The organism is Arthrobacter sp. STN4 (assembly GCF_024539665.1).
GTDB lineage: Bacteria > Actinomycetota > Actinomycetes > Actinomycetales > Micrococcaceae > Specibacter.
In genome coordinates this window covers 1-57,155 of the sequence record NZ_JAKZGX010000013.1, presented here as the reverse complement: position 1 = coordinate 57,155, position 57,155 = coordinate 1, and the positions used below count along the sequence as shown (strand labels likewise).

At 66.0% G+C, this 57,155-nt stretch carries 55 protein-coding genes and 1 tRNA gene (1 of these 56 running past the window's edge); 17 read left to right on the top strand and 39 right to left on the bottom strand.

Features of this window, described 5'->3' with window-relative positions; all coding sequences use genetic code 11:
• The 13 genes from rplP to rpsL form a co-directional block, all read right to left on the bottom strand.
• Window positions 1–47 carry the 5' end (the start) of a 50S ribosomal protein L16 gene (rplP, locus tag MMF96_RS11145; protein ID WP_165183260.1) on the bottom strand. Its footprint begins 370 nt before the window's first position, so 47 of the gene's 417 nt are visible here — the first part of the coding sequence; its start codon is at window positions 45–47; its stop codon lies off the left edge, out of view.
• The gene (gene rpsC / locus MMF96_RS11140; RefSeq protein WP_176615133.1) at window positions 48–896 is read right to left on the bottom strand and encodes a 30S ribosomal protein S3; all 849 of its coding nucleotides are present in this window, start codon (window positions 894–896) and stop codon (window positions 48–50) included.
• Complete coding sequence (gene rplV / locus MMF96_RS11135) at window positions 897–1,262, bottom strand: 50S ribosomal protein L22 (RefSeq protein ID WP_125610316.1); 366 nt, start codon at window positions 1,260–1,262, stop codon at window positions 897–899. It lies immediately after the preceding gene.
• A gap of 38 nt (window positions 1,263–1,300) precedes the next feature.
• On the bottom strand, window positions 1,301–1,582 hold the full coding sequence (gene rpsS / locus MMF96_RS11130) for a 30S ribosomal protein S19 (protein ID WP_003803803.1): 282 nt from the start codon (window positions 1,580–1,582) through the stop codon (window positions 1,301–1,303).
• Between the two features lie 12 nt (window positions 1,583–1,594).
• On the bottom strand, window positions 1,595–2,434 hold the full coding sequence (rplB, locus tag MMF96_RS11125; RefSeq protein WP_165183262.1) for a 50S ribosomal protein L2: 840 nt from the start codon (window positions 2,432–2,434) through the stop codon (window positions 1,595–1,597).
• A gap of 30 nt (window positions 2,435–2,464) precedes the next feature.
• Entirely contained in the window at window positions 2,465–2,770 is a 306-nt protein-coding gene (gene rplW / locus MMF96_RS11120) for a 50S ribosomal protein L23 (RefSeq protein WP_113719165.1), read from the bottom strand.
• Window positions 2,767–3,594, bottom strand: a complete 828-nt coding sequence (gene rplD, locus MMF96_RS11115; protein ID WP_176615132.1) for a 50S ribosomal protein L4 — start codon at window positions 3,592–3,594, stop codon at window positions 2,767–2,769. Before rplD ends, rplW begins: the two co-directional genes overlap by 4 nt.
• Before the next feature lie 5 nt (window positions 3,595–3,599).
• Window positions 3,600–4,250 (bottom strand): 50S ribosomal protein L3, encoded by a 651-nt coding sequence (gene rplC / locus MMF96_RS11110; protein WP_176615131.1) that lies wholly within the window; start codon window positions 4,248–4,250, stop codon window positions 3,600–3,602.
• A 17-nt stretch (window positions 4,251–4,267) separates the two neighbouring features.
• A complete protein-coding gene (gene rpsJ, locus MMF96_RS11105; protein ID WP_003803825.1) occupies window positions 4,268–4,576 on the bottom strand; it encodes a 30S ribosomal protein S10 in 309 nt (102 codons plus the stop codon).
• A gap of 795 nt (window positions 4,577–5,371) precedes the next feature.
• Window positions 5,372–6,562, bottom strand: coding sequence for an elongation factor Tu (gene tuf / locus MMF96_RS11100; protein ID WP_176615130.1), 1,191 nt, complete (start codon window positions 6,560–6,562; stop codon window positions 5,372–5,374).
• A 161-nt stretch (window positions 6,563–6,723) separates the two neighbouring features.
• Complete coding sequence (fusA, locus tag MMF96_RS11095; RefSeq protein ID WP_176615129.1) at window positions 6,724–8,838, bottom strand: elongation factor G; 2,115 nt, start codon at window positions 8,836–8,838, stop codon at window positions 6,724–6,726.
• 82 nt (window positions 8,839–8,920) lie between these two features.
• On the bottom strand, window positions 8,921–9,391 hold the full coding sequence (rpsG, locus tag MMF96_RS11090; protein WP_054012305.1) for a 30S ribosomal protein S7: 471 nt from the start codon (window positions 9,389–9,391) through the stop codon (window positions 8,921–8,923).
• Between the two features lies 1 nt (window position 9,392).
• The gene (gene rpsL, locus MMF96_RS11085; RefSeq protein ID WP_176615128.1) at window positions 9,393–9,767 is read right to left on the bottom strand and encodes a 30S ribosomal protein S12; all 375 of its coding nucleotides are present in this window, start codon (window positions 9,765–9,767) and stop codon (window positions 9,393–9,395) included.
• Between the two features lie 402 nt (window positions 9,768–10,169).
• Here rpsL and MMF96_RS11080 point away from each other — a divergent pair, with 402 nt between their 5' ends.
• On the top strand, window positions 10,170–11,162 hold the full coding sequence (locus tag MMF96_RS11080) for a patatin-like phospholipase family protein (RefSeq protein WP_256883578.1): 993 nt from the start codon (window positions 10,170–10,172) through the stop codon (window positions 11,160–11,162).
• Window positions 11,163–11,247: 85 nt separating this feature from the next.
• On the opposite strand, the gene MMF96_RS11075 is transcribed toward MMF96_RS11080, so the two are convergent.
• A complete protein-coding gene (locus tag MMF96_RS11075) occupies window positions 11,248–15,150 on the bottom strand; it encodes a DNA-directed RNA polymerase subunit beta' (RefSeq protein ID WP_176615126.1) in 3,903 nt (1,300 codons plus the stop codon).
• A 137-nt stretch (window positions 15,151–15,287) separates the two neighbouring features.
• A complete protein-coding gene (gene rpoB / locus MMF96_RS11070) occupies window positions 15,288–18,806 on the bottom strand; it encodes a DNA-directed RNA polymerase subunit beta (protein ID WP_176615125.1) in 3,519 nt (1,172 codons plus the stop codon).
• A gap of 423 nt (window positions 18,807–19,229) precedes the next feature.
• Here rpoB and MMF96_RS11065 point away from each other — a divergent pair, with 423 nt between their 5' ends.
• Entirely contained in the window at window positions 19,230–20,453 is a 1,224-nt protein-coding gene (locus MMF96_RS11065; protein WP_256883577.1) for an acetyl-CoA C-acetyltransferase, read from the top strand.
• Window positions 20,450–20,944 (top strand): YbaK/EbsC family protein, encoded by a 495-nt coding sequence (locus MMF96_RS11060; protein WP_176615123.1) that lies wholly within the window; start codon window positions 20,450–20,452, stop codon window positions 20,942–20,944. The genes MMF96_RS11065 and MMF96_RS11060 overlap by 4 nt, the downstream gene beginning before the upstream one ends.
• Window positions 20,945–21,114: 170 nt before the next feature.
• On the opposite strand, the gene rplL is transcribed toward MMF96_RS11060, so the two are convergent.
• The 9 genes from rplL to MMF96_RS11015 form a co-directional block, all read right to left on the bottom strand.
• Window positions 21,115–21,492, bottom strand: a complete 378-nt coding sequence (gene rplL, locus MMF96_RS11055; protein ID WP_113719175.1) for a 50S ribosomal protein L7/L12 — start codon at window positions 21,490–21,492, stop codon at window positions 21,115–21,117.
• 106 nt (window positions 21,493–21,598) lie between these two features.
• A complete protein-coding gene (rplJ, locus tag MMF96_RS11050; protein ID WP_176615122.1) occupies window positions 21,599–22,186 on the bottom strand; it encodes a 50S ribosomal protein L10 in 588 nt (195 codons plus the stop codon).
• 331 nt (window positions 22,187–22,517) lie between these two features.
• Window positions 22,518–23,609: a GNAT family N-acetyltransferase gene (locus tag MMF96_RS11045; RefSeq protein WP_256883576.1), complete on the bottom strand. Its 1,092-nt coding sequence runs from the start codon at window positions 23,607–23,609 to the stop codon at window positions 22,518–22,520.
• 186 nt (window positions 23,610–23,795) lie between these two features.
• A complete protein-coding gene (locus MMF96_RS11040) occupies window positions 23,796–24,209 on the bottom strand; it encodes a hypothetical protein (protein ID WP_306295849.1) in 414 nt (137 codons plus the stop codon).
• Window positions 24,210–24,328: 119 nt separating this feature from the next.
• Window positions 24,329–25,036 (bottom strand): 50S ribosomal protein L1, encoded by a 708-nt coding sequence (gene rplA, locus MMF96_RS11035; RefSeq protein ID WP_176615119.1) that lies wholly within the window; start codon window positions 25,034–25,036, stop codon window positions 24,329–24,331.
• A 158-nt stretch (window positions 25,037–25,194) separates the two neighbouring features.
• Complete coding sequence (gene rplK, locus MMF96_RS11030; RefSeq protein WP_026555792.1) at window positions 25,195–25,626, bottom strand: 50S ribosomal protein L11; 432 nt, start codon at window positions 25,624–25,626, stop codon at window positions 25,195–25,197.
• A gap of 129 nt (window positions 25,627–25,755) precedes the next feature.
• Window positions 25,756–26,580 (bottom strand): transcription termination/antitermination protein NusG, encoded by an 825-nt coding sequence (gene nusG, locus MMF96_RS11025; protein WP_256883575.1) that lies wholly within the window; start codon window positions 26,578–26,580, stop codon window positions 25,756–25,758.
• Between the two features lie 90 nt (window positions 26,581–26,670).
• The gene (gene secE, locus MMF96_RS11020; protein WP_176615199.1) at window positions 26,671–26,964 is read right to left on the bottom strand and encodes a preprotein translocase subunit SecE; all 294 of its coding nucleotides are present in this window, start codon (window positions 26,962–26,964) and stop codon (window positions 26,671–26,673) included.
• 136 nt (window positions 26,965–27,100) lie between these two features.
• A tRNA-Trp gene (locus MMF96_RS11015) sits at window positions 27,101–27,173 on the bottom strand.
• Between the two features lie 299 nt (window positions 27,174–27,472).
• Between MMF96_RS11015 and MMF96_RS11010 the strand changes: the two genes are divergently transcribed.
• Entirely contained in the window at window positions 27,473–28,705 is a 1,233-nt protein-coding gene (locus MMF96_RS11010; protein ID WP_256883574.1) for a pyridoxal phosphate-dependent aminotransferase, read from the top strand.
• 10 nt (window positions 28,706–28,715) lie between these two features.
• On the opposite strand, the gene MMF96_RS11005 is transcribed toward MMF96_RS11010, so the two are convergent.
• Complete coding sequence (locus MMF96_RS11005) at window positions 28,716–29,372, bottom strand: response regulator transcription factor (RefSeq protein ID WP_176615116.1); 657 nt, start codon at window positions 29,370–29,372, stop codon at window positions 28,716–28,718.
• A gap of 13 nt (window positions 29,373–29,385) precedes the next feature.
• Window positions 29,386–30,717 (bottom strand): ATP-binding protein, encoded by a 1,332-nt coding sequence (locus tag MMF96_RS11000; RefSeq protein WP_256883573.1) that lies wholly within the window; start codon window positions 30,715–30,717, stop codon window positions 29,386–29,388.
• 114 nt (window positions 30,718–30,831) lie between these two features.
• On the opposite strand from MMF96_RS11000, the gene MMF96_RS10995 reads away from it, so the two are divergent.
• The 4 genes from MMF96_RS10995 (at window position 30,832) to MMF96_RS10980 (ending at window position 34,655) form a co-directional block, all read left to right on the top strand.
• Window positions 30,832–32,277: a PspC domain-containing protein gene (locus MMF96_RS10995; RefSeq protein ID WP_256883572.1), complete on the top strand. Its 1,446-nt coding sequence runs from the start codon at window positions 30,832–30,834 to the stop codon at window positions 32,275–32,277.
• Window positions 32,278–32,317: 40 nt separating this feature from the next.
• Entirely contained in the window at window positions 32,318–32,611 is a 294-nt protein-coding gene (locus tag MMF96_RS10990) for a hypothetical protein (protein ID WP_256127636.1), read from the top strand.
• Between the two features lie 140 nt (window positions 32,612–32,751).
• The gene (locus MMF96_RS10985; protein WP_176615113.1) at window positions 32,752–33,777 is read left to right on the top strand and encodes a 6-phosphofructokinase; all 1,026 of its coding nucleotides are present in this window, start codon (window positions 32,752–32,754) and stop codon (window positions 33,775–33,777) included.
• Between the two features lie 146 nt (window positions 33,778–33,923).
• Window positions 33,924–34,655, top strand: a complete 732-nt coding sequence (locus MMF96_RS10980; protein WP_176615112.1) for a GNAT family N-acetyltransferase — start codon at window positions 33,924–33,926, stop codon at window positions 34,653–34,655.
• Here MMF96_RS10980 and MMF96_RS10975 read toward each other — a convergent pair.
• From MMF96_RS10975 to MMF96_RS10955, 5 genes are all read right to left on the bottom strand, one after another.
• Window positions 34,594–36,099 carry a DHA2 family efflux MFS transporter permease subunit gene (locus MMF96_RS10975; RefSeq protein WP_256883571.1) on the bottom strand — a complete coding sequence of 502 codons (1,506 nt, stop codon included), beginning with the start codon at window positions 36,097–36,099 and terminating at the stop codon, window positions 34,594–34,596. The two genes, MMF96_RS10980 and MMF96_RS10975, sit on opposite strands and share 62 nt — an antisense overlap.
• A gap of 10 nt (window positions 36,100–36,109) precedes the next feature.
• Complete coding sequence (locus MMF96_RS10970) at window positions 36,110–36,715, bottom strand: PadR family transcriptional regulator (RefSeq protein ID WP_176615110.1); 606 nt, start codon at window positions 36,713–36,715, stop codon at window positions 36,110–36,112.
• A 116-nt stretch (window positions 36,716–36,831) separates the two neighbouring features.
• Window positions 36,832–37,929, bottom strand: a complete 1,098-nt coding sequence (locus MMF96_RS10965; protein WP_176615109.1) for a folate-binding protein YgfZ — start codon at window positions 37,927–37,929, stop codon at window positions 36,832–36,834.
• A gap of 98 nt (window positions 37,930–38,027) precedes the next feature.
• Entirely contained in the window at window positions 38,028–38,627 is a 600-nt protein-coding gene (locus MMF96_RS10960; protein ID WP_176615108.1) for an FABP family protein, read from the bottom strand.
• Window positions 38,628–38,776: 149 nt separating this feature from the next.
• Window positions 38,777–39,511, bottom strand: a complete 735-nt coding sequence (locus MMF96_RS10955; protein ID WP_176615107.1) for a permease — start codon at window positions 39,509–39,511, stop codon at window positions 38,777–38,779.
• A gap of 167 nt (window positions 39,512–39,678) precedes the next feature.
• Between MMF96_RS10955 and MMF96_RS10950 the strand changes: the two genes are divergently transcribed.
• The 7 genes from MMF96_RS10950 (at window position 39,679) to asd (ending at window position 47,680) form a co-directional block, all read left to right on the top strand.
• Window positions 39,679–40,377, top strand: a complete 699-nt coding sequence (locus tag MMF96_RS10950; protein ID WP_176615106.1) for a response regulator transcription factor — start codon at window positions 39,679–39,681, stop codon at window positions 40,375–40,377.
• Between the two features lie 361 nt (window positions 40,378–40,738).
• Window positions 40,739–41,716 (top strand): mycothiol synthase, encoded by a 978-nt coding sequence (gene mshD, locus MMF96_RS10945; protein WP_176615105.1) that lies wholly within the window; start codon window positions 40,739–40,741, stop codon window positions 41,714–41,716.
• Between the two features lie 164 nt (window positions 41,717–41,880).
• Window positions 41,881–44,052 carry an RNA degradosome polyphosphate kinase gene (locus MMF96_RS10940; RefSeq protein WP_371130756.1) on the top strand — a complete coding sequence of 724 codons (2,172 nt, stop codon included), beginning with the start codon at window positions 41,881–41,883 and terminating at the stop codon, window positions 44,050–44,052.
• Window positions 44,052–45,017, top strand: a complete 966-nt coding sequence (locus tag MMF96_RS10935) for an NUDIX hydrolase (protein ID WP_176615197.1) — start codon at window positions 44,052–44,054, stop codon at window positions 45,015–45,017. The genes MMF96_RS10940 and MMF96_RS10935 overlap by 1 nt, the downstream gene beginning before the upstream one ends.
• 25 nt (window positions 45,018–45,042) lie before the next feature.
• A complete protein-coding gene (locus MMF96_RS10930; RefSeq protein WP_309145230.1) occupies window positions 45,043–45,861 on the top strand; it encodes a thymidylate synthase in 819 nt (272 codons plus the stop codon).
• A complete protein-coding gene (locus MMF96_RS10925; RefSeq protein WP_218062839.1) occupies window positions 45,858–46,454 on the top strand; it encodes a dihydrofolate reductase in 597 nt (198 codons plus the stop codon). Before MMF96_RS10930 ends, MMF96_RS10925 begins: the two co-directional genes overlap by 4 nt.
• Window positions 46,455–46,534: 80 nt before the next feature.
• The gene (asd, locus tag MMF96_RS10920) at window positions 46,535–47,680 is read left to right on the top strand and encodes an aspartate-semialdehyde dehydrogenase (protein ID WP_176615104.1); all 1,146 of its coding nucleotides are present in this window, start codon (window positions 46,535–46,537) and stop codon (window positions 47,678–47,680) included.
• Between the two features lie 31 nt (window positions 47,681–47,711).
• Here the strand turns inward: asd and MMF96_RS10915 are convergent, their stop codons facing one another.
• The 7 genes from MMF96_RS10915 to MMF96_RS10885 form a co-directional block, all read right to left on the bottom strand.
• The gene (locus MMF96_RS10915; protein ID WP_256883570.1) at window positions 47,712–48,854 is read right to left on the bottom strand and encodes a winged helix DNA-binding domain-containing protein; all 1,143 of its coding nucleotides are present in this window, start codon (window positions 48,852–48,854) and stop codon (window positions 47,712–47,714) included.
• Between the two features lie 40 nt (window positions 48,855–48,894).
• Window positions 48,895–50,019, bottom strand: a complete 1,125-nt coding sequence (locus tag MMF96_RS10910; RefSeq protein WP_176615102.1) for an acyl-CoA desaturase — start codon at window positions 50,017–50,019, stop codon at window positions 48,895–48,897.
• Between the two features lie 237 nt (window positions 50,020–50,256).
• Complete coding sequence (locus MMF96_RS10905) at window positions 50,257–51,339, bottom strand: UDP-N-acetylmuramate dehydrogenase (protein ID WP_256883569.1); 1,083 nt, start codon at window positions 51,337–51,339, stop codon at window positions 50,257–50,259.
• Window positions 51,336–52,766 carry an MFS transporter gene (locus MMF96_RS10900; RefSeq protein ID WP_256883568.1) on the bottom strand — a complete coding sequence of 477 codons (1,431 nt, stop codon included), beginning with the start codon at window positions 52,764–52,766 and terminating at the stop codon, window positions 51,336–51,338. The genes MMF96_RS10905 and MMF96_RS10900 overlap by 4 nt, the downstream gene beginning before the upstream one ends.
• Complete coding sequence (locus MMF96_RS10895; RefSeq protein ID WP_256883567.1) at window positions 52,763–53,188, bottom strand: MaoC family dehydratase; 426 nt, start codon at window positions 53,186–53,188, stop codon at window positions 52,763–52,765. Before MMF96_RS10895 ends, MMF96_RS10900 begins: the two co-directional genes overlap by 4 nt.
• Complete coding sequence (locus MMF96_RS10890) at window positions 53,188–53,637, bottom strand: MaoC family dehydratase N-terminal domain-containing protein (protein ID WP_256883566.1); 450 nt, start codon at window positions 53,635–53,637, stop codon at window positions 53,188–53,190. Before MMF96_RS10890 ends, MMF96_RS10895 begins: the two co-directional genes overlap by 1 nt.
• A 91-nt stretch (window positions 53,638–53,728) precedes the next feature.
• Window positions 53,729–54,295: a TetR/AcrR family transcriptional regulator gene (locus MMF96_RS10885; protein ID WP_176615098.1), complete on the bottom strand. Its 567-nt coding sequence runs from the start codon at window positions 54,293–54,295 to the stop codon at window positions 53,729–53,731.
• A gap of 79 nt (window positions 54,296–54,374) precedes the next feature.
• On the opposite strand from MMF96_RS10885, the gene MMF96_RS10880 reads away from it, so the two are divergent.
• Entirely contained in the window at window positions 54,375–55,940 is a 1,566-nt protein-coding gene (locus MMF96_RS10880) for an MFS transporter (RefSeq protein WP_256883565.1), read from the top strand.
• Between the two features lie 113 nt (window positions 55,941–56,053).
• Here MMF96_RS10880 and MMF96_RS10875 read toward each other — a convergent pair whose 3' ends face one another.
• On the bottom strand, window positions 56,054–56,302 hold the full coding sequence (locus MMF96_RS10875) for a DUF3188 domain-containing protein (protein WP_256883564.1): 249 nt from the start codon (window positions 56,300–56,302) through the stop codon (window positions 56,054–56,056).
• Between the two features lie 214 nt (window positions 56,303–56,516).
• On the opposite strand from MMF96_RS10875, the gene MMF96_RS10870 reads away from it, so the two are divergent.
• Window positions 56,517–57,155 (top strand): hypothetical protein (locus MMF96_RS10870; RefSeq protein WP_375141428.1); only part of this gene is annotated, 639 nt, incomplete at its 3' end.

Below are 57,155 nucleotides of genomic sequence, written 5' to 3'. Positions count from 1 at the left end.
CCCGGGTGGTGCTGCTTGCGGAACTTTACTCGACGTGGGATAAGCATTTAAGCCTGTCCTCCTTCTGCTGCCGGAGCTGCAGCCTCTGCAGCTGCAGGAGCCGGGGCCGCGGCAGCAGCCTCGGTGCGCTCGGGACGGTCGTTGCGACGGCGGTCGCCACCGGAGCGGGGGCCGCGGGGTCCGCGGTCATCGCCGTCACGGCGGGGGCCACGGCCACGGGCAGGGGCGGCAGCTGCCTGGGCAGCCAGTTCCTTGCTCGTGACATCGCCCTTGTAGATCCAGACCTTGACACCGATGCGGCCGAACACGGTCTTGGCCTCGAAGAAGCCGTAATCGATGTTGGCGCGCAGGGTGTGCAGGGGCACACGGCCTTCGCGGTAGAACTCGGTGCGCGACATTTCAGCGCCACCCAGACGGCCGGCGCAAGCGACACGGATGCCCTTGACGCTGCCGGTGCGCTGTGCGGACTGCATGGCCTTCTTCATCGCGCGGCGGAAAGCCACACGGGAAGTCAGCTGCTCAGCGATGCCCTGGGCCACCAGCTGTGCGTCGGCTTCCGGGTTCTTCACTTCCAGGATGTTCAGCTGGACCTGCTTGCCGGTGAGCTTTTCGAGCTCGCCGCGGATGCGGTCTGCCTCAGCCCCACGGCGGCCGATCACAATGCCGGGACGTGCGGTGTGGATGTCCACACGTACACGGTCACGGGTGCGCTCGATCTCAACCTTGGAAATGCCGGCGCGGTCCATGCCCGTGGACATGAGCGCGCGGATCTTGATGTCTTCTTTTACGAAGTCCTTGTAACGCTGTCCGGGCTTGTTGCTGTCCGCGAACCAGTGTGAACGGTGGTCCGTGGTGATCCCGAGACGGAACCCGTGCGGGTTTACTTTCTGTCCCACTTAGCGAGCCTCCTCTTTCTCGGGGGTAGCGACAACCACGGTGACGTGGCTGGTGCGCTTCTTGATCTGGTAGGCACGACCCTGGGCGCGCGGCTGGAACCGCTTCATGGTCGGGCCCTCATCAACGAAGATTTCGCTGATGTACAGGTCATTTTCATTGAACGCGACGCTGTCGCGATCAGCCAGAACGCGGGCGTTGGCCACTGCGGACTGGACTACCTTGAATACCGGCTCAGAAGCTGCCTGGGGGGCAAACTTCAGAATCGCCAATGCCTCATTCGCCTGCTTGCCACGAATCAGGTTGACGACGCGCCGGGCCTTCATAGGCGTGACGCGCAGATGACGCGCACTTGCCTTGGCTTCCATTGCTATCCTTCTCTCGTCTTAGCCGTAAAGCCAAGCGCCTAGCGGCGCTTGCCCTTGCGGTCGTCCTTGACATGGCCGCGGAATGTCCGCGTGGGGGCGAATTCGCCGAGCTTGTGCCCGACCATCGACTCGGTGACAAACACGGGGATGTGCTTGCGACCATCGTGCACGGCGATCGTGTGACCCAGCATGTCCGGGATGATCATCGAGCGGCGGGACCAGGTCTTGATGACGTTCTTGGTGCCCTTTTCGTTTTCCCTAGCGACCTTGACAAAGAGGTGCTGGTCTACGAAGGGACCCTTCTTCAGGCTACGTGGCATGTCTCCAGGCTCCTATCGCTTGTTCTTGCCAGTACGACGGCGACGAACGATGAGTTTGTCGCTCTCTTTGTTGGGACGGCGGGTACGGCCTTCCGGCTTGCCGTTCGGGTTGACCGGGTGGCGTCCACCGGAGGTCTTGCCTTCACCACCACCATGCGGGTGGTCGACCGGGTTCATGACAACACCGCGGACGGTCGGGCGGACGCCCTTCCAGCGCATGCGCCCTGCCTTGCCCCAGTTGATGTTGGACTGCTCGGCGTTTCCGACTTCGCCGATGGTGGCGCGGCAGCGCGCATCAACGTTGCGGATTTCACCGGAGGGCAGCCGCAGCTGGGCGAACTTGCCTTCCTTGGCGACCAGCTGAACGGAAGCACCGGCGGAACGGGCCATCTTGGCACCGCCACCGGGACGCAGCTCCACGGCGTGGATAACGGTACCCACCGGGATGTTGCGCAGCGGCAGGTTGTTGCCAGGCTTGATGTCGGCCGCGGGGCCGGCTTCAACAAAGTCGCCCTGCTTGAGCTTGTTCGGCGCGATGATGTAACGCTTGGTGCCATCAACGTAGTGCAGGAGGGCAATGCGTGCCGTGCGGTTGGGATCGTATTCGATCTCGGCCACACGTGCGTTGACGCCGTCCTTGTCGTGGCGACGGAAGTCAATCAGGCGGTACTGGCGCTTGTGGCCACCACCCTTGTGACGCGTCGTGATACGACCGGTGTTGTTGCGGCCACCCTTTTTGGGCAGGGGACGGACCAGAGACTTCTCCGGCGTCGACCGCGTGATTTCGGTGAAGTCGGCAACGCTCGAGCCGCGACGGCCCGGGGTTGTCGGCTTGTATTTACGGATTCCCATAGTTTATTTCCTCGTTAAAGTGGTCTCCGCTTAGGAAAGCGGACCGCCGAAGATGTCGATTGTGCCTTCTTTGAGGGAGACAATGGCGCGCTTGGTGCTCTTGCGCTGCCCCCATCCGAAGCGGGTGCGCTTGCGCTTGCCGGCACGGTTGATGGTGTTGATCGAGTCGACCTTGACGGAGAAAATCTTCTCCACGGCCAGCTTGATCTCGGTCTTGTTCGAGCGGGGGTCGACCAGGAAGGTGTATTTACCTTCGTCGATCAGGCCGTAGCTCTTTTCCGAGACGACGGGTGCAAGCACGACGTCGCGCGGATCCTTGATGGTGACGGCGCTCACTTGGCGTCCTCCTCAATCGTCTGGGCAGCTTCGCCGCCGGCGGGGACAAAGCCTGCGGCCTTGGCGTCCTCAACGGTTGCGAACCAAACCTCGGCCACAGTGGCGTCATACCAGCGTGAACCAGGCACGTGGTACTTCATGGAGTCCTTGTTGCCCTTGATGGTGCCTTCGGCAGCATCTGCGGAAACCTCTTCCTCAACCAGCACTAGGCTGGAGGCGAATGCCTCGGCAGCGGCGCGGCCGGAGATGAAGATCTCGTAGGCGGCTTCGGTGAAGACCACGTCATCGGCAACGAGCACGTCGTAGGTGTTGAGCTGGTCAACGTACAGCACGTGGATGTTGGTGATGTTGCGGACACTCAGGGCGGCAACGTCGTTGCTGCGCTCGATGACGACCAGCAGGTTCTTGCGCTCGGAAACCGTGGCCAGCAGTGCCTTGGCCGACTTGGTCGACGGCTTGGTGCCGGAAACCAGTTCGGAAACAACGTGGATGCGGCCGTTGCGTGCCCGGTCGGAGAGTGCACCGCGCAGGGCTGCAGCCTTCATCTTCTTGGGGGTGCGCTGGCTGTAGTCACGCGGGGTCGGACCGTGGACAATGCCACCGCCGGTCATGTGAGGGGCGCGGATGGAACCCTGGCGGGCGCGGCCGGTGCCCTTCTGGGCGAACGGCTTGCGGCCGGCACCGGAAACTTCGGCGCGGGTCTTGGTCTTGTGGGTACCCTGGCGTGCAGCAGCGAGCTGTGCAACAACGACCTGGTGCAGCAGCGGCACGTTGGTCTGCACGTCGAAGATCTCTGCAGGCAGGTCAACCTTTACAGTTGCCATTTTACTTATGCTCCCTTCACGGCGGTGCGTACCAGGACGACCGAGCCGCGGGCGCCGGGGACGGCACCCTTGATCAGCAGCAGCGACTTCTCGGCGTCGACACCGTGAACGGTCAGGTTCATGGTCGTGACACGCTCGGCGCCCATGCGGCCAGCCATGCGGACACCCTTGAAGACGCGGCCAGGGGTGGACGCGCCACCGATGGAACCGGGCTTGCGGTGGTTCTTGTGGGCACCGTGCGATGCCGGGGCTCCGTGGAAGCCGTGGCGCTTCATGACACCGGCGAAGCCCTTGCCCTTGGAAGTGCCGACGACGTCGACCTTCTGGCCGGCTTCGAAGATCTCAACGGAGATTTCCTGGCCGAGGGCGTAGGAGTCGGCATCTGCAGTGCGCAGCTCGACGATGTGGCGGCGCGGGGTGACGCCTGCCTTTTCAAAGTGGCCGGCCAGCGGCTTGGTCACCTTGCGCGGGTCGATCTGGCCGTAGCCGATCTGAACAGCGGTGTAGCCATCAACGTCTGCGTTGCGCAGCTGGGTGATGACGTTCGAGTCGGCCTGGACGACGGTTACAGGAACAAGCTTGTTGTTCTCGTCCCAGACCTGGGTCATGCCGAGCTTCGTGCCCAGGATGCCCTTAGTGTTTCGGGTCGCGGTCATAGTTTCTCAGCACCTCCCTACAGTTTGATTTCGATGTTCACGTCGGCCGGCAGGTCGAGACGCATGAGCGAATCCACCGCCTTGGGCGTGGGGTCGATGATGTCGATCAGACGCTTGTGCGTGCGCATTTCAAAGTGCTCGCGGCTGTCCTTGTACTTGTGAGGCGAACGGATAACGCAGTACACGTTCTTCTCGGTGGGCAGCGGCACGGGGCCGACTACCGTTGCGCCTGCGCGCGTGACCGTCTCAACGATCTTCCGGGCTGAAACATCAATGACCTCGTGGTCATATGACTTCAGCCGGATGCGGATTTTTTGTCCCGCCATGGCGTCGTGACTCTCTTCCTGTAACGAAGCATCCTGTGCGAGCAATGCTGTTGACGTAAACGCTGTTTACTTTTCCTGTGCACTGTGGCGATCCCGCCACGCTCCCAACGAACTGAATCCGGACATTTCCGGGTTCCTCAATCCGCCGAAGCTCCGACCCCCGCGGTCGGGCGTGTCGCGATCAACTCGCGCACGTACCCGCAATAATTTGCGAAGGTGGGTTATGTTTGGTCCTCAGCTTGGACCCTGCGCCGAGCATTATCTCGGCCGGGACACGAAAAGGCACTTGAACAACTCAATAAGTATGCCGGAATTGGGCGGCAAACGCCAACCGGCACCCTGCCCCCGGGGCCGGGCACGCAACGGCCCGATCCGGCACTTTCCCGCCGCGGCACCGCCCTGCGGGCCCGTCCCCCCGCCGGATGCCCCGGTTTGGTGGGCAAAATCACCCCGCCACACGGCGCCGCAGACCGAAAGCGTTCCGACCCCCCCTCCCCCGCCCGGAGGGAAATTCCACTACTTCCCGGCCAACACGGGTCTGCCCACGGCGTTCCCTGCCTGTTCCACGGCTGGTGACAAGGTGTCCGCGTGCGCCGGACGACGCAAGGGCACAGCCGACGTCGCCATGGGCCCACCAGGCCGCCGGCACCGCCGTCCAGGGAAACACACAAGGGCGGCCGCCTGCAGGGAAGCCGCCCGGCAGGCCTGTGAGGGCGGTGAGGGCGTACCAAAAAGGAGGGCCCCGGCCGAAGCCGGGGCCCTCCTCTTTCAGATCTTCGTTACTTGGAGTGCAAGTTACTTGATGATCTTGGTGACGCGGCCTGAACCAACGGTGCGGCCACCTTCACGGATGGCGAAGCCGAGGCCTTCTTCCATGGCGATGGGCTGGATCAGCTCAACGGACATTTCGGTGTTGTCGCCAGGCATGACCATTTCCGTGCCCTCGGGCAGGGTGATGACGCCGGTAACATCCGTGGTGCGGAAGTAGAACTGCGGGCGGTAGTTGGAGTAGAACGGGTTGTGACGCCCACCCTCATCCTTGGCCAGGATGTAGACGTTGCCTTCGAAGTTCGTGTGCGGGGTGATGGAGCCCGGCTTCACGATGACCTGGCCACGCTCAACATCTTCGCGCTTGATGCCGCGGAGCAGCAGACCACAGTTCTCGCCGGCCCATGCCTCGTCGAGCTGCTTGTGGAACATCTCGATACCGGTGACCGTGGTCTTCTGGATCGGGCGGATGCCGACGATCTCAACCTCGGAGTTCAGGGCAAGGGTTCCACGCTCGGCGCGGCCCGTCACAACGGTGCCGCGGCCGGTGATGGTGAAGACGTCTTCAACCGGCATCAGGAACGGCTTGTCGCGGTCACGGATGGGGTCCGGGACGTTGTTGTCAACGGCGTCCATCAGGTCCTCAACGGACTTGACCCACTTGGGGTCGCCTTCCAGTGCCTTCAGGCCGGAGACGCGGACAACAGGTGCCTCGTCGCCGTCGAAACCCTGCGAGGAGAGGAGTTCGCGAACTTCCATTTCGACCAGGTCGAGGAGTTCTTCGTCATCAACCATGTCGGACTTGTTCAGAGCCACCAGCAGGTAGGGAACGCCCACCTGGCGGGCGAGCAGGACGTGCTCGCGGGTCTGGGCCATCGGGCCGTCAGTCGCAGCAACCACCAGGATTGCGCCGTCCATCTGGGCGGCACCGGTGATCATGTTCTTGATGTAGTCAGCGTGGCCGGGAGCGTCAACGTGTGCGTAGTGGCGCTTCTCGGTCTGGTACTCAACGTGGGAGATGTTGATGGTGATGCCGCGCTGCTTCTCCTCGGGGGCCGAGTCGATGGAGCTGAAATCACGCTGCTCGTTGAGTGTGGGGTACTTGTCGTACAGCACCTTGGAAATGGCAGCCGTCAACGTCGTCTTTCCATGGTCAACGTGACCGATGGTGCCGATGTTAACGTGCGGCTTAGTCCGCTCGAACTTTGCCTTCGCCACGGGTTCCTCCTAGAACGTTTTCGTTGACTTACTCTCGGCGACGCTTTTCGTCACCGAAATCGATAGCAAGTCTACTGGGGGCTTTTGATTTTTAAGAAATTACTGCTTGCTTGGGTCCGTACCAGCATAAAGTGCGGGAACGGACCCAAGCAAAAGTACGGTTATTCGCCGCGGGACTTCTGGATGATCTCGTCGGCAACTGCCTTCGGGACCTCCGCGTAGCTGTCAAACTTCATCGAGTACACGGCACGGCCCTGGGTCTTGGACCGCAGGTCGCCGATGTAGCCGAACATGCCGGACAGGGGCACCAGGGCACGAATGACCTTGACGCCGCTGGCATCCTCCATGGACTGCATCTGGCCACGGCGGGAGTTGATGTCACCGATAACTTCACCCATGTATTCCTCAGGGGTGCGGACTTCAACTTCCATCAGCGGTTCAAGCAGGACCGGGTTGGCCATCCGCGCAGCTTCCTTGAACGCCATGCGGCCGGCGATCTTGAACGCCATTTCCGACGAGTCAACATCGTGGGACGCGCCGTCAAGCAGCGTGGCCTTGATGCCAACCATCGGGTAGCCGGCCAGCACGCCGTCAGGCATGGCGGACTGGATGCCCTGGTCAACGCTGGGGATGTATTCACGGGGAACACGGCCACCGGTGACCTTGTTGTCGAACTCGTACATGGCACCTTCGGCAGTGTCCAGCGGCTCGATCGCGATCTGGATCTTGGCGAACTGGCCGGAACCACCGGTCTGCTTCTTGTGCGTGTAGTCGTGCTTGGCAACAGCCCGCTTGATGGTTTCGCGGTACGCAACCTGCGGCTTGCCAACGTTGGCTTCGACGTTGAACTCGCGGCGCATGCGGTCCACCAGGATGTCCAGGTGGAGCTCGCCCATGCCGCCAATTTCGGTCTGGCCGGTGTCTTCGTTGAGGTTGACGGTGAACGTCGGGTCCTCAGCGGAGAGTTTCTGGATGGCCGTGGAAAGCTTCTCCTGGTCGCCCTTGGTCTTCGGCTCGATGGCAACGAAGATCACGGGCTCGGGGAAGGTCATCGACTCAAGCACAATCGGGTTTGCCGGGTCGCACAGGGTGTCACCGGTCGTGGTGTCCTTCAGGCCGATCACCGCGTAGATGTGGCCTGCGTGGATCTCGTCAACCGGCATTTCCTTGTTGGCGTGCATCTGGAAGAGCTTTCCGATGCGCTCCTTCTTTTGCTTGGTCGAGTTCAGCAGCTGCGTTCCGGACGTTGCACGGCCGGAGTACACGCGGATGAAGTTCAACTGTCCGAAGAACGGGTGCGTGGCAATCTTGAAGGCCAGGGCCGAGAACGGCTCCGTCTCGCTGGGCTCGCGCTTGAGCTCGACGGTCTCGTCCTTGGGGTCGTGGCCCACCATGGCGCCAACGTCCAGCGGGTTCGGCAGGTAGTCGATGACAGCATCGAGCATCGGCTGCACGCCGCGGTTCTTGAACGCGGAACCACAGAACACGGGGTAGATCTCGGAGTTGACGGTCAGCGTGCGGATGCCGGCCTTCAGTTCCTCGATGGACGGCTCTTCGCCTTCGAGGTACTTCTCCATGAGCTCTTCGGAGGACTCTGCAACGGCCTCTACGAGGGCTGCACGGTACTCTTCAGCCTTTTCCTGCAGGTCTGCAGGGATGTCCAGGATCTCGTAGGCGGCACCCATGGTGACGTCACCCTTGGAGTCGCCGGCCCAGACGAGGGCCTTCATGGTCAGCAGGTCAACGACGCCGGTGAATTCGCTCTCAGCACCGATCGGCAGCTGCATGACGAGCGGCTTCGCGCCCAGGCGGTTGATGATGGTGTCGACAGTGAAGTAGAAGTCGGCGCCGAGCTTGTCCATCTTGTTGACGAAGCAGATGCGCGGGACGTTGTACTTGTCGGCCTGGCGCCACACGGTCTCCGACTGCGGCTCCACGCCTTCCTTGCCATCGAAGACGGCAACGGCGCCATCGAGCACACGCAGGGAGCGCTCAACCTCAACCGTGAAGTCAACGTGGCCGGGGGTGTCAATGATGTTGATCTGGTTGTTGTTCCAGAAACAGGTCACCGCGGCGGAGGTGATGGTGATGCCGCGTTCCTTTTCCTGTTCCATCCAGTCAGTCGTCGAGGCACCGTCGTGGGTTTCGCCGAGCTTGTGGTTCACACCCGTGTAGAACAGGATGCGCTCGGTAGTAGTGGTCTTGCCGGCATCAATGTGGGCCATGATGCCGATGTTGCGGACCTTGTTAAGGTCTGTAAGCACGTCCTGTGCCACGGTTTCTCCCTTTTCTAGAGATGAGCTTGCGGGTGGTTCCGCACGGCCCCAAGGCCATCCGGAACCACCCTCACGGCTCTAGTTACCAGCGGTAATGGGCGAATGCCTTGTTGGACTCGGCCATCTTGTGGGTGTCTTCGCGACGCTTGACGGCGGCACCAAGCCCGTTCGAGGCATCCAGGACCTCGTTGCGCAGGCGTTCGGTCATGGTCTTCTCGCGGCGGGCCTTCGAGTAGCCGACCAGCCAACGCAGGGCCAGGGCGGTCTGGCGACCGGGCTTGACCTCAACGGGAACCTGGTAGGTGGCGCCACCAACGCGGCGGGACTTCACCTCGAGGCTCGGCTTGATGTTTTCCATGGCCTTCTTCAGGGCTGCAACGGGGTCGCCGCCCGTCTTCTCGCGAACACCTTCGAGTGCACCGTAGACAATGCGCTCCGCGGTGGACTTCTTGCCGTCAACCAGAACCTTGTTGATCAGCTGCGTGACCAGGGGGGAACCGTATACGGGATCTACAACTAGCGGCCGCTTGGGGGCCGGACCCTTGCGAGGCATATTACTTCTTCTCCATCTTGGCACCGTAGCGGCTGCGGGCCTGCTTGCGGTTCTTGACGCCCTGGGTATCCAATGCGCCGCGGACGATCTTGTAACGAACACCGGGAAGGTCCTTCACGCGGCCGCCGCGGACCAGCACGATGGAGTGTTCCTGGAGGTTGTGGCCAACACCGGGGATGTAGGCGGTAACTTCCACGCCACCGTTGAGGCGCACGCGGGCAACCTTGCGAAGGGCCGAGTTCGGCTTCTTCGGGGTGGTCGTGTAAACGCGCGTGCAAACGCCGCGGCGCATGGGGCTGCCCTTCAGTGCGGGAGCCTTGGTCTTGGTGACCTTGGGTGACCGGCCCTTCCGGACCAGCTGGTTAATCGTAGGCACTTTCGTGTTCTCCGTTGTTTTCTCGAGATGCTTCTCGTGTCGCTTTCCCCGGCCGTCAAGCACCTGGGAAGAGCCTTTTACTGGTAGTCGCAGACTTGGGCGACTTCACAGCGCCTAGGCATGCAAAAATGTGGCATTCGCTGTACAAGAACCGTACAACCCGGACCCGCGAACCGCGTCCCCTGGAAATCCAAGGGAACCGGGCGCTCTTATCCACTGCCACACTAACAATTACCACTACGTTACCATGCCGTGGGCACGGTCCTGAAATCACGGTCCGTTAATCCTTGACAGGACGGACTGGCGCGCGCACTCTCGAAGGTACTCCACGCCGCACGCTGGCCGGTCTCCCACTTGCAGCACCCGATGTGGAGCGGATTTTCGGCGGATTGCAGGTGTGCCATGGCAGATGCAGATTTGGTGCTGGAAGGCGGCGGCGTCAAGGGGTCCGGCCTGGTGGGGGCGGTGACGGCCCTGGCCGAACACGCCGACCCCTACACCTTCCACCGGGTGGCCGGCACCTCGGCAGGGGCGATCGTGGCAGGCCTGCTGGCCTCCGGCATGTCCGTTTCCCAGGTCAAGGGCGTCATGGATGACCTGGACTTTGCCCGCTTCGAGGACGAGTCGGGTTTCCTGGCCCACGTGCCCGGCCTGGGTGCATCCGCCGGGCTGCTCCTCCACGAGGGGCTCTTCGCCGGCGGCTTCCTGCACGACTGGATTTCCGAGACGCTGGCCGGCCAGGGCGTCTACACCTGGGCGGACCTGAAGCAGGATGATCCCGGCAGCGCCCTCCCGCCAGCGCACCGGTACCGGCTGGTGGTGATCGTCTCCGACGTTTCGCGTGGCCTCATGCTCCGACTCCCTTGGGACTATGAATCCCTGTTGGGCCTTGACCCCGACAGGGTGTCCGTGGCGGATGCCATCCGGGCATCCGCCTCCATCCCGATTTTCTTCCGGCCCTGGATGATGCCCGCCAACACCTCCCTGATCGGACACGACCACATTGTGTGTGCCGACGGCGGCCTGCTCTCCAACTTTCCCATGGCGATCTTTGACAGGCATGACGGCCAGCCGTCGCGGTGGCCCACCCTCGGCGTCAAGCTTTCCGGGCAGACCAGCATCCGCACCGAGGACTGGGCGCCGGACAACAGCAACCTGCAACTGGCCAAGTCGTTGCTGAGCACCATGGTTGGTGCGCACGACCGCAGCTACGTCAACGACCCGCAGGCGGTTTCCCGGACCATCTTCGTCGACACCTCCAACTACCGGGCCACCGACTTCCACCTGACCCCGGCGGACAAGGAGGCACTTTTCGCCAAGGGCAGGGCGAGCGGGCAGAAGTTCCTCGCCGGCTGGGACTGGGGCACCTGGAAGGCCGGGGACTACACCAAGTAGGCACTTTGCCTGCCCAACGCACGACGGCGGTTGGCGGGCTTCACAGGGAAGCCCGCCAACCGCCGTCGTACTTCTTGGCCGAATGCTAGCCGGAGAAGTTGGTGCCCAGGTCGTAGTCATCCAGGGGGATGGCACGGAACTCTGCACCGAGGTCGCCCACGCCGCCCACGTAGTCAAAGTCGCTGAACGCGCTCGGACCGGTGAACAGGTTGGCCTTGGCCTCTTCCGTCGGCTCCACCGTGACGTTGGTGTAGCGAGGCAATCCGGTGCCGGCCGGGATGAGCTTGCCGATGATGACATTCTCCTTCAGGCCCAGCAGGGGGTCGGACTTGCCTTCCATGGCCGCCTGCGTCAGGACGCGGGTGGTTTCCTGGAAGGAAGCGGCGGAGAGCCAGGACTCGGTGGCCAGCGAGGCCTTGGTGATGCCCATGAGCTCGTTACGGCCCGAGGCCGGCTTCTTGCCCTCGGACACCACGCGGCGGTTTTCCGTCTCGAAGCGCCCGCGCTCGGCAAGCTCGCCGGGCAGCAGGTTGGAGTCGCCGGACTCGATGACCGTCACGCGGCGGAGCATCTGGCGGACGATGACTTCCACGTGCTTGTCGTGGATGCCCACACCCTGGCTGCGGTACACGCCCTGGACTTCCTCAACGAGGTGCTTCTGGGCGGCACGCGGGCCGAGGATGCGCAGGACCTGCTTCGGGTCCACGGCACCGACAATCAGCTTCTGGCCAACCACCACGTGCTCGCCGTCTGCGACCAGCAGGCGGGCACGGCGCAGGACCGGGTAGGCGATCTCTTCGGTTCCGTCGTCCGGGGTGAGGATCAAACGCATGGTGCGCTCGGACTCATCAATGTTGATGCGGCCGGCGGCCTCTGCGATCGGTGCCACACCCTTCGGGGTACGGGCCTCGAAGAGCTCCTGGATACGCGGCAGACCCTGGGTGATGTCCTCCCCGCGGCTGGCCGAAACGGCACCACCAGTGTGGAAGGTACGCATGGTCAGCTGCGTGCCGGGCTCACCGATGGACTGTGCGGCGATGATGCCCACGGCCTCACCGATGTCCACGGTCTTGCCGGTGGCCAGCGAACGGCCGTAGCACAGGGCACAGGTGCCCACCGTGGATTCACAGGTCAGCACGGAGCGGACCTTGATCTCTTCAATGCCGGCCGCGAACAGCTTGGCAATGAGGACATCGCCGACGTCGTCGCCGGCATTTGCCAGCACGGTGCCGGAGGAATCCACCACGTCGGCAGCCAAGGTGCGTGCGTACACGCTGTTCTCGACTTCCTCGTGCAGCTTGATCTCGCCGTTTTCGGTGACCACTGCGATGGGCAGGGTCAGGCCGCGCTCGGTGCCGCAGTCGTCTTCACGGACAATGACATCCTGCGAAACGTCCACGAGGCGACGGGTCAGGTAGCCCGAGTTTGCCGTACGGAGGGCCGTGTCGGCCAGACCCTTGCGGGCACCGTGCGTGGCGATGAAGTACTCCAGGACCGACAGTCCCTCCCGGTAGGAGGACTTGATCGGGCGCGGAATGATTTCACCCTTCGGGTTGGCCACCAGGCCGCGGATACCGGCAATCTGGCGAACCTGCATCCAGTTACCACGGGCGCCGGAGGAGACCATCCGGTTGATCGTGTTGGAGGCGGACAGCGACGCACGCATCGCCTCGGCGATCTCGTTCGTTGCCTGGTTCCAGATGTCGATGAGCTCCTGGCGGCGCTCGTCGTCGGCGATCAGGCCCTTGTCGAACTGTGCCTGGACCTTGGCGGCCTTGGTCTCGTAGCTTTCCAGGATGGCCGGCTTGGCCTTGGGCACCTCGATGTCGGAGATGGCAACCGTGATGCCGGAGCGGGTGGCCCAGTAGAAGCCTGCATCCTTAAGGTTGTCCAGCGTTGCCGCCACCACAACCTTCGGGTAGCGCTCGGCGAGGTCGTTGACGATCTCGGAGAGCTGGCCCTTGTCGGCAACCTTCTCAACCCACGGGTAGTCGGCGGGCAGGGTCTCGTTGAAGATGACCTGTCCCAGCGACGTCGCCACGATGGCCGGCTGGCCGGCCTCCCAGCCTTCGGGGGCTTCCCAGCCCGCGTACGGCACGAAGTTCTCCAGGCGGATCTTGACCTGCGAGTTCAAGTGCAGCTCGCCGGCGTCGTGCGCCATGACGGCCTCGGCCGGGGTGGAGAAGATCCGACCTTCGCCCACGGCGCCAATGCGCTTGGTGGTCAGGTGGTACAGGCCGATGATCATATCCTGCGAAGGCAGGGTGACCGGGCGGCCGTCCGAAGGCTTCAGGATGTTGTTGGAGGACAACATCAGGATGCGGGCTTCAGCCTGTGCCTCGGGGCTCAGCGGCAGGTGCACTGCCATCTGGTCACCGTCGAAGTCGGCGTTGAAGGCGCCACACACCAGCGGGTGAAGCTGGATGGCCTTGCCTTCAACCAGCTGCGGCTCGAACGCCTGGATGCCCAAACGGTGCAGGGTTGGTGCACGGTTCAGCAGCACCGGGTGCTCGGTGATGATCTCTTCGAGAACATCCCACACCTGCGGGCGGAAACGCTCCACCATACGCTTGGCGCTCTTGATGTTCTGGGCGTGGTTGAGGTCAACCAGGCGCTTCATCACGAACGGCTTGAAGAGCTCCAGGGCCATCTGCTTGGGCAGGCCGCACTGGTGCAGCTTCAGCTGAGGGCCGACAACGATGACCGAACGGCCGGAGTAGTCAACGCGCTTGCCAAGCAGGTTCTGGCGGAAGCGTCCCTGCTTGCCCTTGAGCATGTCGGAGAGCGACTTCAGCGGGCGGTTGCCCGGCCCGGTGACCGGACGGCCGCGGCGGCCGTTGTCGAACAGCGAGTCAACGGCTTCCTGCAGCATCCGCTTTTCGTTGTTGACGATGATCTCCGGAGCACCCAGGTCAAGCAGCCTCTTGAGGCGGTTGTTGCGGTTGATCACACGGCGGTACAGGTCGTTCAGGTCCGAGGTGGCGAAACGGCCACCGTCGAGCTGGACCATGGGGCGCAGTTCCGGGGGGATCACCGGGACGGCGTCCAGGACCATGCCGAGCGGACTGTTGTTGGTGGTCAGGAACGCGTTGACAACCTTCAGGCGCTTGAGGGCACGCGTCTTGCGCTGGCCCTTGCCGTTCTGGATGATGTCGCGCAGGATCTCCGCTTCAGCAGCCATGTCGAAGGTCTCCAGGCGCTTCTTGATCGCCTCGGCACCCATGGCACCTTCGAAGAACATGCCGTAGCGGTCACGCAGTTCGCGGTACAGCGCCTCGTCGCCTTCGAGGTCGGCGACCTTCAGGCCCTTGAAACGGTCCCAGACCTGCTCGAGGCGGTCGATGTCCGCATCGGCGCGCTTGCGCACGTTGGCCATCTGGCGGTCCGCGGAGTCGCGGGCCTTCTTCTTGTCGGCTGCCTTGGCACCCTCGCCCTCGAGGCGCGCAATCTCGTTTTCGAGGTCGCGGGCAATCGTGGCGATGTCGGAGTCGCGCGTGTCAACCATGCGCTTCTTCTCCAGGTCGTGCTCGATCTGGAGGTTCGGCAGCTCGTCGTGGCGGGCTTCCTCGTCGACGCTGGTGATCATGTAGGCGGCGAAGTAAATGACCTTTTCCAGGTCCTTCGGCGCCAAGTCCAGCAGGTAGCCCAGACGGGACGGGACGCCCTTGAAGTACCAGATGTGCGTGACGGGCGCAGCAAGTTCAATGTGGCCCATGCGTTCGCGGCGCACCTTGGCACGGGTGACCTCAACGCCACACCGCTCACAGATGATGCCCTTGAAGCGCACGCGCTTGTACTTGCCGCAGTAGCATTCCCAGTCGCGGGACGGGCCAAAGATCTTCTCGCAGAAGAGGCCGTCCTTCTCGGGCTTGAGGGTGCGGTAATTGATGGTTTCCGGCTTCTTGACTTCGCCGTGCGACCAGTCGCGGATGTCTTCCGCGGTGGCCAGGCCGATCTGCATGAGGCCGAAGGAGGATTCGCTGGACATATGGGTCCTGTTCTCTCTAATTCTCTAAGTCTGAATGTCTCTACAGGCCCGGGGTCGAGGTTTGCCCGACCACCGGGCCACGGGTACGGAAAGAGGGGGAACGGCGGCGGCACGGCTGGGTGCCGCCGCCGGCTTCGCTAAACCTCTTCGACGGAGTTCGGCTCGGCCCGTGAGAGGTCGATGCCCAGCTCCTCCGCGGCCCGGAAGACTTCTTCATCCGAGTCACGCATCTCAATCGTGGTGCCGTCGGTGGAAAGGACTTCCACGTTCAGGCACAGCGACTGCATTTCCTTGATGAGAACCTTGAAGGACTCCGGAATGCCCGGCTCCGGGATGTTCTCACCCTTGACGATGGCCTCATAGACCTTGACGCGGCCGTGGATGTCATCGGACTTGATCGTGAGCAGTTCCTGCAGCGTGTACGCGGCGCCATAGGCCTCCAGGGCCCACACTTCCATCTCACCGAAGCGCTGGCCGCCGAACTGTGCCTTACCACCCAGCGGCTGCTGGGTGATCATGGAGTACGGGCCGGTGGAGCGCGCGTGGATCTTGTCATCCACCAGGTGGTGGAGCTTGAGGATGTACATGTAGCCAACGGACACCGGATCCGGGAACGGCTCACCGGAGCGGCCGTCGAACAGGCGCGTCTTGCCCGAGGAATCGATCAGGCGGTCGCCGTCACGGGTCACGTTCGTGGAGTCAAGCAGCCCGGTGATCTCCTGGTCGCGGGCGCCGTCGAACACGGGGGTCGCAACCTTCGTCTGGCCGATCTCGCGCGGAAGGTTCGGCAGGTTCTTGATCCAGTCCGGTTCGCCTTCAACCTTCCAGCCGGTCTTGGCAGCCCAGCCGAGGTGGATCTCCAGCACCTGGCCCACGTTCATGCGCCCCGGAACACCCAAGGGGTTCAGGACGATGTCCACGGGGGTGCCGTCGGCCAGGAACGGCATGTCCTCGATCGGCAGGATCTTGGAGATGACGCCCTTGTTTCCGTGGCGGCCGGCCAGCTTGTCACCGTCGGTGATCTTGCGCTTGTTGGCCACGTATACGCGGACCAGCTGGTTCACTCCGGGGGGCAGGTCGTCGTCGGAGTCGCGGTCAAAGACGCGGACACCGATGACGGTGCCGGACTCGCCGTGGGGCACCTTCAGGGAGGTGTCACGCACTTCGCGGGACTTCTCACCGAAGATGGCGCGCAGCAGGCGCTCTTCCGGGGTCAGCTCGGTCTCGCCCTTGGGGGTGACCTTGCCGACCAGGATGTCCCCGGCCTCAACCTCGGCACCGATGTGGATGATGCCGCGTTCGTCCAGGCCGGCCAGGATTTCCTCGGAAACGTTCGGGATGTCCCGGGTGATTTCCTCGGCACCGAGCTTGGTGTCGCGGGCGTCGATCTCGTGCTCCTCGATGTGGATCGAGGACAGCACGTCTTCGGCAACGATGCGCTGGGAGAGGATGATGGCATCCTCGTAGTTGTGGCCTTCCCAGGACATGAACGCCACGAGCAGGTTCTTGCCCAGGGCGAGCTCGCCCATGTCCGTTGCGGGACCGTCGGCGATGATGCCGCCGACTTCCAGACGCTGGCCCTCGGAGGCGAGGACCCGCTGGTTGTAGGCGGTGCCCTGGTTGGAACGCTGGTACTTGGCGATCGGGTAGCTGGTCTCCGTGCCGTCGTCGTTCAACATCACCACGACGTCGGCGGAAACCTCGGAGACCACACCGGCCTTCTTGGCGATGACAACGTCACCGGCGTCAACAGCCGTGGGGCGCTCCATGCCGGTGCCCACGAACGGGGCCTCGGACTGGACCAGCGGCACGGCCTGGCGCTGCATGTTCGCACCCATGAGGGCACGGTTGGCGTCGTCGTGCTCCAGGAACGGGATCAGGGCGGTTGCCACGGACACCATCTGGCGCGGGGAAACGTCCATGTACTCGACCTCGTCGGCCGGGACCAGGACGGGCTCGCCGCCACCGCCGCGCTGGCGGACCAGGACGGTTTCCTCGGTGAAGCGGTTGTCGTCATCCAGCGGTGCGTTGGCCTGGGCGATGACAACGTCAACTTCGTCGTCAGCCGTCAGGTAGTCAACTTCGTTGGAGACGACGCCGTCCTTGACCCGGCGGTACGGGGTCTCGATGAAACCGAACGGGTTGATGCGGCCGTAGGAGGCCAGCGAACCGATGAGGCCGATGTTCGGGCCCTCAGGGGTTTCAATGGGGCACATGCGGCCGTAGTGCGACGGGTGGACGTCACGGACTTCCATGCCCGCGCGGTCGCGGGACAGACCACCCGGGCCCAGCGCGGACAGGCGGCGCTTGTGCGTCAGGCCGGCGAGCGGGTTGTTCTGGTCCATGAACTGCGACAGCTGGGAGGTTCCGAAGAACTCCTTGATCGCAGCCACGACGGGGCGGATGTTGATCAGCGTCTGCGGCGTGATGGCCTCGACGTCCTGGGTGGTCATGCGCTCGCGCACAACGCGCTCCATGCGGGACAGGCCGGTGCGGACCTGGTTCTCGATGAGCTCGCCCACGGCGCGGATGCGGCGGTTGCCGAAGTGGTCGATGTCGTCCACGTCAACGCGGAGGTCGACTTCGGCGCCGTCGCGGATGCCCTTGGTGGTCTTGCCGCCGGCATGCAGGGTGACGAGGTACTTGATCATCGCAACGATGTCATCGACGCTGAGGACGGAGGACGCCGGGTTGCTCAGCGGCATGTCGATGCCCAGCTTGCGGTTGATCTTGTAGCGGCCGACCTTGGCCAGGTCGTAGCGCTTGGCGTTGAAGTAGAGGTTGTTCAGCAACGCGTCGGCTGCGTCAACCGTCGGCGGCTCGCCCGGGCGCAGCTTGCGGTAGATGTCCAGCAGCGCATCTTCGCGGCCGGTGGTCGCGTCCTTTTCCAGCGTGGCGCGGATGGAGTCGAACTCGCCGAACTCCTCCAGGATCTGGCCCTCGGTCCAGCCCAGTGCCTTGAGCAGCACTGTGACGGACTGCTTGCGCTTGCGGTCAAGGCGCACGCCGACCTGGTCCCGCTTGTCGATTTCCAGCTCGAACCAGGCACCACGCGAGGGGATGATCTTGGCGGTGAAGATTTCCTTGTCGCTGGTCTTGTCTGCCGTGCGCTCAAAGTAGGCGCCCGGGGAACGGACCAGCTGGGACACAACAACACGTTCGGTGCCGTTGATGACGAAGGTGCCCTTGTCGGTCATGAGCGGGAAATCGCCCATGAACACGGTCTGTTGCTTGATTTCGCCCGTGAGGTTGTTCATGAATTCAGCCTTGACGTACAGGGGCGCCGCGTACGTGGCGTCGCGGTCCTTGCATTCGTCAACGGTGAACTTGGGATCGGCGAACTCCGGTTCCGTGAAGGACAGGGACATGGTGCCCTGGAAGTCTTCAATCGGGGAGATCTCTTCGAAGATGTCAGACAGCCCGGACGTGACGGCCACGCTGTCATCACCGGCGTTCACGGCGGCTTCCATGCGGCCCTGCCAGCGCTCGTTGCCGACGAGCCAGTCAAAGCTCTCGGTCTGGAGTGCGAGCAGATTCGGCACGTCAAGCGGCTCGTGAATCTTGGCGAATGAGAGGCGACTCTTTGCACCGTCAGTGCTGTTTGAATCGATAGCGGTTGCAGCGTTATTTACATTAGAGGTGCTCGAGGCGACCAAGAGGGATCCTTCCACAGACCTGCAGGCTAGTTCTTGTGAACCCTCACCCGATTCGCCGATTGGTCATCAAACCAAGACGAACGCTGGACAAAAGTTGCAAAAGCACCCGTGTTGGGAGTTGAATCTTCCCAAGACGCGAGCCGTTCCAACCTTTGACCGAAGCAAAGCCCACCGCTATATGAAGGCTGAAGGTTAAGAGGGATACGCAAAGATCTACACTACAGGCATATCTCCCGCGTGTCTACCTCACGCCGCGCAAATGCGCAAGTATGGATGTTCCGCTCCTCACACCGGCGCCGTCCCGGACCTCTCCGGCCAGGGCGGCGGCGGAAATTTCCGGCCCGCCCAAACTGTTAGATTCAATGTAAGGCCCGGCACAGGTCAAGGGTGATCTGTGCGGACAATGCGTAAGGAGCGCCTGCCATGACAGCACAAGAGAACCCGAACAATGTGGACAAAGCGGCCGAGGTCGTGATCCTGGCCGGGGCCCGCACCCCGCAGGGCCGGCTGAACGGGCAGCTGGCCGGGTTCACCGCCGTCGAACTGGGTGCCAAGGCCATTGCCGCAGCCCTTGAACGTTCCGGGGCCAGCGCCGCGGACGTGGACCAGGTGATCATGGGCCAGGTGCTGCAGGCCGGTGCCGGCCAGAACCCCGCGCGCCAGAGCGCAATTGGTGCCGGGATCAGCTGGAACGTGCCGGCGGTGACCATCAACAAGGTCTGCCTTTCGGGCCTGACGGCCGTGATTGATGCGGCCCGGCTGATCCGCAGCGGCGATGCCGAGGTGGTGGTGGCCGGCGGGCAGGAATCCATGACCCGGGCCCCGCACCTGCTCCCCGGTTCGCGCCAGGGCTGGAGCTACGGTGCTGTCCAGGCCCTGGACGTGGCCGCACATGACGGCCTCACCGACGCCTTTGACGGCGAATCCATGGGCCTTTCCACGGAGCGCGGCAACATCCGCCTGAACATAGGCCGCGCGGTCCAGGACGAAGTGGCCGTGGCATCCCACACGCGGGCCGCGGCGGCGCAGGACTCCGGCGTCTTCGACAACGAGATCGTGCCGGTCGCCGTTCCCCAGCGCAAGGGCGAGCCCGTGGTGCTGACGCGTGACGAAGGCATCCGGCCCCAGACCACCCTGGAAACCCTTGCCCCGCTCCGTCCGGCATTTTCGGCCGACGGCGCCATCACGGCCGGCAACTCCTCCCCCTTGTCCGACGGCGCATCCGCCATGGTGCTGTCCAGCCGGTCCTATGCCGAAGCCCACGGCCTCCCCTGGCTGGCGGTTGTCGGCGCACCGGGGCAGGTGGCCGGGCCGGACAACTCGCTGCATTCCCAGCCCTCACACGCCATCCAGAGCGCACTAAAAAAGGCCGGCTGGAGCACCGAGCAGCTCGACTTCATTGAGATCAATGAGGCCTTTGGCTCGGTGGCAGTGCAGTCGCTGCAGGACCTGGACTACCCGTTGGAGAAGTGCAACATCCACGGTGGCGCCATCGCCCTGGGGCACCCGATTGGTGCGTCCGGCGCCCGCCTGGCCCTGCATGCCGCCACTGAGCTGGCCCGCCGTGGCACGGGACGGGCTGCCGTGGCGCTGTGCGGCGGCGGCGGGCAGGGCGAGGCGCTGTTGCTGTTCCGGGACGCCGAGTGAGCGCCGCCGGGGACGCTGAAACGCCGACCGGCCGGGCCCGGGTTGCCGCCGACGCGGCCGCCCGCGGCCTTGCCGTGGAGATCATCCCGCGCCCGGCCGCCGGTTCACTGGCCGAGGCCGCCGCGCTGATTGGCGTCGATCCGTCCGACATCGTCAAGTCGCTGGTGGTCAAGCGCAGCGACGACACCTTCCTGTTTGCGCTGGTGCCGGGCGGGCGCGCCATTTCCTGGCCCAAGCTGCGAGCCGTGGTGGGCGTCAACAAGCTGCAGATGCCCAAGCCCGACGTCGCACTGGCCGCCACGGGCCATGAGCGCGGCACCATCACTCCCCTGGGCAGCACGACGCCGTGGCCCGTGTTTGTGGACGAGAGCGTGGCCGGGCGCCGCGTGGCCCTGGGCGCCGGCGAACACGGCTACAGCATGTTCGTCGAGGCTGACGCCCTTATTTCCGCCCTGGACGCCACGGTCGCGGACATTTCAGCCCCTGAGTAGCCCCACCCCAACGACGGGGGCGTGCCATGCTGGCGGCGGCGTAGGAAATTTCACACGCCCTCGGCAGCATGGCACGCCCTCAGTGGGTCCGGTGAGTGTTTGGCACGCCCCGGGAATCAGGAAGGCCCCGCACCGTAGGGTGCGGGGCCTTCCTTGGAATGCGTCGGTGATTACTTGACGGTAACCGTGGCGCCGGCAGCTTCGAGGGCTTCCTTGGCCTTCTCGGCAGCTTCCTTGGTGGCGCCTTCGAGGACAGCCTTGGGAGCGGAGTCAACGACGTCCTTGGCTTCCTTCAGGCCGAGGGAGGTCAGGGCGCGCACCTCCTTGATGACTGCAATCTTCTTGTCGCCAGCGGCTTCGAGGATGACGTCGAACTCGGTCTTCTCTTCCTCAGCCTCGGCAGCTGCGCCGCCGGCCGGGCCGGCAACTGCAACAGCAGCAGCGGTAACTTCAAAGACCTCTTCGAACTTCTTCACGAACTCGGAGAGTTCAATGATGGTCAGTTCCTTGAAAGCTTCAATGAGCTCGTCGTTGGTGAGCTTAGCCATGGGTGGCGCTCCTTCTTTGTGTTCTTGCCCGGTGACGGGCGGATCTAAAAACCTAAGTCCTCATGGATCTAGGGAAAAACATGCGGGAGACAAGCCCCCATGAGGACTAGGCCTCGGTGGTCTCAGCTTCAGCAACCGGAGCCTCGTCAGCGGCGGGAGCCTCTTCGGCGGCCGGTGCTTCCTCAGCGGCGGGAGCCTCTTCGGCAGGTGCACCTTCGGCAAGCTTGAGGCGCAGGGCGTCGATGGTGCGCGCAGCGGCGGCCATCGGTGCCTTCAGCACGCCGGCAACCCTGGCCAGCTGCAGCTCGCGCGATTCCAGGGCGGCCAGTGCGGCAACCTCGGAAGCGTCAAGGGCCTTGCCTTCGAAGATGCCGGTCTTGATGATCAGCGCCTTGTTGGCCTTTGCAAAATCCGTCAGGCTCTTGGCTGCTGCAACAGCATCACCCTTGATGAAGGCAATGGCGGTAGGGCCGGAAAGCTGACCTTCGAAAGCGTCAACACCGGCTTCCTTGGCCGCAATGGCAGTCAGGGTGTTCTTGACGACCGAGAACTTGGTGTCCTGGCCGAGAGAAACGCGCAGCTCCTTGAGCTGGGCAACGGTGAGCCCACGGTATTCGGTTAGGACTGCTGCAGTGGAATCGCTGAAATCCTGCTTGATTTCTGCAACCGCAGCCACCTTTGTTGGCGTTGCCATAACCCTCCTTCCGGGAATTAATGCCGGTCCTTCCGGTCCTGCCCGCTGCCGTTTCCGGGAAGGAAGGCAAGTGGAAAACAAAACGCCCCGCACAGATGTACGGGGCGTTCGGGCAGCGGTTCCATGGACTTTCGTCCGGATCATTCGCTGCCTAAGCTTTGTGCACCTGCGCTGGCCGTCCTGGTTCAGGACTTTCGGATGAAAACCTTCCCGCTTCCACGCTGCACGACACATGATGCGCCTGGCACGTGGGGGTGGTTTCCATCGACCGACGGTCTTTGGTCCTCCCAGCCTACAGGAGCGGCCCCGCCCCTTCCAAATCGCGGGTCAGTCAGTCGCCGGGGTCAAAGGATTTCCGCCACTGCCCGGTCACGCCCGCCACGGTGAAGCCCATGCGGGCGTTGATCTCTATCAGGTGGGTGTCCTCGGCGGAGTTCCAGGTATAGATGGCATGCGGGTTCGGGTAGTCACGCGCCAGCAGTTGCAGGTTGGCCAGCTTCATGCGCAGCCCCAGCTCCCTGCCGCGGTGCCCGTCTTCCATGACGGTGTCGTCCTGGAAGACGACATCGTCGCGTTTGCCCAGCACGGAGATGGACGTGTAGCCGACCAGGCGGCCCGAGGCGCGGCTCTCGGCCGCTGTGACCAGCGTGTGCCGGCCTGTCGACTGGGAAATTTCCTCCGCTTCACGCATGTGTGCCACGTCCCAGGGCCCCTCGCCGGCCGGTTGGCCCATTTCTGCTTCCAGGCGGGCCACGTCCGCAGCCCATTCCTCGGGGCAGCTGTCCGTCCACTGGTGCACGGCATATTCGTCCCCGTGGGAGGCTGCGGCGGATGCCAGGAGTTCCGCCGCCCGTTCCGCCGGGAACGGCAGGGCACAGGAACTGAAGTGCTCCACCCGCTCCAGCTGGTAGCCGGCGTTGTGGGCAAAACGGGCCTGGCGGTTTTCCAGCGTCAGCGCGCCGGGCCCGGCGGCGGGATGCAGCAGCCGTTCGTCACCGCCGCCCTCCTGCTCCGACTGCAGCTCGGTGGCCGAGTGGTTCGTCTCCACCACCACAACCCGACGGTTTTCCCCGCGCACAAACGATTCAGCGGCTTCCAGCAGGCGCCTGCCCAGGCTGCGTCCTTCCGCGGAAGGCAGGACGTCGAGCGTGACGTGCGCCAGTTCGGTGTGGTCGTCCAGCGGCATGGCGATGCCCGCACGCCCCACGATCTGCCCATCCAGCCGGGCCACCAACATCACGTACCACTCGTAGGGGTCGTGGCACAGCGCAAGCAGTTCCTCGCCCGTGTACGCAAGGTCGTCGTTGCCCCACGTGCCCACCCGCACCTGCCGGGAGACTTCCACGGCGCGCAGGAAGTCCGCGGCCCCCTCGCCGTCGAGGTTGTCGGGCACGTGCAACTGTTCGATCCGGATGTCAGTCATGTCCTGTTGCTCCTGAAACTAGCTTTGTACCGGCCGCACCATGACGTGGTCATGCTCCACCCGGTTCCCCAATTGAAATCTTTTGCTTCCAGCCACCCTGAAGCCATGCTTTTCGTAGAATTTCCTGGCCCTGGCATTTTCACCGTTGACGCCCAGCCACACCTGCTCCGCACCCCGCGTCGCCGCTCATGCCAGGCTGGCGGCCATCAGGCCGGCCGTCAGGCCCGTGCCATGGACGTGCGGGCGGGCATAGCACTTGCTCAGTTCCACGGCCGCACCGCCACCCACTGCGGCTGCCACATCCGCGTCCGACGGCGGGGCGTCCACCAACATGGTGTAGCCGGCCAGGCGTGCCCCTCGCCGTGCGGAACCACCGGGCGTGGCTGCTGCCGCGGGGCCGTGTTCCTCCGCGACAAACACGGCCCGTGACGGATCACCCAGGTAGCGGGCAAAACTGTCGGCCGTGAGATGGGTGGCGATGAACGCGGCAATGTCTTCCGGCGCGCTGCCGGGAGGGCAGGCCAGCGCGAACGTGACGGACGCAAGTTCCGCCAGGGCCGCGGCATCTTCACTTGCCGCCTGCCGGATGGTGGTTCCCATGTGCTGCTCCCCACGGCCAACTGCGGCCTGTGTGCCGTTCAACGATATAAAAAAGGAGGGCCCCGCGTAGCAGATCGCTACACCGGGCCCTCCGATCAGGCAGCGTTCAAACGCATCGCCTATGCCTCGATGACAACCTTGGTCACGGCCGGGTCCACGGGGATGCCGGGACCGAAGGTGGTGGCCACGGTGGCCTTCTGCACGTAGCGGCCCTTGGAAGCGGACGGCTTCAGGCGAAGCACCTCTTCCAGTGCTGCCGCGTAGTTCTCCGCCAGCTTGGCCGCGTCGAAGGAGACCTTGCCGATGATGAAGTGCAGGTTGGCGTGCTTGTCGACGCGGAAGTCGATCTTGCCGCCCTTGATGTCGTTGACGGCCTTGGCGACGTCGTTCGTGACGGTGCCGGTCTTCGGGTTCGGCATCAGGTTGCGGGGTCCGAGGATCTTGCCCAGGCGGCCCACCTTGCCCATGAGGTCGGGGGTGGCAACGGCTGCGTCAAAGTCGGTCCAGCCGCCCTGGATCTTTTCGATCAGGTCGTCCGTGCCGACAAAGTCGGCGCCGGCGGCGATGGCGGCCTCGGCGCGGTCGCCGGTTGCGAAAACCAGGACGCGGGCGGTCTTGCCGGTGCCGTGGGGGAGGTTGACGGTGCCGCGGATCATCTGGTCCGCCTTGCGGGGGTCAACACCCAGGCGGAACGCGACCTCAACGGTGGCGTCGAACTTGGACGGGTTGGTGTCCTTGGCGAGCTTGATGGCCTCGAACGGTGCGTAAACCTTGTCCGCATCGATCTTGGCTACGGCTGCCTCATATGCTTTGCTGCGCTTTGCCATGCTGCTTGTTTCTCCTTGTGCAGTTGTGGTCGTAAGGACCGCGCGGGCCCTGCCACTACGTCCGCCGCCAGGCACCCGGGGGGCCGGCCGGCGTCGTTCTTGATGATGTTGGTGATGCTGTGGGGTCTCGACAGGCTCGACCCCGGGGTGTCCGAAGCCTAGGCCTCGACGGTGATGCCCATGGAGCGGGCGGTGCCGGCGATGATCTTCTCGGCGCCTTCGATGCTCGTGGCGTTGAGGTCGACCAGCTTCTGCGTGGCGATCTCGGTGACCTGTGCCTTGGTCAGCTGGGCAACCTTGACGGTGTGGGGGGTGGCTGAACCCTTGGCGACGCCGGCAGCCTTCTTGATCAGCTCGGCAGCCGGCGGGGTCTTGGTGATGAAGGTGAAGGAGCGGTCTTCGTAAACCGTGATTTCAACCGGGATGACGTTTCCGCGCTGGGATTCCGTGGCGGCGTTGTAGGCCTTGCAGAATTCCATGATGTTGACACCGTGCTGGCCAAGCGCGGGACCGATCGGAGGTGCCGGGTTGGCGGCGCCTGCCTGGATCTGCAGCTTGATAAGGCCGGTGACCTTTTTCTTGGGAGCCAATGTAGGGTCCTTCTCTCAATAACTTTCCTTCGACGACGGAGCGCGTCCAAGGTGGGTGGCCGGATGGCGTCCGGCCGGACACTGCGCGGCCGCCAAGCAAGCGGCCGTCCAGCGAAATCAGTGGTCCAACTAGATCTTGGTGACCTGGTTGAAGGCGAGCGTGACAGGGGTTTCGCGCTCGAAGATGGAGACCAGCACAACCAGCTGCTGGGATTCGGGCTTGATCTCGGAGATCGTGGCGGAGAGGGTCTCGAACGGGCCGTCCTTGACGATGACGGCCTCGCCGACCTCAAAGTCGATTTCCGCGTCGGCGGGGAGGTGGCGCAGCGGAACGCCGGTTTCCTCGGCCTGCTGCTCCTCGAAGACGGGGGCCAGCATGGAGAAGACCTCGTCCAGGCGCAGCGGGACCGGGTTGTGGGCGTTGCCCACGAAGCCGGTGACGCCGGGGGTGTGGCGGACAACGCCCCAGGAGGCGTCCGTCAGGTCCATGCGGACCAGGACATAGCCGGGAATGCGCACGCGGTTGACAACTTTTCGCTGGGCATTCTTGATCTCCACGACTTCTTCCATGGGGACCTGGACTTCGAAGATGTAATCTTCCATGTTCAGCGACAGGCTGCGGGACTCGAGGTTGACCTTCACGCGGTTTTCGTAGCCGGCGTAGGAGTGGATGACGTACCAGTCCCCCTCCTGGCGGCGCAGCTTGGCCTTGAATTCCTCGGCGGGGTCCACTTCCGGTTCGGCCGCCCCCGCGTCCCCGTCCGCTTCGGACACGGCAGCCCCGTCCTCGGATTCGGCTGCTTCTTCGGCTGCCGGGGTGTCCGTGGCTTCTGCGGGATCCGCAGCGGCGGCGTCGTCCATGGATGCATCAAGGTCAGCACTGATGGCAGCATCAGCAACCACAGTGTCCTGGTCCTGCTCACTGTACGTTGCCTCGGGCTCCTGCTCAGACACGAATTTCCTGCTTTCCTGGTGCGTTACTTAAATGGCTCAAACCGTCCCCCGTGTTCCAAGACACTATCGGGGCCGGCCAAAGTTGAGCGTTTAGTGCTCGACGTTTACGTTTCCGCCAAAGACCCAAAGCACGAGCTTTCCGAATCCCAGGTCCAGGACGGTAACAATACCCATCACGATGATAACGAACACGAGCACAACCGCGGTGTAGTTGAGCAACTCCTTGCGAGTGGGGGTGACAACCTTCTTCATTTCGCCGATGACCTGGCGCAGGAAAATGGCTATGCGTGCAAAGATGCCGGGACCCTTCGGCTTGGCGTTCTTCTTGGCGGGGCGGCCATTGGAGCGGCTTGCCGCGGTTTCGGTCACCATTGCCTCACTCATCATTAGTTGAAAAACACGCGAGCCCGCGCGGGCGGACCGTGTCATGTGCTTGTGTTCGCCAGGCTGGGCGGGGCTTGTCCGCGGCCTTTCCCGTTATCCCGGAATTGCCGCGGACCAAACCCGCTGTGCCTTGACGCAGGGCAGACAGGACTCGAACCTGCAACCTGCGGTTTTGGAGACCGCTGCGCTACCAATTGCGCCACTACCCTATGAAACTAACTGTTGTGCAACCCGGTGGATCGCACCGGAGCCGAAGGCCATGAAATAACTTACAGTCTTGGGCGGCCGTTTCCAAACCGTCGCAAGGCGTGCACCATCATGGTGTTTCAACACCGGTTGTCCATTCTACGCATTGTTGCCCGCCACGTCGAACCGGGGGCCGGATGCGCCTAAAGTAGGGGGTGGGGCCTGCACACGTCAACGGCCCCGCCGTGTCCCCGATGAGTTCCCGTCGAGTCCCGCCACCAAGGACCCCTGCGGGCCCGCCTTTCGAGAGAGAGTACAGAAGATGTCTGCCAACGTGAGCGCCGACCAAGCCGCCGCACGCCGGGTTTCGGCCCGCATCGCCGCCATTGCCGAATCCGCCACCCTGGCAGTGGATGCCAAGGCCAAGGCCCTCAAGGCTGCCGGCCGCCCCGTCATCGGCTTCGGCGCCGGCGAACCGGACTTCCCCACCCCGGACTACATTGTGGAAGCTGCCATCGCCGCGGCCCGCCAGCCCAAGTTCCACCGCTACTCCCCCGCGTCGGGGCTGCCCGAGCTGAAGTCGGCCATCGCCGCCAAGACGCTGCGTGATTCCGGCTATGCCGTGGAGCCTTCCCAGGTGGTGGTCACCAACGGCGGCAAGCAGGCCGTGTACGAATCCTTCGCCACGCTGTTGGACCCGGGGGACGAGGTCATTGTCCCCACCCCGTACTGGACCACCTACCCCGAGGCGATCCGGCTTGCCGGCGGCGTGCCCGTGGAGGTCTTCGCCGGCCCCGAACAGGGCTACCTGGTCACCGTGGACCAGCTCGAGGCGGCGCTCACCCCGCGCACCAAGGTCCTGCTGTTCGTCTCCCCGTCGAACCCCACCGGCGCCGTGTATTCCCCGGAACAGACCCGCGAGATCGGCCAGTGGGCGGCCGCCAAGGGGCTGTGGGTCATCACGGATGAAATCTACGAACACCTGACCTACGACGGCGTGCCGTTCACCTCGATTGCCACTGCCGCCCCGGAGCTGGGCGACCGCGTGGTGGTCCTGAACGGTGTGGCCAAGACCTATGCCATGACCGGATGGCGGGTGGGCTGGATGATTGCCCCGGCCGACGTGGCCAAGGCCGCCACCAACATGCAGTCCCATGCCACCTCCAACGTGGCCAATGTCTCCCAGATGGCCGCCCTGGCCGCCGTCTCCGGCCCGCTGACGGCCGTGGAGGACATGAAGGTGGCCTTTGACCGCCGCCGCAAGGCCATGGTTTCGGCCCTCAACGCGATAGACGGCGTGGAGTGCCCCACCCCGCACGGCGCGTTCTACGCCTACGCCGACGTCCGCGCCCTGCTCGGCCGTGACATTGGCGGCGTCCGCCCGGCCACGTCCGCCGAACTGGCAGCGCTCATCCTGGACAAGGCCGAGGTTGCCGTGGTTCCCGGCGAGGCGTTCGGCCCCAGCGGCTACCTGCGCCTCTCCTACGCCCTGGGCGACGACGACCTGGCCACCGGCGTCGGACGTCTCCAGGAATTCCTCGGCACCGCCAAGTAGGCGGGCCGGACTAGAGCAGGCGGCGGTCGGCGGCCCAGCGGGTGAGTTCGTGGCGGGAGGAGAGCTGCAGCTTGCGCAGCACGGCGGAGACGTGGGTTTCCACCGTCTTGATGGAGATGAACAGCGCCTTTGCCACCTCCTTGTAGGAGTATCCGCGGGCGATCAGGCGCATGACCTCCAATTCGCGGGCGGAGAGCTTGTCCAGCTCGTCCTCCACGGCCACCTCGGCGGTGCCGAAGGCATCCAGGACGAAGCCGGCCAGCCGGGGCGAGAAGACGGCGTCTCCCCCGGCGACCCGCCGGACGGCGTCGGAAATTTCGTGCCCGGAAATGGACTTGGTGACGTAGCCGCGGGCGCCGGCACGGATCACCGAGACCACATCCTCGGCGGAGTCGGAGACGCTCAGCGCCAGGAACTTCACCTGCCCCGGCAGCCCCGAACAGCCCGCAATCACCTCACGTCCGCCCTGGCCGCGGCCGCCGGGCAGGTGGACGTCCAGCAGCACCACGTCCGGGGTGTGGGCGGAGACCGCGGCAATGGCCTGTTCCACCGTGGCCGCCTCCGCCAGCACGTGGATGTCCGCGGCAAGATCGGCCTTCAGCCCCGAGCGGAAGATCGCGTGGTCGTCCACCACCACAACCCTGATGGGCTGTCCTGTCCCCGTCATTTCACGTCCTTTGTCATTTCTTGTCCCCACCGTTGGTGGCCTTGCCGTTTCCGGCCGGCGCGTCGGCCTGCGCCGGCCTGGCCGGCAGGTGCAGGCGCACCTCCGTGCCTTCCGTTGAGCTAATGATCTCAGCCGTGCCGCCGTTGCGCTGCATCCGGCCGACGACGGACTCCCTGACTCCCAGCCTGTCCGGCGGCACGGCGCCGGGATCGAAGCCGGCGCCCCTGTCCTTGACGAAAACGTCGACGCCGGACCCGGCCGCCTCCACGTACACGGACACCGCCGTTCCGCCGTGCCGGACTCCGTTGAGCACGGCCTCGCGGGTGGCCTGGGCCAGGGCCCGCGTGGCCTCGTCCAGTTCGGCGTCGCCCACGCTCACCACCTCCACGGGCAGCCCGTGCAGGTCTTCCACCTCGGCACAGGCGGCTTGGATGCCAGCCACGAGCTTCCCCGGGTCCTTGCCTTCGTCCTGGTAGATCCAGCTGCGTAGTTCCCGCTCCTGGGCCCGGGCCAGCCGGCTGACATCCTGCGGTGAGTCGGCCCGCTTTTGGATCAGGGCCAGGGTCTGGAGGACGGAGTCGTGGAGGTGCGCGGCAATTTCGGCCCGCTGGGTTTCGCGGATGCGCCCGGCCCGTTCATTTTGAAAGTCACGCCAAAATTTGAGCGCCCACGGGGCCAGCACCAGCCCGACGCCGGCCAGGACCGCCAGGGAGGCGACCACGGAGGCCCACACCAGCGCCCATGACCCCGAGCCCGTCACGATGATCAGGACGCCTGCCACCACCAGGACAATTCCTGCGGCGAACCGGGCGATCGACCAGGGCGTGTCCATCTTGGCCGCGTTGAGCAGGCCCACGCGGCGGGTGGCATCGAGCTGCATCCAGGCCAGGACGGCGCCGGCGGAAATCACGCCGAGGGGCACCACGGTCCCCAGGTCAAGGTTCACGCCTGTCCTCGCGCTGAACAGGACCAAGGCGAGGACCACCAGGGCTCCGCCGATGAGGATTTCCCGCAGTCCCACCGAAGCGCCTCTCGGCGCCGAAGCACTCCCGGCCGCGGGGGCTCCCCCGCCGGCACGGATCCCCCCGGCCGGTGCCGGGCGGAACAGCTTCAGGCGGGGGGCGCCGTCGTCGGCCGGCTGCGGCGTACCGGAAGGGTCGTCGTCGCCGGCCAGAGGGACCAGGATCCACAGCCACGCGTAGAAGACCAGACCGGCGCCGAACAGGAAGCAGGAGCCGGCCATGACGGCCCGGACCGTGCCCACGCGCAGGCCGAGGTGCCCGGCCAGGCCCGCACAGACCCCTGCCACCATGCGCTCCGGGGACCGGTACATCTTTACGCTCATGGTTCAATCCAAGCACGGCCCGGCCCCGGCGGCGGGATTGCAAGGGTTGCTTCAGGGTTGATTCAGAGTCACCCCGGATGGCGGGCGCCTGCCCTGGCACGACACGATTGAACCATGAATGACAGCCATGAAGACCAACAGCCCGGGCCGGCACCTGAACCGGCCCCCAACGACAAGCCTGGGCCGGCCGCCGGGTCCGAGGCCGGACACGACCGGCAGCAGCCGCCACCCAATGAACCGACATTTGGCCCGGGGCCCGAACCGCAGCGCAGCGCCCGCCCCTTCGTCTGGCTGCGGTCCCTCGGCGTCCGCCGCGGGAGCAGCCGCTGGGTGGGCGGGGTGTGCAGCGGCCTGGCGGACAAGTGGGGCATCGACCCGGTGATCGTGCGCGGACTGGCCGTGGTCCTGACGCTCATTTTCGGCATCGGCCTGCTGGCCTATGGCGTCGCCTGGGCGCTCCTCCCCGAGCCCGACGGCCGCATCCACGTGGAGCAGGTGGCCCGCGGCCACTGGTCCACGGGCATGACGGGCGCGGCGATTGCAACCTTCTTCGGATTGGCGGGCCCCGGGCAGAGCGTCGCCTGGAACTGGCATGGCGGCTGGTTCCCCTGGCCCGTGCTGTGGGTGGCGGCGATCGTTTGCTGCGTGGTCTGGGCCATAAACCGCGGCAAGGAAGGCCGGTCCGCCACGGGCCGGCCCCCGCGGCAGCAGTACTTCGGCGCACCCGCTGCACCGGGCGTGGCCGGCCATTCCCAAGACCATGTGCCGGCCCCCGCGGCAGGTCCGTACGGTCCGGTGCCGTTCCCCGCCGGCCGGCCCGGCTCCGGCGACCATCCCGCGGAACCGCTTGACAGCCGCACAGCCGCCTGGACCGGGCCGCTCGGCGCCCCCGGCCCCGTGGCCCTTCACGCCAGGCCGCGCCTGGGCGCCGCGGCCAGCCTGCTCTCGCTCGGCCTGGCCGTCATGGTCGGCGCCCTGGTGCTGATCCTCAATGCATCCGGCGTCCTGGACCTGCACGGCTACCAGGCCCCCGCGGCCGCCGCCGCAGCAGCGATCACGGCAGGCCTGGCCATCATGGCTTCCGGCCTCCGCGGCCGCACGGCGGGTGGCGTCGGCACCTTTGCCGCGGCTGCCCTCGTGTTTGCCGGACTGCTGAGCATGGTCCCCCTGCATGCGCCGTGGACGTCCATGGCACATCAGTCCTGGGCCCCCGCCACCGCCAGCGCGGCCCAGGACGGCTTGTCCGTGGCCATGGCTGACGCCAGCATCGACCTGACCGGACTCGACGCCGGCACCGCACCGGGCGGCGACCTCCAGATCCCGGTGAACGTGATTGCCGCCAAGGCCGTGGTCAAGGTCCCCGAAAGCATCCCCGTCACGATCAAGAGCGAGCTTGTGGCCTCCAGCCTTGAAGTGCAGGGGCAGCCTGGCACCGACGGCAAGGCCGTGGTGCAGGCAACCACGACCCAGGTCAATCCCGGCAAGACAGGCAACGGGCTGGTGGTCACCCTGCAAGGCGCGGCCGCCAAGATCACCATCGTCCCCGTGGCCGGCAAGTAGCCGGCCGAAACGGTCCAACAGAGCAATGGGAGAAAACAGCATGAACAACCCAACGGAATCACTGGAATTTCCCGACGCGCCGAAGGGCGGAGCCGGGGACGCCGGCCCCGGCGCCTCCCGCGCAATGGACACGGCGCCGGCCGCAACGCGCCTCCCGGTGAGAGTAGGCACCGTGGTGTGGGGTGCCGTCGTTGTCGCCATTGGGCTGCTGGTCCTGGCCACGCGGCAGGCGGGCCTTCACCTGGACACCGGCCAGGCCGCCATGTGGCTGCTCTTGGGCGCAGGCCTGGCCATGGTGGCCGGCGGGGCGGTCAACGTACTGCGCAAAAAGTAGGGCAAAAAGTAGGGCCCGGGCCGCCTGTCCAGGGGCGGCCCGAAGTTGCCCCCGTCACACGAGCGTCTAGAATGTCCAAGAGAGGAGCTCAACGGTGCGCTCAAACCACACTGACTCCACTCCCCGAAGGACCCATACCCATGAAGATTGGAATTCTGACCAGCGGCGGCGACTGCCCCGGACTCAACGCGGTGATCCGCGGCGTCGTACTCAAGGGCATCAAGAGCTACGGCCACGAATTCGTCGGCTTCCGTGACGGCTGGCGCGGCGTGGTGGAGGGCGACATCATGGACCTGCCCCGCCAGATGGTCCGGGGCATCTCCAAGCAGGGCGGGACCATCCTGGGCACCTCCCGCACCAACCCCTTTGAGGGCAAAGGCGGCCCCGAGGTCATCAAGGCGCACCTGGACCGGCTGGGCATTGAGGCAATGATCGCCATTGGCGGGGAAGGCACGCTGGCTGCGGCCCGCCGCCTCACCGACGCCGGGCTGAAGATCGTGGGTGTGCCGAAGACGGTGGACAACGACCTCGACGCCACCGACTACACCTTCGGTTTTGACACGGCCGTCCAAATCGCCACGGAGGCCATCGACCGCCTGCGGACCACGGGCGAATCGCACCACCGTTGCATGATCGCCGAGGTCATGGGACGCCATGTCGGCTGGATTGCCCTGCACGCCGGCATGTCCACGGGAGCCCACGCCATCCTGATCCCGGAGCAAAAGACCAGCATGGACCAGATTGTTGAATGGGTGCAGGAAGCCCATGACCGCGGCCGCGCACCCCTCGTGGTGGTGGCTGAGGGCTTTGTGCCGGACCACCAGGACTCCGCGCACTCCGAACGCGGCCTGGACACGTTCGGCCGCCCCCGGCTCGGCGGCATCGGCGAGCAGCTGGCCCCCGAGATCGAGGCCCGCACCGGCATTGAAACCCGGGCCACGATCCTGGGCCACATCCAGCGCGGCGGCGTCCCCTCCAGCTTCGACCGCGTGCTGGCCACCCGGCTGGGCATGGCCGCCGTCGACTCCGTCGTGGAAGGGCGCTGGGGCACCATGGTCTCCCTAAAGGGGACGGAAATCGAGCATGTCCCGTTTGAGGCGGCGCTGGGCAACCTGAAGACCGTCCCGCAGCACCGCTATGACGAGGCCGCCATCCTGTTCGGCTGAGCCCACGCGCCCGAGGGGCCACGGCCGGCGCCCCGGCGCCGGGCGGGGAGGGCGTGGGTGGGGCCACGCGCCCGAGGGGCCACGGCCGGCGCCACGGCCGGCGCCCCGGCGCCGGGCGGGGAGGGCGTGGGGACTAGCCTTGATGCATGACCTTTGACCTGAGTTCGGCGCCCATCGTCCGGCTGGCCTGGGAACGGCACCTGGGCTTGCCCGCCGATTCACTTGTGGCCGGTTCGTCCGGCGGACGCATCACACAATCCGACGATTCGGGCTCGCTTTCCTTCCTGCGGCTCTGGGACCAGGGGGTCCTGACCGGCCCCGCCGAACTGCTCCGGGCTGCGGAAGCCTACAGCGACGACGAACTAAGCGACCACGCCACCATGCTCCGTCTCAGCCGTGGCCTTGGCGGGCGCGGCTGCGGCACGCAGGCGCTCTACTACGCCGACGACCTCCGCCTGAAGCAGCCGGAAGGAACCGTCATGGTCTCCCACGGCAATCCGGAGGCCGTGGCACTCGAGGCGCTGTGCCCGCCCGACGACGTCAACGACGTCGGGCTCTCCGGCCTCCCGCACAAGTTCACGGTGATGGATTCCGAAGAGCCCGGTGGCGGCCCGCTCGCCTGCGCCGCCTACGCCGAGTTCGCCGGGATGTTGGCGCAGCTGGGCACGCTGGTGCCGCCGAAGTTCCGGCGCAGGGGCCTGGGCAGGCGGGCCACCGAAATCGCCGCCCACGAGGCACTGGCCACCGGCCTGATTGCCCAGTGGCGCGCGGACGTCAACAACGCAGGCGCCCACGCACTGGCCATCTCAACCGGCTTTAGTGTGGCCGGCTTACAGACTTCGGTTGCCCTTCAGCCCCGTCAAAGTCCGCATAAATAGCGTCCACGGCCCGCGGCTTGGCGAAGAGGATTGCCATCACGCCGCCCACCAGGACCACCAGGGCCGGCAGGACCATGGACTGCCCCATGGCCGTAGAGAAGCCTGCACGAAGGAATTCGGGAAGCTGGCCGCTGGCACCGGCGGCACCCTGCGGGGCACCAGCGGGCATCTCGGCAGCCAGCCGTGCACCGATCAGGGCGGCTATGGCTGCCGAACCCAGCACCGAGCCGATCTGCCGGGTCGTGTTGTAGATTCCGGCGCCGGCGCCCGCCTCCCGCGGACCAAGGTTTCGGGTGGCTGTTGTTGACAGCGGCGCCCAAATCCCGGAGCTGGCAATGCCAAGCAGTCCGCTGGGCAGCAGGAACAGCCAGATCGGCGTGTCGGCATTCATCAGGGACGACGTCCACAGCAGGGAAACCGCCATCAGGATGAAGCCCGTCAGTGCCACGTAGCGCGGGTTGACGATGTCCACCAGCCTGCCCACAAACGGTGCCAGGACGCCGGAAAACAGTGCCATGGGGACCATCATCAGGGCCGATTGCGTCGGCGACATGCCACGCACCAGCTGGTAGTAGAAGAACAGCGGCAGGCTCATGGCAGTGACCGTGAAACCCATGGTGGTGATGGCTGCGTTGGCGAGGGAGAAGTTGCGCACCTTGAACAGGTGCAGCGGCACCAGCGCCTCCCCCTTCGTCACTGCCTGCCAGACAATGAACAGGCCAAGGAACACGATCCCGGCGATGATCAGCCCCCACACCGAGATGGGGCCGGCAATGGTCCCCCAGTTGTACTTTTCGCCTTCCTGGATGCCGAAGACCAGCATGAACAGGCCGATGGAACTCAGCGCCACGCCCAGGAGGTCAAACTTGTGGTCGTGCGTCGCCAGGGTCGGCACAAGGCGCCAGGCCATGATGAACGCCACCACGCCCACCGGCACGTTGACAAAGAAGATCCATTCCCAGCCCAGCCCGTCCACCAGCACGCCGCCCAGGATGGGGCCCACCAGCATGGCGACGCCGGCCGTGGCGCCCCACAGGCCCATGGCGGGCCCGCGCTTGTCGGGGGCGAAGATGCGGGTGATCACGGCCATGGTCTGCGGCGTCATCAATGCCGCACCGAAACCCTGCACCGCGCGGGCCAGGATCAGCATGCCGATGCTGCCGGAGAGCCCGCACCACAGCGAGGCCAGGGTGAACACGCTCAGGCCGATCAGGTACAGGCTCTTGGGGCCGTACTTGTCACCGAGCCGGCCGGTGACAAGCAGCGGCACGGCGTAGGCCAGCAGGTAGGCGCTGGTCACCCAGATGACGGAGTTGATGTCCGTGTGCAGGCCTTCCATGATCTTCGGGTTGGCCACCGAGACGATGGTCGAGTCGACCAGGATCATGAAGAAGCCCAACACGAGCGCCCATAACGCGGGCCACGGTTTTGCGACGGTTTCCATGCAATGTTCCTTAAGGTTCGGTTGAAGCCGTTGTGTTGAAGGTTTCGGCCAGCCGCCAGGGCAGCGCACCGGCGGCGATGTCTGCGGACAGCTGGCGGATCCAGGCCAGTTCCGCTTCCGTCATGGCCTGCTGATACAAAAGTTCCAGCCAATACTGTTCCGGCACGCCCTTGGCCTGTGCCCCCTGCACGTCCGCCGCCAGCTCGGCGAGGCGGGCAGCCAGCGCCTCCATGCGTGTGCCCAGCAGTTCAAGCACGACGGCGGCCGGCAGGTTGTGTGCCTCGGCCACCGCCTGGGGGAAGCTGGGGTACTCGGCAGCCGGGCGTCCCAGCAGTTCCTTGAGCCGGGCTTCCAGGGCCTCACGCCCCGCCGGCAGGATCGCATAAGTGGTGCGTTCCGGGCGGTTGCCCTCCCGCTCGGTGCCAACCGCCTTGACAAGGTCGGCCGCGGCGAGCCTGCCCACCGTGTGGTACAGGGTGCCCGGCTTGACCTTCACCAGCCGGTCTTCGCGCCGGTGGATGAGCAGCTGGTACATCTCGTAGGGGTGCATGGGACGTTCGGCCAGCAGCCCCAGTGCCGCCACGCCGAGGGGTGTGAGGTGCTTCTCTCCCGTCATGCCTGCCGTCCTTCGCCCATTTAGTCCCCAAGAATTATTCCACGTGGACTATATGGAGAACAACATCGTCCCCCGGTTTGTTCCGTGGTGGTGTCCGGGGCCGGGAACGGCCCGCCCTACCTCGGTGCGCGCAGGAAACCGGTGGCGCGACCGACCACCTGGCCGGCGTCGGTGGCCACAATGGTTTCCTGGGCGGCCGTGTACTTTTCGCCGGCGTCGTCCACCACGAGCGCGGCGTCGGGGTCCACGGTGCGCTTGATCAAGGCCAGGGCGATGGGACCCATTTCATAGTGTTGTGCCACGCTGGTCACGACGCCCACCTTGCGCTCGCCCGCGAACACCCCGCTGCCCGGGGCCGGGATGGTGTGCTGGGATCCGTCCAGCTGGAGGAAGACGAGGCGGCGCGGCGGGTGGCCCAGGTTGTGGACGCGCGCCACCGTTTCCTGGCCCTTGTAGCACCCCTTGGCCAGGTGCACCGCCGTGCGCAGCAGGTCCAGTTCGTGGGGAATGGATTTGTCGTCGGTCTCTGCCCCGCGGCGCGGGCGCCAGGCGGCAATTCGCAAAGCCTCCGCCGCCCAGGCACCGGCCAGCGGCCGGGTGCCCACCGTGGCAACCAGGTCCGCGGCAGGGACCAGGTATTCGTGCCAGGGACGTTCCAGCCCGGGGTGGGCACCCTCTTCGACGGCGGCGTAACTCCAGCCGCCGGCGCCGATGTGCGGCCAGGGGTCGGTCCACACCACGAGTCCGTCCCATTCGGGGACCTCCACCACGGATCCCAGCACGGCCCAGCCTGCCGAGACATCCGTCACGTCGACCCGCAGCATGAACTTCATGGAGGTCAGCCATTCGGCCAGCGGCGCAGCCTCCCCGGCCTCCACAACCAGCCACGTGGTCCCCCCGTCGTCCACCACGCGGGCGTCGAATTCGATCCGCCCCTGCACGCTCAGCAGCAACAGCTCCGTGCCGGCCCCGGGGGCCAGGTGGGTGAGGCTTTGCGAGGAGAGCGTGTTCAGCCAGCTCAGCCGGTCCGGACCGGACACGGTGACCACGCCGCGGTGGGAAAGGTCCACGACGGCGGTCCCGGGCTTGCCAAGGTAGCCGGCCAGGAGGCGCTGTTCACGGAGGGGATCCCCGTAGTGTGCCGCCACCCCGGCATCCAGGCCGCCGGCCTGCACGGCGCCATGGCGGTTCAGCAGGGGACTCAAATAACTCATAACGTTTCCAACGCCTTCCGTGATACGCCTATTCCAGCCACCCTCGACGCCGGCGGTCGCCGATGCAGCCCACAGCGGGGCCGGGATTTATTACGCTGTTAAGCGACCTTGTGCAGGGCTGCGGAGGCGTGGGCTTCGAGGGACTTGCCCTGGGCGGCAACATCCCAGCGCCAGAAAAGGTCGCCGTTGACCAGGCCGAAGATGCGGGTGGCCGCCGTGTAGGCCTTGGCCCCGGCGTGCCGCATGACGGCGTCGGTGGAGAGCTGGATCTGCGGTCCCTTGATGCTGCCGTAGTACAGCTCGGAGATGCCGCCGGGGTGGACAATGCCAGCCATGATGTCAAAGCCGCCGTCGGCATTGCGCAGGGCCTCGACGTCGTCGGCCGTCCGCAGTGCGGGCACAATGTCGGCGGGGACCATGCCGGGGCCGCCGTCGGCGTCGTTCATGGGGCGGTCAAGCTGCCAAAAGCCCATTTCCACGGACAGGGGGCGCAGGATGGTGCCGTCCTCGTCCGTGAGCCAGGATTCGGCCGTGTACCGCAGGTACGGCAGCCCGTTGGCGCTGAACGTGGCGGTTTGGGTGAAGTGTTCGTCGTCCGCCTCACCGGATCCCAGCCGGCCGCGTCCCGTCCAGGTGCCCAGCAGCCAGGACAGCGGGACCAGTTCGGGTGTCAGGTCCGTGGGGATTTCAATGGCCATGGCGGCCTACTGCTGGCCCTTGAAGAGGCGCCACACCACCATGACGGCGAACCAGGCCATGGTGAGTCCGGCGAGGACCAGCAGGCAGATGAAGAAAATTTCCAGGGAAAGTACGCTCATGGAGCCATCCTATCGTGATCTTTTGGCGCTCAGGTCAACAGCAGTTTTTCCATGAAATACACCAGGGCGCCGAGCGCAAGGACCGGTGCCGCCGCCGCGGCCAGGCCTCCCGCAACATTGGGAACAGGCCCCGAGAGGGTGCGCAGGCGGTGGAAGCTGGCAATCACGGCCGCCACGAGCGCCCCGATCACGGCGGCAGGCACAATCCGCAGCTCGGAGACGAGCAGTGCCGCGAGCGGGCCGGCCAAGGCGGCCAGGACAATGGCCAGCGGCGCCAGGACCCTGTCCGGCCAGGGCAGCATGCCAATGACCAGGGCCACCCCCGCACCCGTGGCGGCAACCACGGTCATGCCGGGCTCGCCAAGGAAGCGGTAGGAGGAGACCCAGCCGGCGGCAAACCCGGCGATCAGGACGCCGGCCCCCGCACCCAGGGTGGACTCGAGCCGGTGTTCCTGGCCCGCGCCCCTCAGGAGCTGCACCACCATGACCGCGCCGAAGCCGAAGGCAATGAACACCGGCGTCCAGACCAGAAAGTTGGCATCGCGGGTCAGCCCGCCGGCCAGGGCCGCCCCTGCGCCGCTGAGGGCGATCACGGCACCCAGGGTCTTCTTCGCCGGAATGCCCAAATACTGCGGCCAGCCGTAGCCAAAACCAACGGAAAGCACCACGGCCACACCCACTGTCCAGCCCAGCCCCAAGGAGTGCCCGGCGACGATGGCTGCGAGCGCAACGATTCCAACAAGTCCGGCTATTGATGACTTCACACATCAATCCTGCCCTACTCTGGCGGTACACTGTGGAACAACCCCTGCCCCGGTGCGTTGTGCCACTGGCGCCGCTGCCCTGGCCCACGGTGCGATCAACCGGTCCCGGGGGTGACCGGTGGTTCATCGCTCAAAGATGCGCTTATCTACGCACTTTGGAGGAAGTCATGTCGCAGATCTTAATGCTGACCAACAACCAGGGCAGTTCCGTGGACGTCCTGCCTGCCTTGGAACTGCTCAGCCACTCGATCCACATCCTGCCCGCCGTCCCCACTGCCCTGCTGGACGCCAGGCCGACCGACCTGATCATGGTCGACGCACGCAAGGACCTGGCCGGCTCCCGGTCCCTGACCCAGTTGCTGCGTGCGACAGGCATCAGCGTGCCCCTGCTGCTGGTCCTGACGGAAGGCGGCATGGCCGCCGTCACGGCGTCGTGGGCGGCGGATGACGTCATTCTCGATTCAGCCGGTCCCGCGGAGGTGGAGGCGCGCATCCGGCTGGCCCTGACGCGGGTCTCCGACGCCGAGGACTCGGTGCACCAGGAAATCCAGGCCGCCGGCGTGGTGATTGACGAGGACAGCTACACGGCACGGGTCCATGGCAAGGCGCTGAACCTGACCTACAAGGAATTTGAGCTGCTGAAGTACCTGGCGCAGCATCCGGGCCGCGTCTTCACCCGTGCGCAGCTGTTGAATGAAGTCTGGGGCTATGACTATTACGGGGGCACCCGCACCGTCGATGTCCACGTCAGGCGCCTGCGTGCCAAGCTCGGCTCGGACCACGAGAGCCTGATCAGCACGGTCCGCAACGTCGGCTACCGCCTCACCATTGCCAACATGCCCGACGACGAACTGGCCGGGGCGTAACACAACACGCCACTCCGGGGCCGCGGCCGGCGGCGCCCCGGACGGCTGGCGCCAACATGAAAAAGGCCCGCTCCGTCATGGAGCGGGCCTTCGCCGTGGTGGAGGACATACGGGTCGAACGTATCGAGGACACCCCACTGGTGCATCCCCCTCGCAGTTGCTGCCCTCAAACTCTAGGGCAGCACCGGCGCCCATGGCAAACCGCCACACCCGTCCGGGCACCGGCTGGAGCGGATGCATGCCGGGTGCCCGCCGGATGGCCGTCGCCTGTCCACGGTGTGGCACCGGCATCCCGCAGGCGTCCGCAGCGCACGGGACATAAACCCAGCCGCCCCCACCCCATATCGTCTAGGCTGTGGTCATGAGCCCCGCAAAGACTGGCAGCTGGCCCGTGACAGTGGTCCCGGGCACCCCCGAACCCGACGTCCTGCACGACATCCTCGACCTGGTCGGCGATGCCGAGGACGAGGACGGCAATCCGCCGTTTTCCGAGCAGACCCTGGTGGAATTGAAGGCCCGGCAGGCCGGCCCGCATTCCGTCCTGGTCCTGCTGACCTATGCCCCAGAGGAGAATTCACCAACGGAAGGCGAAGACCTGGCGGGCGTGGCCGTCGTCGTGCTTGACGGCGGTGAGGGCGTCCTGGAGATTGCCGTGCACCCCAACTACCGCAACGAGGGCGTCGGCTCGATGCTGCTGGACAAGCTGGTGGAGGTCCGCGGGCTTCAGGGCATCCGGGCGTGGTCGCATGGGGACCACGAGGCGGCGGCGGACCTGGCCGCCAGCTACGGCTACCGTGCCATCCGTGAACTGTGGCGCATGCGCCTGGTGCGCCGGGCACCGGAGCCCGCCGCGGAGCCGCACCGCCCCCAGCTGCCCGACGGCGTGACCTTGCGGACCTTTGTGCCCCACCAGGACGAGGCCGCCTGGCTGTCGGCCAACGCCGCAGCCTTCGCCCACCACCCCGAACAGGGCGCGCTGACCCTTGAGGACCTCCAGGCCCGCATGGCCGAGCCGTGGTTTGATCCGGCCGGCTTCTTCCTGGCCGTGGACGGCTCCGGGGCGATCCTGGGCTTCCACTGGACCAAGGTCCATCCGGGGCGCGCGGGGCAGTCCCCCATGGGCGAGGTCTATGTCGTGGGTGTGACGCCGGCCGCCCAGGGCATGGGCCTGGGCAGGGTGCTGACCAGCCAGGGGATCGACTACCTGCAGGCGCAGGGGCTGCGGGCCATCATGCTGTACGTGGACGCCGACAACGAGGCAGCCGTGGCGCTGTACCGGAAGCTGGGCTTCACCAAGTGGGATTCCGACGTCATGTACGGCCCCGTCTCCCCCTCCTGACCGGCACATGGAACCTTGCTGCGCGCACTGCCCAGGCCCGCCGGGGGCTTGTAGTGTTGGAACAAAGCAGCACCAACTTTGAGGATTTATCGATGAAGCGCGAATACAAGGGACCGGTGCAGACCTCGGCGTCGCTGAACGGGGAACGTTTCGGTTCCGGCGAGATGCCCGCCGTGCGCGCCACGCAGGACCGGATCGACATCCCCGAGTTTGAGCCGAACCTTCTGCCGGCGGGCGACATCAGCCCCGACCGCTTCCTGGACCGGGAGCTGAGCTGGCTGGCGTTCAACGCCCGCGTCCTGGAACTGGCCGAGGATCCGGAGCTTTACCTGCTCGAACGGGTGAATTTCCTGTCCATCTTCGCCTCCAACCTCGATGAATTCTTCATGGTTCGGGTGGCCGGGCTGAAGCGGCGCATCGCCGCCGGCCTGGCCGTGCCGTCCCCCGCCGGGCTGAGCCCCATCGAGGTCCTGGAACACATCAGCGAGGAAGCGCACAAGCTGCAGGCGCGCCACGCCCATGTCTTTGCCAGCCAAATCCGCCCCGCCCTCGCCTACGAACACCTGCACCTGGTGCACTGGAACGAACTGGACGAGGCCGCCAAGGACCGGCTGAGCAAGATGTTCGCCGAAAAGATCTTCCCCATCCTCACCCCGCTGGCCGTGGACCCGGCCCACCCGTTCCCGTACATCTCCGGGCTCTCGCTGAACCTGGCCGTGGTGGTGCGCAACCCCGTCAGCGACAAGGAACTCTTTGCCCGCCTGAAGGTCCCGGACCTGCTCGAACGGCTGGTCTCCGTGGACGGCCCCCGCGCCGGGACCGTGCCCGGGCGCGTGGCCCGCTTCATTTCGCTCGAAGAAGTCATCGCCGAGCACCTCGACCAGCTCTTCCCCGGCATGGAGGTCATTGAGCACCACACCTTCCGGGTCACCCGCAACGAGGACCTTGAGGTGGAGGAGGACGACGCCGAGAACCTCCTCCAGGCGCTGGAGAAGGAACTGCTCCGCCGCCGGTTCGGCACGCCCGTCCGCCTGGAAGTGGCCACGGACATCGACCCGAACGTCCTGGCGCTGCTGGTGCGCGAACTCGACGTCGACGAGGCCGAGGTCTACAAGCTCCCGGCCCCGCTGGACCTGCGCGGGCTCTCCGTCATTGGGCACATTGACCGCAGCGACCTGCGCTACCCCAAGCACGTGGCCCACACCTCGCGGGACCTGAATGAATCAGAGACGGCGAAGGCCGCCAACGTGTTCGCTGCCATGCGCCGGCGCGACATCCTGCTCCACCACCCCTACGACTCCTTCTCCACCTCGGTGCAGGCGTTCCTGGAGCAGGCGGCCTCGGACCCCAAGGTCCGGGCCATCAAGCAGACCCTGTACCGCACCTCCGGAGACTCCCCCATCGTGGACGCCCTGGTCGACGCGGCGGAGGCCGGCAAGCAGGTGCTGGCCCTCGTGGAGATCAAGGCCCGCTTTGACGAGCAGGCCAACATCTCCTGGGCCAGGAAGCTGGAACAGGCGGGCGTGCACGTGGTGTACGGCATCGTGGGCCTGAAAACCCACTGCAAGCTGTCCCTGGTGGTGCGCCAGGAGCAGGACGGGCTGCGCCGCTACTGCCACATCGGCACCGGCAACTACCACCCGCGCACGGCCCGGTACTACGAGGACCTGGGCCTGCTGACGGCCGACAACCAGGTGGGCGAGGACCTGTCCAAGCTGTTCAACCAGCTCTCCGGCTACGCCCCCAAGTCCGAGTTTGAACGCCTGCTCGTGGCGCCGCGTTCGGTGCGTTCGGGCCTGATTGCCCGCATCGATGCCGAAATTGCCCACAAGAAGGCGGGCCTGCCGGCGCAGGTGCGCTTCAAGGTCAATTCCATGGTGGACGAGGCCATCATCGATTCGCTGTACCGCGCCTCCCAGGCCGGGGTGGACGTGGGCGTGGTGGTGCGCGGCATCTGCTCGCTGCGCCCGGGCGTTCCGGGGCTTAGCGAGAACATCACGGTCCGCTCCATTTTGGGCCGCTTCCTGGAGCATTCACGCGTGTTTACCTTTGCCAACGGCGGGAAGCCGGTGGTCTACATCGGTTCGGCGGACATGATGCACCGCAACCTGGACCGCCGCGTGGAGGCCCTGGTGCAGCTGTCCAACCCCGACCACATCGTGGAGGTCAACTCCCTCCTGGACCGCTACCTCGACGACCGCACATCCAGCTGGCACCTGGGCGAGGACGGCGAATGGACGCGCCACCACCTCGACGCCCAAGGCGATCCGCTCAGCGACGTCCAGTCCTGGCTGCTCGCCAGCCGTTCCCGACAGCGCTCCACCCTCCACCGTTGATGCGCAGCAGCGAGCATTTGGAGGACGTGGCAACCGACGGCACGGAAATTTCCGTGTACGCCGCCGGGGCGCTGTGCTGGCGGGTGAAGAAAAGGAAGCTGGAGCTCCTGCTCATCCACCGGCAGCGCTACGACGACTGGTCCTGGCCCAAGGGCAAGCTGGACAAGGGCGAAACGCTCGCGGAATGCGCGGTGCGCGAAGTCTATGAGGAAGTGGGGCTGCCCATCACCCTCGGCATCCCCCTGCCGTTCATCCGCTACGCCGTCAAGCCCGGCATCAAGGAAGTGCACTACTGGGCCTCCGAAGTGGACGACATGCCGCCCCTGCCCGACGGCAAGGAGGTGGACACGGCCGTCTGGTGCTCCCCCACCAAGGCGAGGGGCCTGCTGTCCAACCCGTCCGACGTCGAACCCCTGGACGCGCTGCTCGCCGCCCATGAGGCGGGTAGCCTGCAGACCTGGCCCCTGGTGGTGATCCGGCACGCCAAGGCCAAGCCCCGCTCGGCGTGGACCCGGGCCGAAGGCGAGCGGCCGCTGGCGGCCACCGGCAAGCGGCAGGCGCTCTACCTCCAGCGGCTGCTGATGGCCTGGCACCCGGGAAAGGTCATCACCAGCGGCTGGATGCGCTGCATTGCCACCATCTCCCCCTACGCCCAGGCCACAAAGGCCAAGGTCAAGGTGGTGCCGGCACTGACGGAAGCGGACCATAAGCGGAATCCGGACAAGGCCGCCGCAGCCGTTGAAAAGCTGCTCGCCAAGTCCAAGGCCGCGGCGCTCTGCACCCACCGGCCCGTGCTGCCGACTGTCCTGAAGACGCTGGCCACGCACATGGACGCACCGCTGGCGGCCACCCTCCCGCTGGGCGACCCGCACCTGGCCCCGGGCGAGGTCCTGGTGGCGCACGTGTCCGTCAGCGAGCCTGGACGCATCGTGGCCCTGGAGCAGCACCGGCCCTACGAGGACTGACGGCCGGGCACGTAGACTGGTGGGCGTGACTATCCTGACCCCGTATGAGGACATGCTCCGGGACGTGCTGGCCAACGGCACCCATAAATCGGACCGCACCGGCACCGGGACCCGCAGCGTTTTTGGCCGGCAGCTGCGCTTCGACCTTTCCGAGGGCTTCCCCCTCATCACCACCAAGCGGGTGCACTTCAAGTCCGTGGCCCTGGAGCTGCTGTGGTTCCTGCGCGGCGATTCGAACGTGCGCTGGCTGCAGGAGAACGGCGTGAAGATCTGGAACGAATGGGCGGACGACGACGGCGAGCTGGGCCCCGTTTATGGCGTCCAGTGGCGCTCGTGGCCCACGCCGGACGGCGAACACATCGACCAGATTGCCGCCGTGATGGAGTCGCTGCGCAGCAACCCCGATTCCCGCCGGCACATGGTCTCCGCCTGGAACGTGGGCGAGCTGAAAAACATGGCGCTGCCGCCGTGCCACGCGTTCTTCCAGTTTTACGTCGCCCCCACGGAAGACGGCCGCGGGAAACTCAGCTGCCAGCTGTACCAGCGCTCGGCCGACTCCTTCCTGGGTGTCCCATTCAACATTGCCTCCTACGCCCTGCTGACCATGATGGTGGCGCAGCAGCTGGACATGGAGCCGGGCGAGTTCATCTGGACCGGCGGCGACGTGCATATTTACGACGACCACATCCAGCAGGTGGCCGAACAGCTTTCGCGTGAGCCGTACCCGTATCCGCGGCTGCGGTTTACGCGTACGCCGGATTCGATCCTCGACTACAAGTTCGAGGACTTTGAGCTGGTCGACTACCGCCACCACCCGACGATTAAGGCACCGATCGCCGTATGAACCCTAAGCCAGCTTCCCCCGAACAGCCCGGGTACTACCGCTTCACCGAACCGATCATCGGCATGATCTGGGCGCAGACCAACCAGGGCGTCATTGGCGCCGACGGCGGCATGCCCTGGCACCTGCCCGAGGACCTGGCCCACTTCAAGCGCGTCACCTCCGGCCACCCGGTGGTCATGGGCCGCAAGACCTGGGACTCGTTCCCGGCGAAGTACCGGCCGCTGCCGGGGCGCACCAACATCGTGGTGACCCGGCAGGAAGGGTGGGGCTCAACGCCGGGGGCGGGCGGCGCCGTCGTGCTTGACTCCGTGGAACACGCACTCGTGGAGGCCCAGCTCTCCCCCGGTGGCAACGAGGTGTGGGTCATTGGCGGCGCGCAGGTCTTTGGGGAACTGCTCGAGGACTGCAACGTGGCCGTCATCACCGTTATTAACACGGACGTGCCAGGTGACACGCAGGCGCCCGTGCTCGGTGCGGAGTGGTCGTTCCGCGGGGCCACACCGGGCGAAGGCTGGAACACCGCAAAGAACGGCACCGAATACCGCTTCACGCTGTGGGCCAGGGGCGCAACGGAGTTTCAGGCGCCGGAGTAGGCCTGCCAAAAGCGGCCCGGCAGCGTTCACGCAGTGAAACGGACTTCGGCCGATTTGCCTCCCCGCCCTAAACTGGACTCATGACTTCTCACAGCGTTCCCCCCGCCGGCGTTCCTTCAGTTGGCCTGGTTGGCTGGCGCGGCATGGTCGGTTCCGTCCTGATGCAGCGCATGCAGGACGAAGGCGACTTCGCAGGCATCAACCCCGTCTTCTTCTCCACCTCCAACGCCGGCGGCAGCGCCCCCGCGTTCGCGCCGGGGGCCGGCAGGCTCGAAGATGCCTTTGACATTGACACGCTGGCAAAGCTGCCAATCATTGTCACGGCCCAGGGCGGGGACTACACCAAGCGTGTGCACACCGAACTGCGCGGCCGCGGGTGGGACGGGCTGTGGCTGGATGCGGCCTCCACGCTGCGCATGAACGACGACTCGATCATCGTCCTGGACCCGATCAACCGCGACGTCATCGACAAGGGCCTGGCCAACGGCACCCGCGACTTCATCGGCGGCAACTGCACCGTCTCCTGCATGCTCATGGGCCTGGGCGGCCTGTTCAAGAACAACCTGGTGGAGTGGGGCACGGCCATGACGTACCAGGCTGCCTCCGGCGGCGGCGCCCGCCACATGCGCGAGCTCCTCACCCAGTTCGGCACGCTCAACTCCGAGGTGTCCAGCGAACTGGACGACCCGGCGTCGGCCATCCTGGACATTGACCGCAAGGTCCTCGCCCACCAGCGCGAGGGCATCGACTCCAGCCAGTTCGGCGTGCCGCTGGCCGGCTCGCTGATCCCCTGGATCGATTCCGACCTCGGCAACGGGCAGTCCCGCGAGGAGTGGAAGGCCGGGGTGGAGACCAACAAGATCCTGGGCACCGGCGCCGACAACCGCGTCATCATGGACGGGCTGTGCGTGCGCATCGGCGCCATGCGCTCCCACTCCCAGGCACTCACGCTCAAGCTGCGCGAGGACCTCCCCGTGGCCGAGATCGAGTCACTGCTGGCCAACGACAACGAGTGGGCGAAGGTGGTGCCGAACACGAAGGAGGCATCCATGGCGGACCTCACCCCGGTGGCCGCCTCCGGCACGCTGGACGTGCCCGTGGGCCGCATCCGCAAGATGGAGATGGGCCCGGAGTACATCAGTGCGTTCACGGTGGGCGACCAGCTCCTCTGGGGCGCCGCGGAGCCGCTGCGCCGCATGCTGAACATCGCCACCGGCACGCTCTAGCCCCGGCGGCCGGGCCCGTCGAGACCCCTTGCTAGGTGCCGATGAATTTGGCGTACGCCTTCGCCGACTTTTCCAGCGACTTGTGCTGGTTGGGGCCAAGGTCCGTAAAGCATTCCGGGACCACGATGCCGGCCGGCGGCCGTTGCTGCCCGGCAGCGCCGCGGGCTTTCCGCCAGGTTCCGGCCACCTGGCCGCCGGCCACCACGGTCGCCTTGAACATTCCGTTGTTGCCGGGCACTGTAAGCGGTGCGTGTCGCGGCGCCAGGGCCGCGCTCCTGTCCGTGTAGCCGAGCAGGTATTCATCAAAGCCCGGCAGCAGGAGCACCGAGCGCGCCCCGGGCGGCCCGCCGGGCGTGCTGCCGCCCAGCAGGTCCGCGGTTTCGGGGGCAAGCCAGTACGTGTCGCCGCCACATTCCACCGCTTCGAGCTGTTCCTTCGCGTATTCCAGGCCGGCCTTGATGTCCGCGAGGGTCAGCTTGGACCACCACTGGAAGTCCCGGACGGTGGACGGGCCGTGGCCGCGGAAGTAGCGCAGGGCCAGTTCGGCGAGGGCCTCCCGGCGGTCCAGGGTGCGGGGATTCCTGATCCACTGCGCGGAGTTGACATAAAACTGGCTGTTGCCATTGCCGGCGCTCCCGTTGACGGGGCCCTGGACCAGCGTTCCGTCCAGGGACAGCAGGAACAAAAGGTGATAGCCGCGCTGGGCCCTGGTCCCCTGGCCCGCCTGTTCAAAGGCGGCGAACAGTTCCTCGCGCGTGGCCCTGCCGCCCGACTGTTCCAGCAGCGCAAGGGCGAGGCCGCGCACCTGCTCCACGTCCGGCGTCGTAATGTCCAGCTGGCGGTGCCGGGCGGCCTGGCCCGCCATCATGCGCTCCGCGGTCAGTGACAGGATCCAGCCAAGGTCCTGCGCCACGGTGACGTGGAGCGTGCCGCGCAGGGGGCAGGAGCGCACCAGCTCGCCGCGGTTGAAGGCGGCCTCGACATCCGAGCGGGTGGTGCCGGGCGCACGCAGGCCGATGGACCACAGGGCGCCGGGAAAGTCCTGTCCCTGCAGGGCCGTCAGCCGGCGCACCGCGTCCACCGGCCCGGGGGCGGGGCCGGAGGACGCGGGCAGGATCCATTGTGCTGCGAGGCGGAGCCGGGCCAGCTTGGCTGGTGTGAGGCTGGGGGTCATGGACCCAATCTAGTGCCCACGTCCCGGCAGCGTCGACGCTTTAGCGGGCGGATCGGAGCTGGGCGGTGATGGGGCACTCGAAGGGGTCGCGCTGGCCCAGGCCCACGCGGTTCAGGTAGCGCATCACGATCATGTACGACCGGCCCAGTGTGGTTTCCGTGTACGTGATGTTCCGCTCGGCGCAATAGGCCCGGACCATGGGCTGGACGGCCTTGAGGTTCTTGGAGGACATGGTGGGGAAGAGGTGGTGCTCGATCTGGTAGTTCAGCCCGCCCATGCCGGCGTCCACCCACCACCCTCCGGAGATGTTGCGGCTCATCAGGGTCTGGCGGCGCATGAAGTCGATCTTGACGTCCTTGGGAACCAGCGGCATGCCCTTGTGGTTGGGGGCGAAGGAGCCGCCCATGTAGAGGCCCAGCGCCATGACCTGCACGGCGATGAAAGCCAGCCCGAGGCCCCAGCCAAGGAACCAGACGGTAAACGCCGGGAGGATCACGAGGCGGACCACCAGCATGGCGATCTCGGCCTTGCGTTCGGGCACAATCTGCTTGCGGTCCACCACGCGGCGGACGGCGGAGATGTGCAGGTCCAGCATGGCCAGCGTCAGCAGGGGGAAGAAGAACGCGCCCTGGCGGCGGGCGAACCACTTGGCAAAACCGGTGCGCTTGGCGGCGTTTTCCGGGTCAAACACGAGGGCGCCGGGGTCGATGTCGCCGTCCACGCCGATCTTGTTCGGGTTCAGGTGGTGCTTGCCGTGCTTGTTCATCCACCAGCCGTACGACAGCCCCACGAACAGGTTGCCGGAGATACGGGCCAGCCACGCGTTTTTCTTGGCGGAGGCAAACACCTGGCGGTGTGCGGCGTCGTGCGAGAGGAAGGCGGTGTGCGTGCACAGGAACGCGAACAGCACGGCGGTGGCCAGCTGCCACCAGCTCTGCCCCAGCGTCAGGAACAACGCCAGGACGGCAAGGTAGCCGATCCCCTGGCGGACGAAGCGGCCCACGTACCATTTGATGTCGCGCTCCATGAGCCCGGCGTCGCGGACCTGCTCGCACAGCTGGATGAAGTCGGTGACGTGGCGGTCCCGTGCGGGGCGCTTGCGCACAGGCCGGACGGCGGGTGCCCCGTCCAGCAGGTCCGTGCTGTCAAGTGTTGCGGATGACATGGTGCTCCTCCAGTTGCCTCACGGATGCCCAATCATCACGTAAAAGTAAAAAGTCTCGATCTGACTTCTACGTTATGTAAAAAGGACACCCGGCCACATCACACCCGGGAGCGGTCTTGACCCCCTACCGCGGTAGGGGTGCGCCGCCGGAAGTGAGGGAGCGTCAGGAAAAAACACCCCCGATTGCGCGGGAGCGACGGCGAAAACACCCCCGATTGCGCGGGAGCGTCCGAAGGGTCAGAGCCGGCAGCCCACCAGCACCGGCTCCGGGTGCAGGGTGATGCCGAACTGGCGCACGACGCCGTCCCGCACCTTGCGTGCGACCCCCAGCACGTCGCCGGCCGTGGCCCCGCCACGGTTCGTGATGGCGAGGGTGTGCTTGGTGGACAGGGAAGCGCGGGCCGGGGTCCCGGCGTCGTCCGTCCCGCCGTCCAGGGCTAGGCCGTAGCCCTTGGAGAAGCCGGCGTGCTCAATGAGCCAGGCGGCGCTGAGCTTGGTCAACCCGTCCGCCGCGGGATAGCGCGGGGCGTCGGCGGGCAGCGCGTCCGCCACCGGGGCGGCAACGATCGGGTTGGTGAAAAACGAACCCGTGGAGAAGGTGTCGCGGTCGCCAGGGTCCAGCACCATGCCCTTGGCTGCGCGCAGTTCCAGGACGGCGCGGCGCAGCTCCAGCGAATTCGCACGCCTGCCCACCTCCACACCCAGGCGGCGGGCCAGCTCGGCGTACTTCACCGGGGCGCTCATGCGGCCCAACAGCAGCTGGAATTCCACCGTCAGGACCACGTAGCGCGGTGAGCCGTCGGCCGTGGTTTGCTTGATGATGGAGTCGCGGTAGCCAAACTTCAGTTCCGAATTCGTGAAGGTGCGGACGGCGTTCCTTTCCCGGTCCCAGGTCCGCACGGCGGCAATGGTCTGGGAAACATCGGCACCGTAGGCGCCCACGTTTTGCACGGGGGTGGCTCCGGCGAGGCCGGGAATGCCGGAGAGCGCCTCGAGCCCGCTCCAGGCGTGGAGCACGGACTGGTGGACAAAGTCATCCCAGTCGTGGCCGGCCTGGACCACCACGGATGCCCCGCCGCAGGAGTCTTCGGCGGTGGCCGTAAAGCCCTGGCTGGCGATCTTCAGGACCGTGCCGTCAAAGCCGTCGTCGGAGACCACCAGGTTGGAGCCGCCGCCCACAATCAACAGGCGCTCGCCGGCGTCGTCCGCGGAACGGACGGCGGCGATGATTTCGGCCTCCGTCGCCGCCTCGGCATAGTTGCGTGCGGGGCCTCCCACGCCAAGGGTGGTCAGGGAACTCAGCAGCACGTTTTCACTCACGCTTCAACAGTAGTGCCTTCGCTGGCGGTGCCTTCGCGGGCGATGGCCGCCGCGGGTTTGCGGACCACCGGCGTCAGCACAAAGGCGACCACCAGCATGGCCAGGACGGCCAGCAGGGAATGCAGCACGCCCACGTGCTCGGCCAACAGGCCCAACAGCGGCGGGCCGCCCAGGAATGCACCGTAGCCGATCGTGGAGACCACGGAGACGCGGGCCGCTGCGTGGTCCGGGTCATCCGATGCCGCGGACATGCCCACCGGGAACCCGAGGGCGGAGCCCAGGCCCCAAAAGACGAGGGCGGCCAGGGCGACCTCCGGGCCCGGGGCAAACACAAAGACGGCCAGTCCGGCGACGGCCAGGGCCGCGCTGGCCCGCAGCGTGGCGACGCGGCCGTAGCGGTCCAGGACCCAGGTGCCGGCGAAGCGGCCCACGGTCATGGCGGAGACAAAGATGCCGTAGCCGAGCGCGCCGGTGGCGTTGGAGGATCCGTAGCCGTCAGCCATCGCCAGCGCCACCCAGTCCCCTGCGGCGCCTTCGGCCAGGGCCAGGCCCAGCACCAGCACACCGATGAGCAGGGTGCGGGGGTCCCGCCAGGCGGCGGCAATCTTGGCCTTGCCGTCGAGCTTGGCCCGGGCCAGCCTGCTGCTTTCCGCGGCCAGGGCGGCGGCGGCTTCGGCCGCAGGGTCGGGCGGGCCCGCCCGCCTGGCAGGGGAACCCGGCGTCGTGCCCGGCTTGACGAGGGGAATGGGGCCGGTGCCCGGCACGGAGTCGAGCTCGCCCAGCCGGACGGCGCCCTGGCCACGCCCCGCCTCCGCCGCACGCCGGTCCGCCTGGTAGTGGCGGGTGGCAAACCAGATGGCGGTCCAGACGATGGCGGCCATGACGGCGACGTGGATGGCCACGGGCAGGTGCACGGAAGCGGCCAGGGCGCCCAGCCCGGCGCCCACGACCGTGCCGATGCTGAAGGAGCCGTGCAGGCGCGGCATGATGTGCCGGCCCAGCGCCCGCTCCACCGCCGCGCCCTCGATGTTGGAGGCGGTGTTGAAGCTGGCGGTGCCCAGGCCCACCACGACCAGCCCGCCGCCCACCACCAGCGGGTTGACAAAGACGCTGGCACCCACTCCCATGACCACCAGGCCCGCGGCCTGGATGGTGGTGCAGGTCCGGGTGGTCAACCGGGAACCGAGCCGGAGAACCACCAGCCCGGAAACGGCCACCGACACGAACGACCCCAGCGACATGCACAGCAGGATCAGGCCCACCTTGGCCGGCGTCAGGTGCAGATCGTCGCGGATTGCCGGGATGCGTGAGACCCAGGTGGAGAAGACCAGCCCGGAACCGGCGTAGGCGGTGACCACGCCGTTGCGCCAGGCCTTGACGCTGCGTGAGTCGCTGCCGGAGCTGTTGGCAGGGGAGCTGCTGCTCACGCCACCCGGACCGTGGCCTGGGCCTTGACGAGCACCTTTTGGCCGTCCAGGGTGACGGCCAGGTCGATCCGGGCCGTGCGGGCCCCGGCGTCAAGGGCGCCGATGGTGCCGGACACCTCGACGACGGCGCCCGGGGCCCCGTCCAGGTCGGCCACCGGCACCGGCTTGGTGAAGCGTGTGCCGTAACTGACGACGGCGGCGGGGTCGCCCGCCCAGTCGGTCACCAGCTGCACGGCCGCCCCCATGGTGAACATGCCGTGGGCGATGACGCCGGGCAGCTCCACCTCCCGGGCAAAGCGTTCGTTCCAGTGGATGGGGTTGAAGTCCCCGGAGGCACCGGCATACTTCACCAGGTCCGCCCGGGAGATTTCAAGGGTACGGGTGCCGATTTCCTGGCCCGTTGCGAGTTCTGCAAAGTTCATTACTGCCCTTCCCCGCGCACCAGGATGGCGGACACTGTCGTGGCAACGGCGTCCCCGGCCACGGTGGATATTTCGGCGCGTGTGGTGATCATGGCGCCACCGCCCATGGCCCGGACCGTGTCGACGTGGAGTTCGGCCACGAGGTCGTCGCCGGCCACGATGGGGCGATGGTGGGTGAATTTCTGCTCCGCATGGACCACGCGGGAAAAGTCGATGCCGGACTCGGGATCGTTGATCAGCTGGGCGTCGGCGCGCTGCGCGACGATGATGGCGTAGGTGGGGGGCGCCACGAGGTCGCCATGGCCCAGCGCCCGGGCTGCGGCAACGTCAAAGTGGGCTGGGTGGACGGCCTTGACGGCACGCGCAAATTCACGGATGGACTCGCGGCCCACGCTGTAAACATCGCCGGCCGGATAGCTGCGGCCCTGCAATTCGGGGTTGATGGTCATGCTCCAAGCCTACCGGCCGAGTGGCCCGCACATGGGTCCACTGAGGTGCGGCCCGCCGCGGGCGTGCGAAAGGTGGGAGGCGCCGGGAATGTCAGGTCCGGGCACCGGAACCCATGCGCCCGACCACCGCCAGCAGCGACTGGACATCGACGCTCCCCTCGGGTCCGGCGTCGGCCCCGGCATGGGCCGGGAGGCCGAAGAGGGCCGCGTTGTAGTACAGCCCGTCGCCAATGAGCAGGACGGCCCGGGCCACCGCGGCGTCCTGGATGTCGCCGAGGATGAGCTGGTACCAGCGTTCGTGCATTTCGGTAAAGGCGGCCCGGACGGTGGATTCTTCGCCCTGGGCCAGGCGCATCGCGGCGACCACCGTGCGGTCAAAGGTGGTGCCGCCGAAGACGCTGGTGCGCACGTAGTAGTTGGCGCAGCCGTCCGGGTCGTGGGCCATGCGGGCAAAGTCGACTTCGGCCAGTTCGCGCATCTTTTCCACCAGGCCGGCGGTCAGGGCTTCCTTGCTTTTGAAGTGGTAAAGGAGCCCGCCCTTGGACACTCCTGCTGCCGCTGCGACCGCATCCAACGTGGCCGCGCGGGGTCCGTCGTTGATCAGCAGGTCCTCGTACGCCTGCAGGACCCTCGCTCGCGCGGACGGTTGTGTAGTCATGGAACAAGACTACAAGAAGTGATGAACTACACCGTCCAGCCGGTTTACTGTACCGACTAGACGGTTTAGAATGGAATGCATGGCTTTCATCCTTGACACTCCGGTCCCGGGCGCCACTGCGGCCCGCGCAGGGACGCGCGCGTGGATCGCGCTGGCCGTGCTCATGCTTCCCGTGCTGCTTATCTCGGTTGACAACACGGTGCTGAGCTTTGCCGTCCCTTCCATCTCGCTGGCCCTGGTCCCCTCGGCCAACGAGCTGCTGTGGATCATTGACGTCTACCCTCTGGTGCTCGCCGCGTTGCTGGTCCCCATGGGCAGCCTGGCCGACCGCTTTGGCCGCCGCCGTCTGCTCCTACTGGGAAGCACCGGTTTTACCGTGGTGTCGGTACTGGCTGCCTTTGCGCCGTCGGCCGCGGCCCTGATTGGCTGCCGGGCGCTCCTGGGCGTATTTGGCTCAATGCTGATGCCGTCGACGCTTTCGCTGATCCGCAACTTGTTCGTTCACCAGGACCAGCGCCGGACGGCCATCGCCATCTGGGCTGCCTGCTTTTCGGGCGGTGCCGCACTGGGTCCCATTGTGGGAGGGTTCCTGTTGGAACATTTCTGGTGGGGAGCGGTTTTCCTGCTCTCGATCCCGGTCATGGTGCTGCTGCTGATCCTGGCGCCGGTCTTTGTTCCGGCGTCAAAGGACCCCGCCCCGGGAAAAATTGACCCCTTGAGCATTTTGCTGTCCTTTGGCGCCATGGTCCCGACCATCTTTGGCATCAAGGAGATCGCGCAGGGCCGGCCCTGGTTTGTCAATGGTGCCCTGATTGTTGTGGGCGTGGCGCTGGGCCTGGTCTTTGTGCGGCGCCAGCTGGCGCGCACCAACCCCATGCTGGACGTGCGGCTGTTCCGGAATCCGGTCTTCAGCGGCGGCGTGCTGGCCAACCTGCTGAGCATCTTCTCCCTTGTTGGATTCCTGTATTTTGTCACCCAGCACCTGCAGCTCGTGGTGGGACTCTCCCCCACGGCGGCCGCGTTTGTGCTGGTGCCCGGACTGGTCATTTCGATTATGACCGGCTTGCTGGCCGCGTCCCTGGCGAAGTTCTTCCGCCCTTCCAGGCTGGCGGCTGCAGGGCTGCTGCTCAACGCGGTGGGATTTGGGATTGTGTGGCTGAACACGGGCGGCTCCGTCGCCGGTGTTGTTGTTGCCTTTGCCGTGCTCGGTGCCGGCGTGGGGATAGCCGAGACCATCTCCAACGATCTCATCCTCAGCGCTGCACCGCCCGCCAAGGCAGGGGCCGCGTCAGCCATTTCCGAGACCGCCTACGAAGTTGGGTCCGTCCTCGGCACGGCCCTGCTGGGCAGCATCCTGGCGGCCGCCTACCGGTTGAACGTGGTCCTGCCCGCTTCGCTCACCGCGGCTGACAGGCACGCCGCCGGGCAGACATTGGGCGGGGCGATCGATGTTGCGGGGACGCTGCCTGCCGGCCAGGGCACTGCACTGCTGGCATCGGCCCGGCAGGCCTTTGATTCCGGTTCGGGGCTGGTGTCCCTGGTAGGTGTCGGCTTGATGCTCGCGGCGGCACTCATGTGCCTGCGCACACTTCGTGCCGCAGATTCGAGGGGAGGGCCTGGAACCAGTGGACGTGCAGGGCGCTGACGGGGACCGGCCACACTTAGGTCAACGCGCTGGGGACTACTGGGTGGCGGCCGCGGGGAGACAGGGAGGCCGCCCACGGCATCTTGCCCTTCGGGCTGGCCACCCGCGCTACGTCACCGCCCGTTGCTGCGCTTCTCCGCTTCCTTGAGCGCCTTGCGGACGGAGCGGCCACGGATTCCAAGAGACGTCATGTGGGCAAGGAGCCCCACGCCAATGAACGGCAAACCCACGAACGTCAGTTGCGGTGTGGAAGTCACCGCACCGACCACAATGATGATGATGCCGATCGCGGTCAGGGCCATGCCGCCGAAAACAGCGTATTTGTACGCAGGAGGAGCGGTTTCCCAAAAGTCATTAAGCACACCCCAAGTCTAATGGAGCAAAGTCCGGGCTCCGTCTCGGGAACGGCCATGCCGGATTCGGTCCGCTGCCAACCTGGAGCATGACGCATCTTTGAGACTGGTTTGGGCCGTTTTTGTGTGGTGGGGCCTCCACAGGGAATGTGTGTTCTAGGGTTGTCCACATTCGCGGGTTTCCCGTGAATGTTTGTCGGTGGCTGGTTGTAGCGTGGTGTGCATGGAGAGAACGGCAAGGGTGCCGGGCCCGGGAGGCACCGGCACGGCGGCAGGGACGTCGGCAGGGACGTCGGTGGCCGGCGGGCCTATCCGCCGCCTGCTCAGCCTGGCCGCCGCCCTTACCGCGGCCGCGGCCCGTGCCACCAGGGACGCGGCCAGCAACGGCACCGGCGGCGCTGGCGGCGGGGCTGCTGGTGCTGCTGGTCCTGTTGCCGGGGTTGCTGGTCCGGGTGGTCCGGGTGCCGGGGCGGGGGCGTGGGAGGGGTCCTCGGTGGTGGCGGCGCCGTTGGGGGTGGAGTTGGTTGCCCTTAGTGATGGGGGTGTGTTGGAGTGGGCGCGCAGTGTCGAGCAGCTTTCCCGGTGGGTGCAGGCCCTGCAGGTCCAGGCGGCCGGGGAACTGGACTCCCGGGCGAGGGAGGGCCGCTACCTGTGTGACGGGCAGGCCACGGGCATGGACGTGCTCAGTGATGTGCTCCATCTCAGCCGTGCCGAGGCCGGGCGCCGGCTGGGCCTGGCCGGGCATTTCCTGCCCGCCACGGACGCGCTCACCACCGTGGCCACGGAGCCGGACCAGCCGGTCCTGGCCGGGGCGTTCTTTGCCGGCACGACCAGCATCGAGCAGGCCCTGGTCGCCTCGCAC

Bases quoted from the DNA above. Each gene is read 5' to 3' on its own strand.
- rplV (WP_125610316.1), bottom strand. From the start codon at position 1,262: ATGGAAGCCAAGGCAAGTGCGCGTCATCTGCGCGTCACGCCTATGAAG.
- rpsS (WP_003803803.1), bottom strand. From the start codon at position 1,582: ATGCCACGTAGCCTGAAGAAGGGTCCCTTCGTAGACCAGCACCTCTTT.
- rplB (WP_165183262.1), bottom strand. From the start codon at position 2,434: ATGGGAATCCGTAAATACAAGCCGACAACCCCGGGCCGTCGCGGCTCG.
- rplD (WP_176615132.1), bottom strand. From the start codon at position 3,594: ATGGCAACTGTAAAGGTTGACCTGCCTGCAGAGATCTTCGACGTGCAG.
- rplC (WP_176615131.1), bottom strand. From the start codon at position 4,250: ATGACCGCGACCCGAAACACTAAGGGCATCCTGGGCACGAAGCTCGGC.
- rpsJ (WP_003803825.1), bottom strand. From the start codon at position 4,576: ATGGCGGGACAAAAAATCCGCATCCGGCTGAAGTCATATGACCACGAG.
- rpsG (WP_054012305.1), bottom strand. From the start codon at position 9,391: ATGCCTCGCAAGGGTCCGGCCCCCAAGCGGCCGCTAGTTGTAGATCCC.
- MMF96_RS11080 (WP_256883578.1), top strand. From the start codon at position 10,170: ATGGCAGATGCAGATTTGGTGCTGGAAGGCGGCGGCGTCAAGGGGTCC.
- MMF96_RS11075 (WP_176615126.1), bottom strand. From the start codon at position 15,150: ATGTCCAGCGAATCCTCCTTCGGCCTCATGCAGATCGGCCTGGCCACC.
- MMF96_RS11065 (WP_256883577.1), top strand. From the start codon at position 19,230: ATGACAGCACAAGAGAACCCGAACAATGTGGACAAAGCGGCCGAGGTC.
- rplL (WP_113719175.1), bottom strand. From the start codon at position 21,492: ATGGCTAAGCTCACCAACGACGAGCTCATTGAAGCTTTCAAGGAACTG.
- rplJ (WP_176615122.1), bottom strand. From the start codon at position 22,186: ATGGCAACGCCAACAAAGGTGGCTGCGGTTGCAGAAATCAAGCAGGAT.
- MMF96_RS11045 (WP_256883576.1), bottom strand. From the start codon at position 23,609: ATGACTGACATCCGGATCGAACAGTTGCACGTGCCCGACAACCTCGAC.
- MMF96_RS11040 (WP_306295849.1), bottom strand. From the start codon at position 24,209: ATGGGAACCACCATCCGGCAGGCGGCAAGTGAAGATGCCGCGGCCCTG.
- rplA (WP_176615119.1), bottom strand. From the start codon at position 25,036: ATGGCAAAGCGCAGCAAAGCATATGAGGCAGCCGTAGCCAAGATCGAT.
- secE (WP_176615199.1), bottom strand. From the start codon at position 26,964: ATGAGTGAGGCAATGGTGACCGAAACCGCGGCAAGCCGCTCCAATGGC.
- MMF96_RS11010 (WP_256883574.1), top strand. From the start codon at position 27,473: ATGTCTGCCAACGTGAGCGCCGACCAAGCCGCCGCACGCCGGGTTTCG.
- MMF96_RS11005 (WP_176615116.1), bottom strand. From the start codon at position 29,372: ATGACGGGGACAGGACAGCCCATCAGGGTTGTGGTGGTGGACGACCAC.
- MMF96_RS11000 (WP_256883573.1), bottom strand. From the start codon at position 30,717: ATGAGCGTAAAGATGTACCGGTCCCCGGAGCGCATGGTGGCAGGGGTC.
- MMF96_RS10995 (WP_256883572.1), top strand. From the start codon at position 30,832: ATGAATGACAGCCATGAAGACCAACAGCCCGGGCCGGCACCTGAACCG.
- MMF96_RS10990 (WP_256127636.1), top strand. From the start codon at position 32,318: ATGAACAACCCAACGGAATCACTGGAATTTCCCGACGCGCCGAAGGGC.
- MMF96_RS10985 (WP_176615113.1), top strand. From the start codon at position 32,752: ATGAAGATTGGAATTCTGACCAGCGGCGGCGACTGCCCCGGACTCAAC.
- MMF96_RS10980 (WP_176615112.1), top strand. From the start codon at position 33,924: ATGACCTTTGACCTGAGTTCGGCGCCCATCGTCCGGCTGGCCTGGGAA.
- MMF96_RS10975 (WP_256883571.1), bottom strand. From the start codon at position 36,099: ATGGAAACCGTCGCAAAACCGTGGCCCGCGTTATGGGCGCTCGTGTTG.
- MMF96_RS10970 (WP_176615110.1), bottom strand. From the start codon at position 36,715: ATGACGGGAGAGAAGCACCTCACACCCCTCGGCGTGGCGGCACTGGGG.
- MMF96_RS10965 (WP_176615109.1), bottom strand. From the start codon at position 37,929: ATGAGTTATTTGAGTCCCCTGCTGAACCGCCATGGCGCCGTGCAGGCC.
- MMF96_RS10960 (WP_176615108.1), bottom strand. From the start codon at position 38,627: ATGGCCATTGAAATCCCCACGGACCTGACACCCGAACTGGTCCCGCTG.
- MMF96_RS10950 (WP_176615106.1), top strand. From the start codon at position 39,679: ATGTCGCAGATCTTAATGCTGACCAACAACCAGGGCAGTTCCGTGGAC.
- mshD (WP_176615105.1), top strand. From the start codon at position 40,739: ATGAGCCCCGCAAAGACTGGCAGCTGGCCCGTGACAGTGGTCCCGGGC.
- MMF96_RS10940 (WP_371130756.1), top strand. From the start codon at position 41,881: ATGCCCGCCGTGCGCGCCACGCAGGACCGGATCGACATCCCCGAGTTT.
- MMF96_RS10935 (WP_176615197.1), top strand. From the start codon at position 44,052: ATGCGCAGCAGCGAGCATTTGGAGGACGTGGCAACCGACGGCACGGAA.
- MMF96_RS10925 (WP_218062839.1), top strand. From the start codon at position 45,858: ATGAACCCTAAGCCAGCTTCCCCCGAACAGCCCGGGTACTACCGCTTC.
- asd (WP_176615104.1), top strand. From the start codon at position 46,535: ATGACTTCTCACAGCGTTCCCCCCGCCGGCGTTCCTTCAGTTGGCCTG.
- MMF96_RS10915 (WP_256883570.1), bottom strand. From the start codon at position 48,854: ATGACCCCCAGCCTCACACCAGCCAAGCTGGCCCGGCTCCGCCTCGCA.
- MMF96_RS10910 (WP_176615102.1), bottom strand. From the start codon at position 50,019: ATGTCATCCGCAACACTTGACAGCACGGACCTGCTGGACGGGGCACCC.
- MMF96_RS10895 (WP_256883567.1), bottom strand. From the start codon at position 53,188: ATGAACTTTGCAGAACTCGCAACGGGCCAGGAAATCGGCACCCGTACC.
- MMF96_RS10890 (WP_256883566.1), bottom strand. From the start codon at position 53,637: ATGACCATCAACCCCGAATTGCAGGGCCGCAGCTATCCGGCCGGCGAT.
- MMF96_RS10885 (WP_176615098.1), bottom strand. From the start codon at position 54,295: ATGACTACACAACCGTCCGCGCGAGCGAGGGTCCTGCAGGCGTACGAG.
- MMF96_RS10880 (WP_256883565.1), top strand. From the start codon at position 54,375: ATGGCTTTCATCCTTGACACTCCGGTCCCGGGCGCCACTGCGGCCCGC.